Origin of the sequence: Allobosea caraganae, assembly GCF_003351345.1 — a bacterium.
In the GTDB taxonomy this organism is placed as follows: domain Bacteria; phylum Pseudomonadota; class Alphaproteobacteria; order Rhizobiales; family Beijerinckiaceae; genus Allobosea; species Allobosea caraganae.
In genome coordinates, this window is the sequence record NZ_QQTO01000012.1 from 1 (window position 1) to 54,197 (window position 54,197).

57 protein-coding genes, 3 tRNA genes and 1 pseudogene (1 of these 61 running past the window's edge) are annotated in these 54,197 nt (G+C 65.7%); 20 read left to right on the forward strand and 41 right to left on the reverse strand.

Translation table 11 applies throughout. The annotated features are described in order from the left end of the window. Window positions 1-187: 187 nt before the first annotated feature. From DWF00_RS05510 to DWF00_RS05535, 6 genes are all read right to left on the reverse strand, one after another. Window positions 188-442, reverse strand: coding sequence for a DUF3768 domain-containing protein (locus tag DWF00_RS05510; protein WP_114830438.1), 255 nt, complete (start codon window positions 440-442; stop codon window positions 188-190). Continuing rightward, complete coding sequence (locus DWF00_RS05515; protein WP_245973772.1) at window positions 351-1,409, reverse strand: phage portal protein; 1,059 nt, start codon at window positions 1,407-1,409, stop codon at window positions 351-353. Before DWF00_RS05515 ends, DWF00_RS05510 begins: the two co-directional genes overlap by 92 nt. Window positions 1,410-2,405: 996 nt before the next feature. Continuing rightward, entirely contained in the window at window positions 2,406-3,023 is a 618-nt protein-coding gene (locus DWF00_RS05520) for a site-specific integrase (RefSeq protein WP_181832740.1), read from the reverse strand. 200 nt (window positions 3,024-3,223) lie between these two features. After that, window positions 3,224-4,063, reverse strand: coding sequence for a DUF6538 domain-containing protein (locus DWF00_RS05525; protein WP_114830441.1), 840 nt, complete (start codon window positions 4,061-4,063; stop codon window positions 3,224-3,226). Between the two features lie 103 nt (window positions 4,064-4,166). Further along, a tRNA-Ser gene (locus DWF00_RS05530) sits at window positions 4,167-4,257 on the reverse strand. A gap of 107 nt (window positions 4,258-4,364) precedes the next feature. After that, window positions 4,365-4,571: a hypothetical protein gene (locus DWF00_RS05535; protein ID WP_114853003.1), complete on the reverse strand. Its 207-nt coding sequence runs from the start codon at window positions 4,569-4,571 to the stop codon at window positions 4,365-4,367. 286 nt (window positions 4,572-4,857) lie between these two features. Between DWF00_RS05535 and DWF00_RS05540 the strand changes: the two genes are divergently transcribed. Beyond that, window positions 4,858-4,933 (forward strand) — tRNA-Phe (locus DWF00_RS05540). An 88-nt stretch (window positions 4,934-5,021) separates the two neighbouring features. Here DWF00_RS05540 and DWF00_RS29335 read toward each other — a convergent pair. The 6 genes from DWF00_RS29335 to DWF00_RS05565 form a co-directional block, all read right to left on the reverse strand. Further along, entirely contained in the window at window positions 5,022-5,189 is a 168-nt protein-coding gene (locus tag DWF00_RS29335) for a hypothetical protein (protein ID WP_181832741.1), read from the reverse strand. A gap of 598 nt (window positions 5,190-5,787) precedes the next feature. After that, window positions 5,788-6,072, reverse strand: a complete 285-nt coding sequence (locus DWF00_RS05545; protein ID WP_114830443.1) for a hypothetical protein — start codon at window positions 6,070-6,072, stop codon at window positions 5,788-5,790. A gap of 312 nt (window positions 6,073-6,384) precedes the next feature. Beyond that, a complete protein-coding gene (locus tag DWF00_RS05550) occupies window positions 6,385-6,594 on the reverse strand; it encodes a hypothetical protein (RefSeq protein WP_114830444.1) in 210 nt (69 codons plus the stop codon). A gap of 286 nt (window positions 6,595-6,880) precedes the next feature. Further along, window positions 6,881-7,087 carry a DNA gyrase inhibitor YacG gene (gene yacG / locus DWF00_RS05555; protein ID WP_114830445.1) on the reverse strand — a complete coding sequence of 69 codons (207 nt, stop codon included), beginning with the start codon at window positions 7,085-7,087 and terminating at the stop codon, window positions 6,881-6,883. Beyond that, complete coding sequence (locus DWF00_RS05560) at window positions 7,080-7,901, reverse strand: SDR family NAD(P)-dependent oxidoreductase (protein ID WP_114830446.1); 822 nt, start codon at window positions 7,899-7,901, stop codon at window positions 7,080-7,082. The genes yacG and DWF00_RS05560 overlap by 8 nt, the downstream gene beginning before the upstream one ends. Window positions 7,902-7,991: 90 nt before the next feature. After that, window positions 7,992-8,603, reverse strand: a complete 612-nt coding sequence (locus DWF00_RS05565) for a Maf-like protein (protein WP_114830447.1) — start codon at window positions 8,601-8,603, stop codon at window positions 7,992-7,994. Window positions 8,604-8,937: 334 nt separating this feature from the next. Here DWF00_RS05565 and DWF00_RS05570 point away from each other — a divergent pair, with 334 nt between their 5' ends. Then, window positions 8,938-9,324, forward strand: a complete 387-nt coding sequence (locus tag DWF00_RS05570; protein WP_147284282.1) for a hypothetical protein — start codon at window positions 8,938-8,940, stop codon at window positions 9,322-9,324. A gap of 166 nt (window positions 9,325-9,490) precedes the next feature. Here DWF00_RS05570 and DWF00_RS05575 read toward each other — a convergent pair whose 3' ends face one another. Together DWF00_RS05575 and DWF00_RS05580 are read right to left on the reverse strand one after the other, a co-directional pair. Further along, on the reverse strand, window positions 9,491-10,360 hold the full coding sequence (locus tag DWF00_RS05575) for a CDP-alcohol phosphatidyltransferase family protein (RefSeq protein ID WP_114830449.1): 870 nt from the start codon (window positions 10,358-10,360) through the stop codon (window positions 9,491-9,493). 199 nt (window positions 10,361-10,559) lie between these two features. After that, window positions 10,560-11,264 carry a phosphatidylserine decarboxylase gene (locus tag DWF00_RS05580; protein WP_281270123.1) on the reverse strand — a complete coding sequence of 235 codons (705 nt, stop codon included), beginning with the start codon at window positions 11,262-11,264 and terminating at the stop codon, window positions 10,560-10,562. A gap of 200 nt (window positions 11,265-11,464) precedes the next feature. Here DWF00_RS05580 and DWF00_RS05585 point away from each other — a divergent pair, with 200 nt between their 5' ends. The 3 genes from DWF00_RS05585 to DWF00_RS05595 all read left to right on the forward strand — a co-directional run bounded on the left by DWF00_RS05585 (window position 11,465) and on the right by DWF00_RS05595 (window position 14,402). Further along, a complete protein-coding gene (locus DWF00_RS05585; RefSeq protein ID WP_181832742.1) occupies window positions 11,465-11,881 on the forward strand; it encodes a GNAT family N-acetyltransferase in 417 nt (138 codons plus the stop codon). Window positions 11,882-11,971: 90 nt separating this feature from the next. Continuing rightward, window positions 11,972-13,537 carry an ABC transporter substrate-binding protein gene (locus DWF00_RS05590; protein WP_114830452.1) on the forward strand — a complete coding sequence of 522 codons (1,566 nt, stop codon included), beginning with the start codon at window positions 11,972-11,974 and terminating at the stop codon, window positions 13,535-13,537. A 4-nt stretch (window positions 13,538-13,541) separates the two neighbouring features. Further along, on the forward strand, window positions 13,542-14,402 hold the full coding sequence (locus DWF00_RS05595) for a DeoR/GlpR family DNA-binding transcription regulator (RefSeq protein WP_181832743.1): 861 nt from the start codon (window positions 13,542-13,544) through the stop codon (window positions 14,400-14,402). 12 nt (window positions 14,403-14,414) lie between these two features. Here DWF00_RS05595 and DWF00_RS05600 read toward each other — a convergent pair whose 3' ends face one another. Further along, entirely contained in the window at window positions 14,415-14,903 is a 489-nt protein-coding gene (locus DWF00_RS05600; RefSeq protein WP_114830454.1) for a hypothetical protein, read from the reverse strand. Between the two features lie 211 nt (window positions 14,904-15,114). Beyond that, a complete protein-coding gene (locus DWF00_RS05605) occupies window positions 15,115-17,028 on the reverse strand; it encodes an ABCB family ABC transporter ATP-binding protein/permease (RefSeq protein ID WP_114830455.1) in 1,914 nt (637 codons plus the stop codon). 177 nt (window positions 17,029-17,205) lie between these two features. On the opposite strand from DWF00_RS05605, the gene DWF00_RS05610 reads away from it, so the two are divergent. After that, complete coding sequence (locus DWF00_RS05610) at window positions 17,206-17,553, forward strand: hypothetical protein (RefSeq protein ID WP_114830456.1); 348 nt, start codon at window positions 17,206-17,208, stop codon at window positions 17,551-17,553. Window positions 17,554-17,611: 58 nt separating this feature from the next. On the opposite strand, the gene cimA is transcribed toward DWF00_RS05610, so the two are convergent. The 5 genes from cimA to cysS form a co-directional block, all read right to left on the reverse strand. After that, window positions 17,612-19,204, reverse strand: a complete 1,593-nt coding sequence (gene cimA / locus DWF00_RS05615; RefSeq protein ID WP_114830457.1) for a citramalate synthase — start codon at window positions 19,202-19,204, stop codon at window positions 17,612-17,614. A gap of 112 nt (window positions 19,205-19,316) precedes the next feature. Further along, window positions 19,317-19,937, reverse strand: coding sequence for a hypothetical protein (locus tag DWF00_RS05620; RefSeq protein WP_114830458.1), 621 nt, complete (start codon window positions 19,935-19,937; stop codon window positions 19,317-19,319). Further along, window positions 19,934-20,323 (reverse strand): HEPN domain-containing protein, encoded by a 390-nt coding sequence (locus DWF00_RS05625; protein WP_181832744.1) that lies wholly within the window; start codon window positions 20,321-20,323, stop codon window positions 19,934-19,936. The genes DWF00_RS05620 and DWF00_RS05625 overlap by 4 nt, the downstream gene beginning before the upstream one ends. Further along, the gene (locus DWF00_RS05630) at window positions 20,320-20,703 is read right to left on the reverse strand and encodes a nucleotidyltransferase domain-containing protein (RefSeq protein ID WP_114830460.1); all 384 of its coding nucleotides are present in this window, start codon (window positions 20,701-20,703) and stop codon (window positions 20,320-20,322) included. The genes DWF00_RS05625 and DWF00_RS05630 overlap by 4 nt, the downstream gene beginning before the upstream one ends. Next, window positions 20,700-22,229, reverse strand: coding sequence for a cysteine--tRNA ligase (gene cysS / locus DWF00_RS05635; protein ID WP_114830461.1), 1,530 nt, complete (start codon window positions 22,227-22,229; stop codon window positions 20,700-20,702). Before cysS ends, DWF00_RS05630 begins: the two co-directional genes overlap by 4 nt. Before the next feature lie 310 nt (window positions 22,230-22,539). On the opposite strand from cysS, the gene DWF00_RS05640 reads away from it, so the two are divergent. Continuing rightward, window positions 22,540-22,872, forward strand: a complete 333-nt coding sequence (locus tag DWF00_RS05640) for a hypothetical protein (RefSeq protein WP_114830462.1) — start codon at window positions 22,540-22,542, stop codon at window positions 22,870-22,872. 9 nt (window positions 22,873-22,881) lie between these two features. On the opposite strand, the gene DWF00_RS05645 is transcribed toward DWF00_RS05640, so the two are convergent. Beyond that, a complete protein-coding gene (locus DWF00_RS05645) occupies window positions 22,882-23,409 on the reverse strand; it encodes a CreA family protein (RefSeq protein WP_114830463.1) in 528 nt (175 codons plus the stop codon). A 92-nt stretch (window positions 23,410-23,501) separates the two neighbouring features. Here DWF00_RS05645 and DWF00_RS05650 point away from each other — a divergent pair, with 92 nt between their 5' ends. Further along, the gene (locus tag DWF00_RS05650; RefSeq protein WP_114830464.1) at window positions 23,502-24,080 is read left to right on the forward strand and encodes a GNAT family N-acetyltransferase; all 579 of its coding nucleotides are present in this window, start codon (window positions 23,502-23,504) and stop codon (window positions 24,078-24,080) included. 155 nt (window positions 24,081-24,235) lie between these two features. On the opposite strand, the gene DWF00_RS05655 is transcribed toward DWF00_RS05650, so the two are convergent. From DWF00_RS05655 to DWF00_RS05675, 5 genes and pseudogenes are all read right to left on the reverse strand, one after another. Then, window positions 24,236-24,625 carry a lysozyme inhibitor LprI family protein gene (locus tag DWF00_RS05655; protein WP_245973761.1) on the reverse strand — a complete coding sequence of 130 codons (390 nt, stop codon included), beginning with the start codon at window positions 24,623-24,625 and terminating at the stop codon, window positions 24,236-24,238. A gap of 11 nt (window positions 24,626-24,636) precedes the next feature. Next, window positions 24,637-25,170 (reverse strand): hypothetical protein, encoded by a 534-nt coding sequence (locus tag DWF00_RS05660; protein ID WP_114830465.1) that lies wholly within the window; start codon window positions 25,168-25,170, stop codon window positions 24,637-24,639. Between the two features lie 33 nt (window positions 25,171-25,203). After that, window positions 25,204-25,302: pseudogene (locus DWF00_RS30085) on the reverse strand (DUF2783 domain-containing protein); the annotation flags it as partial. A gap of 27 nt (window positions 25,303-25,329) precedes the next feature. Continuing rightward, window positions 25,330-25,884: a DinB family protein gene (locus tag DWF00_RS05670; RefSeq protein WP_114830466.1), complete on the reverse strand. Its 555-nt coding sequence runs from the start codon at window positions 25,882-25,884 to the stop codon at window positions 25,330-25,332. 107 nt (window positions 25,885-25,991) lie between these two features. After that, complete coding sequence (locus tag DWF00_RS05675) at window positions 25,992-27,005, reverse strand: fumarylacetoacetate hydrolase family protein (protein ID WP_114830467.1); 1,014 nt, start codon at window positions 27,003-27,005, stop codon at window positions 25,992-25,994. Window positions 27,006-27,067: 62 nt separating this feature from the next. Between DWF00_RS05675 and DWF00_RS05680 the strand changes: the two genes are divergently transcribed. Next, entirely contained in the window at window positions 27,068-28,153 is a 1,086-nt protein-coding gene (locus DWF00_RS05680; RefSeq protein ID WP_114830468.1) for a TRAP transporter substrate-binding protein, read from the forward strand. Window positions 28,154-28,184: 31 nt separating this feature from the next. On the opposite strand, the gene DWF00_RS05685 is transcribed toward DWF00_RS05680, so the two are convergent. Both DWF00_RS05685 and hmgA read right to left on the reverse strand, forming a co-directional pair. Continuing rightward, the gene (locus tag DWF00_RS05685) at window positions 28,185-29,129 is read right to left on the reverse strand and encodes a CHAD domain-containing protein (RefSeq protein WP_147283731.1); all 945 of its coding nucleotides are present in this window, start codon (window positions 29,127-29,129) and stop codon (window positions 28,185-28,187) included. Between the two features lie 72 nt (window positions 29,130-29,201). After that, window positions 29,202-30,560 (reverse strand): homogentisate 1,2-dioxygenase, encoded by a 1,359-nt coding sequence (gene hmgA / locus DWF00_RS05690; RefSeq protein WP_342769082.1) that lies wholly within the window; start codon window positions 30,558-30,560, stop codon window positions 29,202-29,204. 114 nt (window positions 30,561-30,674) lie between these two features. Between hmgA and DWF00_RS05695 the strand changes: the two genes are divergently transcribed. The 3 genes from DWF00_RS05695 (at window position 30,675) to DWF00_RS05705 (ending at window position 34,369) form a co-directional block, all read left to right on the forward strand. After that, window positions 30,675-31,238: a MarR family winged helix-turn-helix transcriptional regulator gene (locus DWF00_RS05695; protein WP_114830471.1), complete on the forward strand. Its 564-nt coding sequence runs from the start codon at window positions 30,675-30,677 to the stop codon at window positions 31,236-31,238. A 325-nt stretch (window positions 31,239-31,563) separates the two neighbouring features. After that, window positions 31,564-32,709, forward strand: a complete 1,146-nt coding sequence (locus DWF00_RS05700; protein WP_181832745.1) for a DUF2865 domain-containing protein — start codon at window positions 31,564-31,566, stop codon at window positions 32,707-32,709. Between the two features lie 337 nt (window positions 32,710-33,046). Then, on the forward strand, window positions 33,047-34,369 hold the full coding sequence (locus DWF00_RS05705; RefSeq protein WP_114830473.1) for an MFS transporter: 1,323 nt from the start codon (window positions 33,047-33,049) through the stop codon (window positions 34,367-34,369). A gap of 194 nt (window positions 34,370-34,563) precedes the next feature. Here the strand turns inward: DWF00_RS05705 and gltX are convergent, their stop codons facing one another. Next, window positions 34,564-35,904 (reverse strand): glutamate--tRNA ligase, encoded by a 1,341-nt coding sequence (gene gltX, locus DWF00_RS05710; protein WP_114830474.1) that lies wholly within the window; start codon window positions 35,902-35,904, stop codon window positions 34,564-34,566. Between the two features lie 152 nt (window positions 35,905-36,056). Between gltX and DWF00_RS05715 the strand changes: the two genes are divergently transcribed. Continuing rightward, window positions 36,057-37,286, forward strand: coding sequence for a Fic family protein (locus tag DWF00_RS05715; protein WP_181832746.1), 1,230 nt, complete (start codon window positions 36,057-36,059; stop codon window positions 37,284-37,286). Between the two features lie 8 nt (window positions 37,287-37,294). On the opposite strand, the gene DWF00_RS05720 is transcribed toward DWF00_RS05715, so the two are convergent. Together DWF00_RS05720 and DWF00_RS05725 are read right to left on the reverse strand one after the other, a co-directional pair. Then, the gene (locus DWF00_RS05720) at window positions 37,295-39,034 is read right to left on the reverse strand and encodes an NAD+ synthase (protein ID WP_114830475.1); all 1,740 of its coding nucleotides are present in this window, start codon (window positions 39,032-39,034) and stop codon (window positions 37,295-37,297) included. 84 nt (window positions 39,035-39,118) lie between these two features. Next, window positions 39,119-39,412: a Dabb family protein gene (locus DWF00_RS05725; protein WP_114830476.1), complete on the reverse strand. Its 294-nt coding sequence runs from the start codon at window positions 39,410-39,412 to the stop codon at window positions 39,119-39,121. A 161-nt stretch (window positions 39,413-39,573) separates the two neighbouring features. On the opposite strand from DWF00_RS05725, the gene DWF00_RS05730 reads away from it, so the two are divergent. After that, window positions 39,574-40,449 (forward strand): outer membrane protein, encoded by an 876-nt coding sequence (locus DWF00_RS05730; protein WP_181832747.1) that lies wholly within the window; start codon window positions 39,574-39,576, stop codon window positions 40,447-40,449. 71 nt (window positions 40,450-40,520) lie between these two features. Here DWF00_RS05730 and DWF00_RS05735 read toward each other — a convergent pair whose 3' ends face one another. The 5 genes from DWF00_RS05735 to DWF00_RS05755 form a co-directional block, all read right to left on the reverse strand. Beyond that, window positions 40,521-41,906 carry a class II 3-deoxy-7-phosphoheptulonate synthase gene (locus tag DWF00_RS05735; protein ID WP_114830478.1) on the reverse strand — a complete coding sequence of 462 codons (1,386 nt, stop codon included), beginning with the start codon at window positions 41,904-41,906 and terminating at the stop codon, window positions 40,521-40,523. A gap of 278 nt (window positions 41,907-42,184) precedes the next feature. Beyond that, window positions 42,185-42,595, reverse strand: a complete 411-nt coding sequence (locus DWF00_RS05740) for a type II toxin-antitoxin system VapC family toxin (RefSeq protein ID WP_114830479.1) — start codon at window positions 42,593-42,595, stop codon at window positions 42,185-42,187. Then, window positions 42,592-42,831, reverse strand: a complete 240-nt coding sequence (locus DWF00_RS05745) for a type II toxin-antitoxin system VapB family antitoxin (protein WP_114830480.1) — start codon at window positions 42,829-42,831, stop codon at window positions 42,592-42,594. Before DWF00_RS05745 ends, DWF00_RS05740 begins: the two co-directional genes overlap by 4 nt. Window positions 42,832-42,908: 77 nt before the next feature. Next, on the reverse strand, window positions 42,909-44,291 hold the full coding sequence (gene gor, locus DWF00_RS05750; protein WP_114830481.1) for a glutathione-disulfide reductase: 1,383 nt from the start codon (window positions 44,289-44,291) through the stop codon (window positions 42,909-42,911). Beyond that, a complete protein-coding gene (locus tag DWF00_RS05755) occupies window positions 44,284-45,519 on the reverse strand; it encodes an O-antigen ligase family protein (RefSeq protein ID WP_181832748.1) in 1,236 nt (411 codons plus the stop codon). Before DWF00_RS05755 ends, gor begins: the two co-directional genes overlap by 8 nt. 223 nt (window positions 45,520-45,742) lie before the next feature. Between DWF00_RS05755 and DWF00_RS05760 the strand changes: the two genes are divergently transcribed. From DWF00_RS05760 to DWF00_RS05770, 3 genes are all read left to right on the forward strand, one after another. Next, window positions 45,743-46,705: a Bug family tripartite tricarboxylate transporter substrate binding protein gene (locus DWF00_RS05760; protein ID WP_114830483.1), complete on the forward strand. Its 963-nt coding sequence runs from the start codon at window positions 45,743-45,745 to the stop codon at window positions 46,703-46,705. A gap of 95 nt (window positions 46,706-46,800) precedes the next feature. Further along, entirely contained in the window at window positions 46,801-47,280 is a 480-nt protein-coding gene (locus DWF00_RS05765; protein WP_114830484.1) for a tripartite tricarboxylate transporter TctB family protein, read from the forward strand. Between the two features lie 12 nt (window positions 47,281-47,292). Beyond that, window positions 47,293-48,792 carry a tripartite tricarboxylate transporter permease gene (locus tag DWF00_RS05770; protein ID WP_114830485.1) on the forward strand — a complete coding sequence of 500 codons (1,500 nt, stop codon included), beginning with the start codon at window positions 47,293-47,295 and terminating at the stop codon, window positions 48,790-48,792. A gap of 109 nt (window positions 48,793-48,901) precedes the next feature. Here DWF00_RS05770 and DWF00_RS05775 read toward each other — a convergent pair whose 3' ends face one another. The 4 genes from DWF00_RS05775 to DWF00_RS05790 form a co-directional block, all read right to left on the reverse strand. After that, window positions 48,902-49,438, reverse strand: coding sequence for a DUF2059 domain-containing protein (locus DWF00_RS05775; RefSeq protein ID WP_114830486.1), 537 nt, complete (start codon window positions 49,436-49,438; stop codon window positions 48,902-48,904). Between the two features lie 185 nt (window positions 49,439-49,623). Continuing rightward, the gene (gene rpiA / locus DWF00_RS05780; protein ID WP_114830487.1) at window positions 49,624-50,325 is read right to left on the reverse strand and encodes a ribose-5-phosphate isomerase RpiA; all 702 of its coding nucleotides are present in this window, start codon (window positions 50,323-50,325) and stop codon (window positions 49,624-49,626) included. Between the two features lie 103 nt (window positions 50,326-50,428). After that, on the reverse strand, window positions 50,429-51,880 hold the full coding sequence (locus DWF00_RS05785) for an NAD-dependent succinate-semialdehyde dehydrogenase (RefSeq protein ID WP_114830488.1): 1,452 nt from the start codon (window positions 51,878-51,880) through the stop codon (window positions 50,429-50,431). Window positions 51,881-52,024: 144 nt separating this feature from the next. Then, window positions 52,025-52,369 carry a hypothetical protein gene (locus DWF00_RS05790; RefSeq protein ID WP_114830707.1) on the reverse strand — a complete coding sequence of 115 codons (345 nt, stop codon included), beginning with the start codon at window positions 52,367-52,369 and terminating at the stop codon, window positions 52,025-52,027. Between the two features lie 178 nt (window positions 52,370-52,547). Between DWF00_RS05790 and gph the strand changes: the two genes are divergently transcribed. The 3 genes from gph to DWF00_RS05805 all read left to right on the forward strand — a co-directional run. Further along, complete coding sequence (gene gph, locus DWF00_RS05795) at window positions 52,548-53,237, forward strand: phosphoglycolate phosphatase (protein WP_114830489.1); 690 nt, start codon at window positions 52,548-52,550, stop codon at window positions 53,235-53,237. A 98-nt stretch (window positions 53,238-53,335) separates the two neighbouring features. After that, window positions 53,336-53,410, forward strand: a tRNA-Val gene (locus DWF00_RS05800). Window positions 53,411-53,563: 153 nt separating this feature from the next. Then, a protein-coding gene (locus DWF00_RS05805; protein ID WP_147283732.1) for an ABC transporter permease crosses the window boundary here: on the forward strand, window positions 53,564-54,197 show its 5' portion. 155 nt of this gene lie beyond the right edge of the window; 634 of the gene's 789 nt are visible here — the first part of the coding sequence; its start codon is at window positions 53,564-53,566; its stop codon lies beyond the right edge, outside the window.

Genomic DNA, 54,197 nt, shown 5'->3' on the forward strand with positions numbered 1-54,197 from the left:
CTCAGAAAGCTCGCCAAGCTCCTGCCCAACGGAACGCAGGTGAGGGCCGCGTGAAGGGCGAATGCGCCCGCAGGCAAATCGCAGCTCGTGATCGCCTCGCTCGCAGGCCGACTTTTTCAACGGTATCGGCGCCGAGCAGGCGCGGAACCTCCGCGCGAAAGTCCGGCTTGCGACGGAGCACTCTATCTCACCAGTCACCTGCGCACATGATCGTCAGGACACGCGCGGTGATAGCCGGGTCAGCGGGGTCTTTGGATCCCGTCGTCATATTTAAATTGAAGTAGTCAACCTTGAAGAACAGCCGCTCACCGTTCGCATTGAAGGCGCCGAAGTCATGTTCGCCGAACGGATCATTCGCTTCGTTGAAGTCTGCAAAGCTGCGGACGCGACGGAGAATTTCGCGCTGGGCGATGCGGCCAAGCGCTCTGACCGCTGCGGTCATGACCACCGTACCGCCGGAGAGTGTCTGGCGGAAGGTAGGCGTCCTGCCAGCGGTCCAGCCACGGCCGAAGGCAGAGCTGAAGGAAGCTCGCGGCCATCTGCTCGGTGTTGGACCAAGTGCCGCGCGACAATTCGAAGATCATGGTCGGCGGCACGCCGAAGACGCGGGCGATTTCGCGGACCTGTTCAAGACGATGCTCAAGGAACTGGGCATCGGTGCTCTTCATCGTCTGCGGCAGGTATTCACGGCCGCCGTCAAGAATGAGCGGGTCGCCATTCTCCGCGTGCTGCCGCCAGCGACGCCACGACTTGAGGATGTTGCCGAGGGTCTTAGCACCCTGTTCCCCCTCGGGAATCTTGTTCGGGTCTCTGATAATGGCCCTCGGAAGGGCGCCAGAGCCGAAGAACTGCGCGGCGTAGCCCTCCAAGAGCATGGAAACGCCGATGGCTTCCTTGCCGAGCTGCACAGGGGACATGTCGGCGAACGCGGGGACATAGAGCACGTCACGGAACGACAGGCGGCGCTGCACGCGGTTCGCGTCGGTGACGATGTAGTAGGGTTCGCCGTCATCCTTGAAACGGCGCTGCACCGTGCCGGGCTGAAGGCGGTTGATCTCGTAAGGGCGCCCGTCGCCAGTGCGGACAACATGGGCATAGCCGGCGCCATGAAGCAGGGCGTCGGTCGTCAGCAGGGTGCGGAGGTGGCCGGCGCTGGTCCAGCCGTTGACGCGGTTGTGTGCGAGGCGGTTGCCGGCGTGATCCTTGGCAGCTTCCTTGCTTCCGTTAGCGTCTCGATAGAGCTTGCAAGGAAGGGAGCCGACCGTCTCAGCGATCAGACGCACAGCATGAAGAACGGCAGGGACGCGAAGCGCGGTGTGCGCAGTAACGGAAACACCGGAGGCAGGCGGCAGCGCGCCGAATAAATCGACTATTGAGAGATCAGAGAGGGGGATTGCCTTCTGAACCAATCCAAAGCCAAGGGACTTCCTTACGCTGCCGGCTAACTCGCGGAACACAGCTCAACCTGCACCAACTCAACGGTGAAGATTCTCTCACGAGTGAATTCGTGAGGCAATCAAAAATGATTATATTCCTATAAAAGACAGTTAACCTATAAATGCCTTAGCTGCGCTAGCCGCCCGTCGTTCCGAGTGCACTCCTTGGCGCAGTCGGCTCTGCGGAATGGGTTTTGATGAAATTGGAGATGCATGGAAACGGATCAACATTCTTATTCCAATCCGTATGGGCGGCCCTAAATTTTGGCAGCGATGTCCAATTCAAGTTGATTAGGAAAGAAAATTGACTTTCTATGATTTCACGATCAGCGGTCGCGCTATCCCACACGGACAAAATAGATTCCAGCGTGTTCAAATATGATACGATGATAGATCTAATGTGCGCGTGGTATTGCCCGCCGATATATAATCTACCCTCTCTCTTTATTCGCGTTATATCAAAATCTGCAAATTTTGGATCAAGAGAATCCGTCGCTAAATCAATCATCTTTTCTGTAGCATCTACATAAAATGGATCGATCTCGACAAGAGAATTACACTGATCCACACTAAGTTGGCTGACAGATTCCCTGACGCTCGATGTTTATATTTTTAGACTGTTTGTCCACACAAACATCATCTCAGTTGCCATCTGACGGCGCGACCTCTCATGATCATCCGCGATTTGATCGTAAGGTGCCTTCAGCTGCTTATTGGAATGTTTGATTTGATTGAGGATGAGAACCGCACTAGCTGCGGCCACTGCGCAAGTCGCCCACTCCGCGAGATTTCCAGCTTCCACCGCCGCCCCCCCAACAACTCTGTATTTATCGGCCCATGCTGCTTCATTGCAGTAGATACGTAATCGAAACTTGTTCAATTATCGTGTTTCGTGTGTCGCTTTCTATACCGCTTTGGTCAACTGCTGCACATCAAACTGAACCTTGTTGATGGCCTCGCGCAGCACTGTCAGTGAGCTGTCGTGCACATAGTCGGCGCCAGACGATGCATCGTCGTGCCCGGTGATTCGTTGCTCAACGATCTCGGGACACCCGCCAGAGCAAGGCCGGTCTTCAAGGTGTGCCTGAACGAGTGGAAGACCTTGTTCTCGTCGTGGATGTCCACCTTCGGCAGGTAGGTCCGATTGAACCAACGCGGGATGAACTGGCTATAGGGCTGGTTCACCACGCGCTTCTTTGCGGCTGCGTTCTCTATTGATGCCTGCCCATCGCGGAACCAATCCGGGAACAGACGATCCGCGCCGATCTTGCGGAGATAAGCAATCCGGTCCTGCAAGCCGAGCGCGAGCAGCGTCCGGTGCACCGGGACTAGCCTACGCGACTGCTTGTTCTTCATCTTCTCCTCGATCGCGAACACCAACACGCCGCGAACCTCGTTGATGCTATCGAGGCGAAGCTGCGCGATCTCAGAGGCGCGCATGCCACTGTAGAGCGCAATAAGCAGCGCCCAGCGCTTTTCCGTCAGCTTCGGTGAGGGATCGAACAGGGGCGCCGCAAATATCTTTTGAAGATCGACGGCGCTGAAAGGCACGCGGTCTTCATCGGGATCGCGGGCGCTGCGATCCACCCGGACGCCTTTCGCCACGTTGTCGGGGGCGATGCTGTTGTTGGCGCACCACGTCAGAAGCGCGCTTAACCGCGACAGCCACTTGTCGTTGATGGTCGTAGCGTTGAGCGTCGCGAACGGTTCCTTGCGCGCCCTGTTGAGCCGAATGGCCTCGGGGAGCGTTTTTTCGGGGAAGCGCTTGGTGTAGTTCGAGGGCGCTTCTAGCAGGGCGTTCTTATAGCGAGCACGTCTTGCCGGGTGATTCGATAGGCCGGCTTCGCCTCGCCAAGGAATTCCTCGAACATCCGCACCGCGACTTCGTATTCATAGACCGTGCCGGGCTTGCCCTGCTTCTCCATCATCATGGCCGAGAGGATGACGGAGAGGGGCTTTGCGCTGTCAGGGCCGATCATTCGGACGCGCAGGGGATCGGCCGCCGTCGAGGGCAGTTCGCTCGCCGGGAGCAGCATGGGGTGCTTCGGCGGGGCGTCAGGCTCGCCGCGATCTCGCCGATTCTGATTTTCAATCGTCTCGGCCTTCAGGCCAGCGAACATCCGGGCGAGGTCGCGCCATTTGTCGGTGCCCTTCTCGGGAACCTCGTTGCTCTCGTCGGCGAATTCGTCAACCGCCCATTGGATCAGCGCGGCTAGCTCGTCGTCCTCTGCGCCTCCCCTCGCCGCCCGCTTCAGGGCGTAATAGTAGGTTGGACGGAATTTCGCCTCGTGCTGCGGATCATATGCGTTCGGCAAACTGCGGGCCGCGTCATCCCGCTCAAGCTCCCGGCCGTAGTGAGCAAGCGCCATCTGCCGGACGCTCAAAGGACGGCGCCGGGAGGGGGCGGCAGGGTTGAGCGCGGTCACGCGGTCGCGGGCCTGATCCAATTCCATCTGCATGCGGTGGATCGCGGACGAAAGCAGTCGAATCGCCACAGCCCGGTCGGCGCCTAGAGGCTCAGTCAGTTCCCGCTTGCCGACGATAGGGCGAAGCGAAGCCGGGACAGTGAGGCGCGCATAGTAGCGGCCATTGCGCGGGAGCAGGTTCCTGATTTTGCCGGCCCTCATGCCCTCTGCCAGAGCGATTTTGTAGCAAGATTTGTAGCAGAGGTATGGGAAAAGCCGTTGGAGAACAACGCTTTTTCAAGGCCGCCAATGGCTTAGAAGGAAATGGCGGAGACGGAGGGATTCGAACCCTCGATACCCTTGTGGGGTATGCTCATTTAGCAAACGAGTGCCTTCAGCCTCTCGGCCACGTCTCCGTTGCAGGCTCTATGCCTGATTGCGAAGCGCTTTGACAAGTCGTCCCATGCAGATCGCAGTGAATCTCGCTCTTGCACCGCCAGCCGGACACCGGACCCGCAGCTCTTCAGGACGAGCGCGCGCCATCGAATTCGTCGACCCAGGCGAGCGCTTCAGGCAGCGTCTCGAAGACCGGCCCGTGCAGCACCTCGTCTTCGGCCTCGGTCAGGCCGAAGCGGATGCCGTAGCCGCTGGGCTCGCGCCTGATGGTGACGAGGTGGCGGGCGGCGAGGTGCGCCTGGCCGCAAGGGGCGTGCAAGGAGGGATCAGGCATGGGCAAGTCCGGGGTAAGGTCCAGCGATCTAACGCGGCGCCGGCTGAACGGTTCCCGAACGGCCAGGCGCCTCCCCCTCCGCTACGCCGCACCGCCTGACGAAGCCGCCAGCCGCATTCTGCGACGAATGGATGGCCCTGAACGTCGGCGCTGCAGCGGCCCGAAATCCCACAGCGGGCGCCCCCTGCCGATTGCGGGGCACAGGCCTGCGAAGCGACTGGACAGGGCGAAGTTCAGCCTCTATATCGCCCCAACCAGCACGAAGCGGACGCCGCTTCGCCGGAGCGCCCAGGTAGCTCAGTTGGTAGAGCATGCGACTGAAAATCGCAGTGTCGGTGGTTCGATTCCGCCCCTGGGCACCATTCCTATTCTTCGCCATTGAAATCCTTGGGCTTTCTCGCCTGTTTTTCTTCACCGGCACGACTGGCCGGAAAAGTGGGGAAGATTTGTTTAGGCTTCGTCCCCCTCGTCCTCCTCGATGTCGAGGTCTTCGATGCCGTCCAGGTCGCCGAGGTCGAGGAAGAGCATGCCCGCTTTCGCCAGCTTCCGGCGCCTCGCCTTCTTGGTATACAGCGCCGCCTGCTTCGGGCTCTCCCAGCCGTAGATCGCCATCAGCATGTGCTCGGTCGCAGCGCTCTCGCGTGATGGACGGTCCATCATCCGCGGAAGATCAGGCTACGTCCGGCGCTACTCTGCGAAAAGCAGGGAGCTACCGACGTTCGCCGCAAGACGACCCGAAATTTATCGGCTTCCTCGTCGTGGAACGAGATCTCGCGAGTGCACAGCCGCGGGCGCTGCCCCCTTTGATGGCCTCGCCCACTCCGGCTTTGGCTGAACAGGCGACCCGCCGCGTGATGTGATGCCAGGTGCACAGAGGCCTCGTGCCATACCGGCGTTAGGGATCTTCAGCTCTGCTTCGGCCTGGTCACACGTGATCCACGTTTCGCCTTTGCCGAGCGCATGACAGCCCCCAAGCTGAAGGGTCCTCCTTCTCTTCCGGCAATCCGGGTTTTCCGGCGATGCCGAGATAGCGAAGGAGCGCCACGCCTCCCACGAGTGTGCGTAGCCTTTAAGCCATCGCATTTTCTCTGAACGGTGTCTGAGCGGCAGCTTCACGCGCATAACGCGTAGTGCCCATGTCGGCCGCTCGATCTCCCACAGGCGGAGGCATGCCTCCCAGGTCCGACACCCGGACTCCGAAATTGGGCAAAACTGATCACGAAAGCCGCCGATCCCGGATATCCATTATCCGCTCGCAGATCTCGTTGTGATCGGCGAGCATCGTCTGCAGGGGCGTCAACGGCCGGAACGCGCGGGGGTCCTGCTCGTAGTCAACCTCTTCGCTCCACGCCTCGATCGCCTGATCGGCCGCCGACATCTGATCTTCTGAAGGCGCGGCGCCGCCCTTTTGACCGGACTCCTCGGCGATACGGAGGGCGATTTTCTGGCGAAGCTCGTGCTCGAGGGTGAGCAGGGGCTCCAGTTCGTCGGTGTATGCCACCCAGTGGCCTCCCTGCTCAGCTCAGCCAGCGATCGCCCATGGCTCCGACGAGCCACAGCCTGTTACGGAGATAGCGTACGCGCCACCCCAGCCGCCAGGATTCGCAGATGTCGCGCACCGCGGTTAGGGTTGCATAGCTTGGCGTTGCCGGTTTTGGCAGTGCGGAAGGCGAAGGTTGTCGAACAGCCTATCGCGTTGGCGAATGGCGGCGGGCCTTATGCGCTCGTGCAGTCCAACGGGAGCCGCGCTCGCCGTGATGCACAAGAAATCGTCGGGCTTCGAGCCGGGCGACGGGGCTAAGCCTGGAACCGCTCAAAAGCAGTTCACCATGCCGCCTTTGATGGTGCAGGTGCGCGGGCCGGCCTTCTCCTTTGCGGCTTCTGCCGCCAGCTCTGCGAAATGGCGCGAGTACTCGGGGCTGCCCATCTCCGTCGCGTCGGCCTCGCCCGCCACATTCGGGCCGTCGATAGCGGCGCAACCCGACATCATCGCGGCGCAGATAACGGCAATGAGCGCTTTCATTCCATAGCTCCTAACCGCACCAATCCCACCAGAAGCCGGAGCATCGCCAACGCCGTTGCATTAGTCGAGATGGCCCCGCCACAGCGCAGAGCTGCGGCGGGGCCATTTATTTGCGAGGAGCGAAACATCTGGGTGGGTTGCAACTCGCCCCGCGCGACGCCGTTCTGGTGCTTTCCAGAGCCGCTGGCATCCTTCGATCGAAGGATGCCAGCGGCCGGGTTTCTGCAATACGCGCTTCACGTAGCGGAACTCTGGCCTATCCTTGGTCGCGCGCCAGCGGCAGCGGTCAGCCTTCCTCATCCTCCCGCCGCGAGGGGCCGGTCTCGGCCTCGTCCAGCGGCTCGCCGGGCACGACATAGCTGCCCTTCAGCCAGCGGCCGAGATCGATGTCGGCACAGCGCGAAGAGCAGAACGGCTTGTAGCGCTGCACCATCGGCTTGCCGCAGATCGGGCAAGGCTTGGCGGGCGGCGCGGCCTTCGGTTCATCAACCATATTTGAGCGTGACCCCTCCATCGACGACGAGTTCGATGCCGGTGACATAGCGCGCTTCGTCGCTCGCAAGGAAGAGCGCGGCATAGGCCACGTCCCAGGCCTCGCCCATATGGCCCATCGGCACCTGCGCGTCGCGCATCGCCCACATCGCCGCGACGTCGCCCTCGCCATAGGCCTGGGTGAGGCCGGCGGAGTGCTCGACCATCGGCGTCTTCATCAGCCCGGGCAGGATCGCGTTCACGCGGATGTTCTGCGGGGCGTATTGCACGGCGGTGGCGCGGGTGAGCTGGTTCAGCGCCGCCTTGGTGGCGGAGTAGCTGGCATAGGGCACGCCGATATGGCCGATCGAGGCGATCGAGGAGATGTTGATGATCGAGCCGCCCTCGCCCGTCTCCTCGAACTGGCGCTGCATCACCGGGATGACGTGCTTCATCGCCAGGAAGGCGCCGGTGAGGTTGACCTTGAAGACGCGGTCCCAAACCTCCTCGGGCAGGTCGACGACGCCGCCGACCTCGACGATGCCGACATTGTTGTCGAGGATGTCGATGCGGCCATAGCGGCCGAGCGCCCGGCCAATGAGATCGGCCACAGCCTCGGCCTTGGTGACGTCGGCCTCGACCGCGAAGGCCTGGCCGCCCTCGTTCTGGATGATCGCGGCGGTCTCCTCGGCGGCGTCGCGGTTAATGTCGGCGCAGATCACCTTGGCGCCCTGACGGGCGAAGATCGTCGCCGTCGCCTTGCCGTTGCCCCAGCCGGGACCGATCGAGCCCGCGCCGGCGACGATCGCCACCTTGCCCCTGAGACGCTCGCCCATGAACTCCATCCTCCCTGCGGCGCCTTGTCAGACCGGCGCGGTTGTGACGGCAAGGATCGGGGTTTCGCGCGGCCGAGGCAAGCCGGCTCGCTATGAGGCGGTATTCATCCAGCCGAAGCGGATCGGAAAACCCTCGCCGCCGAGCAGGTTGACCGTCTCGTAGAGCGGCAGGCCGACGACGCTCGTATAGGAGCCGACGAGCTTGACCACGAAGGAGCCGGCAATGCCCTGGATGGCGTAGGCGCCGGCCTTGCCGCGCCATTCGCCCGAGGCGAGGTAGAGTTCGAGATCCTCACTCGAGAGCCGCTTGAAGCGCACGCGCGTCTCGACGATGCGGTCGCGGATGGTGCCTGAAGGCGTCACCACGGCGACGCCGGTATAGACGCGGTGGGCGCGGCCGGAGAGCAGGCGCAGGCAGGCGGCGGCCTCGTCGACGATCTCGGCCTTGGGCAGGATGCGGCGGCCGACGGCGACGACGGTGTCGGCGGCGACGATGTAGCAGCCTTCCAGATCGGGACGGCTCCTGGCGCCTTCGCGCGCGGCCTCGGCCTTCTCGCGGGCGAGCCGGCGGGCGAGGTCGCGCGGGCGCTCGCCCTTGTGCGGGGTCTCGTCGAGATCGGCCGGCAGCATCGCGTCGGGCTTGAGGCCGGCCTGCTCCAGCAGCGCGAGCCGGCGCGGCGAAGCCGAGGCCAGGACCAGCATCGGGCGCCAGCCGGGATGTTTGGGAGATGAGAAGAAACTCAAGGGGCGCTCGACATCGCTCAGGGCGCAGCCGGGGCGGCCGCCTTCAAGATCATGGCTCTAGATCATTTTCGCAATCGGCGAAACGCCGTGGCCCGGCCCGCGTTCAGCCCAGCCAATTGTGAAAATCGGGGATGCAGCATGCTGAATGCGCATAAATTGCGCAGCGGAGTCGCTCTCATCGCATTGCACAACGACCCGGAGCTTGCCACATTGGCTAGACGGGGCGTCGCATCGCCCTGCGAGGTCGTGGCAAGGTCCCGCCCTCCCCCAGCTTCCGGAGTACCTAGCTGCAATGGCGGTATCGAATCGGCGCTCGCGTCCCACGACCGGGACCGCGGGGGAGACTCAGGCGCTCGTCAGCAAAGTCTTGACCATGCAGGCCGATGCCGGCCTCACCATCGCGATGCGGATGCCGATCCTGCTCAAGGGCGCGCTCGGCGACAGCCGCGGCCAGCGCGAGGCGGCCAAGGCCATGACCGAGAAGGTCTCGGCGGTGATGGAGAGCGGCTTCGCCGCGACCCAGGCCGTCGGTCTGTTCTGGTGGGGTATGGCGCTCAATCCCCTCGGCCAGTTCGACATCGCAGAAGCTGCCGCCAAGGCCGCCAACAGCACGCTCGAACCCTTCTCGAAGCGGACCCGCGCCAATGCGGCGCGGCTCGGCGGACGCAAGCGGCGCTAGCTGACGCTCTTATCTCGCGGCAACCTCTCGGCGTCATCCCGGACAAGCCGCGTTTGCGGCGCAGCTCCGGGATCCATCGTAAAGCGCCGAGTCCTACGATGGATCCCGGAGCTCCGCTTCGCTCCGTCCGGGATGACGGCGCTTGATTCTGTAAATCCAGCAGGTCCTAGCTCGCGCTGCCGGCCGAATTCGGCTCGCCCGCCTTCTCCGGCTCCGGCGCAATCGCAGCGTCCGGCATAGCCGCATTATGCTCGCGCTCGAGCTTGCGGTAGCGCGCGGCGCTGACCGGGATCAGCGCCAGATAGGCGATGACGATCAGCGAGAGCATCTCGAACGGATAGGCCACGAGCAGGCCGGCCAGCACGACCACGGCGACGAAGATCGGCAGCACGTTCTCGCGCGGCACGCGGGTGCCGAGCGTCTTGCCGGCATAGCAGGGGATGCGCGAGATCGTCAGGAAAGCGATGAACAGGATGTAGATGCCGACGAAGACGGCGCCGTATTCCTGCACGGGCACACCGATGAACTGCAGGTAGAGCGGCAGCATAGCTGTCACGGCACCCGCGGGCGCCGGCATACCGACGAAGAAGTTCTTCTGCCAGTCCGGCCGGTTGGGATCGTCCAGCATCACGTTGAAGCGCGCGAGCCTGAGCGCCATGGCGCAGGCCAGCGTCAGCGCGATGATCCAGCCGAAGGAGCGCAGGTCGTGCAGGACGAAGATCCAGAGCACGTAGCCGGTCGCCACGCCGAAATTGACGAAGTCCGAGAGCGAATCGAGCTCCGCCCCAAAGCGGGACGTGCCCTTCAGGAAGCGCGCCAGGCGGCCATCGACGCCGTCGAGCAGGGCGGCGGCGAGGATGCAATAGGTCGCCGTGTCGAGCTTGCCCTCGACCACCAGCCGCATCGCGGTGAGGCCCAGGCACAGCGCCAGCAAGGTGATGACGTTCGGCGCAAGCAGCCGGAACGGGATCGGCTTGAAGCGGGCGCGCTTCGATTCGACCCGCTCGGGCTCGAAAGGGGGAAAGAGGTCGCTCATGCCGGCGGGAATACGCGGTTTTCGAAGCGGAAGCTAGGCTGTCTCCTTCTCCCCCCGGGGGAGAAGGTGGCCCGCCGCAGGCGGGTCGGATGAGGGAAGTTCAGTGCGTGGCAACTGTTACGTCTCACCCGGTCATTCCTGCCCTCATCCGCCAGCGCTTCGCGCTGCCACCTTCTCCCCCGAGGGGAGAAGGGAAGGCTCAAATCATCCGGAACGAACGCTTCGGCTCGGTCGCGCTCATGTCGGCCAGCACGGTCTCGCCGGCGATCGCGGTCTGGCCCTCGCCGACCAGGGGCTGCACGCTCGTCGGCAGGTAGACGTCGACGCGCGAGCCGAAGCGGATCAGGCCGAAGCGCTCGCCGGTCGCCAGCGCGTCGCCCTGCTTGACGAAGGGCACGATGCGACGCGCGATCAGCCCGGCGATCTGGACGACGCCGACGATGCCGGCCGGCGTCTGGATGGCCAGTGCGTTGCGCTCGTTGTCGTCGCTCGCCTTGTCGAGCTCGGCGTTGAGGAAGAGGCCGGGCGTATAGGCCATCTTGAGGATGGTGCCGGAGACCGGGGCGCGGTTCACGTGGCAGTCGAAGACGTTCATGAAGATCGAGATGCGCGTCATCGGCTCGGCCGGCAGCTCGAGCTCCGGCGGCGGCACGGCGAGCGCGACCTGGCTGACGCGGCCATCGGCCGGCGAGATCACCAGGCCCTCGCGCTGCGGCGTGATCCGGATCGGATCGCGGAAGAAATAGCAGATCCAGAGCGTGATCAGCGCGCCGACCCAGCCGAAGGGCGACCAGAGCTGGCCGAGCACGATCGTCGCCGCGACGCCGATCGCGATGAAGAGATAGCCCTCCTTGTGGATGGGCACGATCAGCTTGCGGCAGGAATCGATCAGCGACATGAGAATCCCGTTTGTCTCGTTGGCGCTCGCGCGCAGGCTTTTCGCGGGGCCGGGCCGCGCGCATTGCCGCGTGATTTAGGGGGTTCGGCCGTCCGGGGGAAGGGGCTGGGGCTTACAGGCGCGGTTTTGCGCCATAATGTTCCAAGCGGGTGGTGCCCCCCATGACGATCGACGCGTCCTTTCTCCCAAAGCTTTCCCATGAAGACGTGAGCTTGCATCTGAGCGAGCGCCATGACGCCGAGCACTCGCCATGGGGCGCCCTCTCCTACCGGTTCGACATCATCGTCGCCGGCCGGCGCGCGGGTACGATCAGCCTGCGGGTCGGGACGACGCACCTGCTGACCCATCTCGCCGGCCAGATCGGCTTCTCGGTCGACCCGACGTTCAGGGGTCGCGGCCTGGCTCGCAAGGCCGTGCTGGCGCTGCTGCCGGCCGCCCGCCTCCACGGCCTGCGCGAACTCTGGCTGACCACCACGGAAGACAACCTCGCCTCGCGCCGCACGCTGGAGAATCTCGGCTGCAGCTTCGCCGGGCGCGTCCCGGTGCCGCAAAACTACGTCTCCTACGCGCAGGGCGAACGGGAGAAGCTGCGCTTCCGGCTGGCTTTGGACGGCGGCGACTGAAGCGGTCATAAATTCACATACGCGCACAAATTCGGTCATCCAACTGTCGTCCACCTGCGCTTCATTGGCGTCGAAGCCAAGGAGGACGAGATGAGCCATTCGACGTTGACGCGCCGCCAGGCGCTGGCAGTGAGCCTTGCCGCCGGTCTTGCGGGCAGCATGGGCGCGCAGGCGCAGGAGAAGGCGCGCAAGGGCCTGCGGATCGCGATGTCCGGCTATCCGCCGGCGCTGGAGCCGGTGCTGTTCAACCACACCGCGACGCGGCGCGTGGCGCCGCAGATGTTCGACACGCTGACTGCCTTCGACCATAGCCACGGCATGGCGCTGCGCCCGGCGCTGGCCGAGCGCTGGGAGCGCATCGACGCTAAGGCGCTCAAGCTGCATCTGCGCCGGGGGGTGACCTTCCACGACGGCAGCCCGTTCACGGCCGATGACGTCGCCTTCAGCCTCGGGCCGGACCATCTGCTTGGCCCCGGCCGCTCGGGCCGCTCGATCGCGCTGCAGACGCTCTCGACGCTCGACCGGGTCGAGGTCGTCGATCCGTTCACGGTGATCCTGCACGCGAAGGAGAACGACGCGCTGCTGGAGCAGCGGCTCGCCGCCTGGGGCGCCGAGATCGTCTGCAAGCGCGCCTTCGAGGCCGCCGGCTCCTGGGAGAAATGGACCGCGGCTCCCGTCGGCTCCGGCCCCTACAAGCTCGTCGAGCAGAAGCTCGACCTGCATGTGAAGCTCGCGGCGCATGACGCCTATTGGGGCGGCCGGCCGCATTACGAGACCGTCGAATACCGCATCGTGCCGGAGCTGGCCTCGCGGGTGAACGGGCTGATCACCAACCAGTACGACATCGTCACCGACGTCTCGCCGGACCAGTTCCCCGACGTGCAGGGCCGCAAGGAGCTGGAGATCGTCGGCGGCGCCGTGCAGAACCTGCGCTTCCTCTCGATCGACCAGGATGCGCCCGTGCTCAAGGACGTGCGCATCCGCCGGGCGCTCAGCCTGGCGATCGACCGCAAGCTCTTCGTCGAGACGCTGTGGGGCAACCGCGTGCCGGTGCCCAACGGCTTCCAGCTGCCGAGCTTCGGCTCGGGCTATATCGAGGATTTCCCGGCGCTGGCCTATGATCCGAAGCTGGCGCGCGAGCTGATCGCGGCGTCCGGCTACAAGGGCGAGCCGATCACCTACCGCCTGCTCAACAACTACTACACCAACCAGGTCTCGGGCGCGCAGGTGATGATCGAGATGTGGAAGGCCGTCGGCCTCAACGTCCAGATCGAGATGCTGGAGAACTTCTCGCAGATCCAGAAGAAGCCGGTGAACGCGATCTACGATTCATCCTCGACCGCGATCTTCCTCGACCAGCTCGGCCAGGCCTGGCGCGAGTTCGGCCCGAACGGCACCTTGCCGAAGCAGGTGGGAATCTGGTCGAATAGCGAATATTTCGACCTGGGCGCCAAGCTCCAGACCACCGTCGCGATCGCTGAACGCCGCAAGCTCCTGACCCGCATGCTCGAAATCGTCGACCGGGACGACCCGCCCGTCATCATCCTGCACGTATCCGGCCAGTTCTATGGCAAGCGCAAGGACGTTGCCTGGGTGCCCGGGCAGACGCTCGACCTCGATTTCGGGCCGTTCAACGGGGCGTTCGCAAGAGGCTGATTTGATGCGGGATAGCGAAGACCGGGCATTACGCAACCGGGCCGGCGGCGCACTCGGCGCCGCCCGACAGCAGGAGATCCTGAGCCTGATCGCGCGCGGCGAGATCATCGCCGTCAACGCACTGTCCGAGCGCTTCGGCGTGTCGCAGGAGACGGTGCGGCGCGACATCCGCGCGCTGGAGGAGGCCGGCCTGCTGCAGCGCGTCCATGGCGGAGCGATGCCGACGGGAACGGTCGACCTCGCGGCGCGCCGGCCGGTGATGGAGCGGCTTGGCCTCGGGCGCGAGGCCAAGCAGGCGGCGGCGCAGGCGGCGCTGCCGCTGTTTCGGGACGGGATGCACGTCTTCCTCGGCGGCAGCTCGACCATGCTGCTGCTCGCCGAGCTGCTGGCGAAGCGGAATCATGCGCTGACCGTCACCACCAACATGGTCGACATCGCCACGGTGCTGGCCGGCAACAGCGCCTGCGAGGTCTCGCTGCTCGGCGGCATCCTCAAGCCGGCGACGCATACCTTGACCGGCGTCGAGACGATCCGGGCGCTGGAGCGGCGCGTCTTCGACCTCGCGGTCTGCGGCGCAAGCGCCTTCGATCCGGTGCACGGCATCCTCGGCCCCAGCGCCTGGCATGCCGAGATCGGCGACACGCTGGGCCGGCAGGCGCGGCGGCTCGCCTATGTGATCGACGCTTCGAAATTCGGCCGCTCGGACGCGCATGTGGTGCGGCCCGTCACGGAGATCCACGCGATCGCGACCAACAAGGAACCCGACGCGACCTGCCGCAGCGGCTGCGAGGCGGCCGGGATCATGTTGCTGGTCGCAGCGGCGGAGGCTGCCGAGCAGGCGGTGGAAGGCGCGAGCCCGGCCTGAGCTGCTCCTGCTTCAGGCCGCCTGCGGCCCGGCGGGGAAGCGGCGCGCGGCCAGATAGGTCAGCACCGCGAAGGCGACGAACAGCGCGCCCTGCGCGATGGCGAAAGGAGGCTCGGACTGGGTCGGCGCAAGCGCGTGCAGCGCCGGCGCCTTCAGGAAGGCCTGGAACACGCCGACGAAGCAGAGCAGGTAATGCGCGATCACCACGCAGATCGCATAGATGCGCCGCCAGGGGCCTTCGAGCATGCGCGCATAGAGCCCGTAGCCAGCCGGCACGAGCAGGAGGATCGAGACCACGCCGAAGATGTGCGAGGGCAGGATGCCGGAGGCCGGGAGCGCGAAGCCGGTCGCGCTGGTCGCGAAGGCCGTCGAGAGGAAGGTCCCCGTCCAGCCCGGCTTGGTGTGGCCCTTGAGCAAGGCGGGGACGACGAAGAACCCCGCGAGGATCGCGATCAGGCTAAGCCAGGTGTGGAAACCGGTGAGTGTCGTCGGATCGAACATGGGAAGCCCCCGCCTCGCTTCCGACTCCCGGAAGCGGCCGAAGCATGCCGTAAGAGCAGCTCGCTGGCCAGCGCTTCCGCGAATTGGTCGAAGTCGAAAAACGCATCCTGGGCATGCTGCGAATTGGCAGAATCAAGCACCGTCATCCCGGACGCAGCGAAGCGGAGCTCCGGGATGACGCGGTGAGGTCGCCACCTAGGCGCAGCACGCTCTACTCAGTCAGGCTGACCCTGACGCTCTCGCCTTCCTCCGCAGTCGCGCGCTGGAGCGTCGCCTTGGCCTCGTCGACCTGGCGCTGGCGGTTCCAGAGCGCGGCGTAGACGCCGTCGGCCGCGAGCAACTCGCGGTGATGGCCGCGCTCGACGATCAGGCCCTTGTCGAGCACGATGATCTCGTCGGCGTTGATCACGGTCGAGAGCCGGTGGGCGATGACCAGCGTGGTGCGGCCCTGGCTGACCCGGTCGAGCGCGTCCTGGATCTCCTTCTCGGTGAAGGAATCGAGGGCCGAGGTGGCCTCGTCCAGCACCAGCACCGGCGGCCCCTTCAGGATGGTGCGGGCGATGGCGACGCGCTGCTTCTCGCCGCCAGAGAGCTTCAGGCCGCGTTCGCCGACCGAGGTGGCATAGCCCTCCGGCAGCGACTTGATGAAGCGATCGATCTGGGCGAGCCGCGCCGCTTCGGCGATCTCGGCCTGCGTCGCCTCGGGGCGACCGTAGCGGATGTTGTACTCGATCGTGTCGTTGAACAGCACCGTGTCCTGCGGGACCATGCCGATGGCCGAGCGCAGCGAGACCTGCTGGATCGTGGCGATGTCCTGCCCATCGATCAGGATGCGGCCCTTCTGCGGCTCGTAGAAGCGGAAGAGCAGGCGCGAGATCGTCGACTTGCCGGCGCCGGAAGGGCCGACGATGGCGATGGTCTTGCCCGGCGGCACGGTGAAGGAGATGCCCTTCAGGATCTGCCGCTCCGGGATATAGGCGAAGTGGACATCGTCGAAGCGGACCTCGCCGGCATCGACGCGCAGCGGCAGCGCGCCGGGATGGTCCTGGATCTCGGGATCGCGGCCGATCAGCGAGAACATCTGCTCGATGTCGAGCGTCGCCTGCTTGATCTCGCGATAGACGGTGCCCATGAAATTCAGCGGGATATAGAGCTGGATCAGCATGGCGTTGATCAGCACGAAGTCGCCGACCGTGTTGGTGCCGGCCTGGAAGCCGCGCACGCACATCACCATCGAGATGGTCAGGCCCGCGGCGAAGATCGCGGCCTGGCCGAAATTGAGCCAGGCGAGCGAGGTATAGGCCTTGACCGAGTTGCGCTCGTAGCGCGCCATCGAGACGTCGTAGCGCGCCGTCTCGCGCGCCTCGGCGCCGAAATACTTCACCGTCTCGTAGTTGAGCAGCGAGTCGATCGCCTTCGAATTGGCGTCGGTGTCGGATTCGTTCATCTCGGCGCGGATGGCGATGCGCCATTCCGTGGCCTTGATGGTGTAGGTCATGTAGCCGACGACCATGACCACCAGCACGACGACATAGCGCCAGTCGAACAGGTAGAGCAGCACGCTGATGATCAGCGTCACCTCGATGATCACGGGCACGAGCTGGTTGAGCCCGAGGCGGACCATCTCCTCGATGCCGTTGCGGCCGCGCTCCAATACGCGGGTCAGGCCGCCGGTCTTGCGCTCCAGGTGGAAGCGCAGCGAGAGCTGGTGCAGGTGGCCGAAGGTCTGGAGCGCGAGCGTGCGCACCGCATGCATGAAGACCGGCGCGAAGATCGCATCGCGCAACTGCACGAAGGCGGCCGAGCCGACGCGGGCGAGGCCGTAGATCACCGTCAGCACCAGCGGCGCGCCGACGAGGAAGGGCAGCCAATTGCCGAGCGTCGTCGGATTATGGGCGAGCGCGTCCGTCGCCCATTTGAACGTGAAGGGCACGCCCATCAGCACGAGCCGGCCGATGACCAGCAGCACGAAGGCCAACACCACGCGCTTGCGCAGATCGGCCCGCTCCGGCGGCCAGAGATAGGGCCAGAGCGCGCGGAAGGTCGCGATGAAGCCGGAGCCGGGCTGGAGCACGACGGAGCGCGCGAAGGTCGGCGCCGGTGACGGCGCGGCAGGCGGGGACATTTTCAAGCGATTCCAAGTTGGCCCCGCCCCTATAGACGCGTTCGCCCGCGAATGCATGGGCTTAAGTCGCGAGCGTCCCTTGCGGCGCTCGCAGGATCGTTACGCCTTGTTATCGTCGAAAGAGCAGTGTGAGATGGCAAAAGAGCGTTTCAAGCTCGCCATCGGGGACGAAACATCATGAAAATCCAGTCCGTTATTCTGGCCAGTTCGATCAGCGCCTGCGCGGTTCTGTCTCTCGCTACGCTGCCCGCGCTGGCGCAATCCGCCCGGCCGCCAGCGCAGGTCAAGATCACCAACGCCCGCACCGTGCCGCTGACCGCGCTTGAAATCACCACCTCCGGCGAGCAGCCGCGCCTCGTCGCCAAGCTTGCCAAGCCGCTGGCGCCGGGCAAGAGCGTCGCGCTCAAGCTCAACAAGCCGGCGGGCTGCAGCTACTACGTGCTCGGCACGTTCAGCGACGAGGTCCAGAGCGACAATGACGGCATCGACCTCTGCCGCGAGAAGACGTTGCGCCTGACGGAGTGACGCGTGTCATCCCGCACGCGCTGCGGCGCGAAGTGCCGCAGCGCGTGCGGGATGACCGCTAAGCCGTCGCGCCGGCCCGCACCAGCTTGTAGGTGATCGAGTCGACCAGCGCCTGGAACGAGGCGTCGATGATGTTGGGGCTGACGCCGACCGTGGTCCAGCGCGCGCCCGTCTCGTCGGCGGATTCGATCAGGACGCGCGTCACCGCGTCGGTGCCGCCCTGGAAGATGCGGACCTTGTAGTCCACCAGTCTGAGCCCCTCGATCAGCGACTGGTAGCGGCCGAGATCCTTGCGCAGGGCGGTATCGAGCGCGTTGACCGGGCCGTTGCCCTCGGCGGCGGAGATCAGCTCCTCCTCGCCGACCTTCACCTTCACCGTCGCCTCCGAGAAGGTGACGAGCTCGCCATTGGCGTTGTAGCGGCGCTCGACGCTGACCTTGAAGCGCTCGACCGCGAAATACTCCGGCACCTCGCGCATGATGCGCTTGGCGAGCAGGAAGAAGGAGGCGTCGGCGCCCTCGAAGGCATAGCCCTGCGCCTCCTTGTCCTTGACCTCCTCCAGCACCCGGCCGAGCCGGGGGTCGTCGCGGCCGAGCGTGACGCCGATGCGCTCCAGCTCGGCGACGAGGTTCGACTTGCCGCCTTGGTCGGAGATCAGCACCTTGCGGGTGTTGCCGGTGGCTTCCGGCGCGACATGCTCGTAGGTGCGCGGGTCCTTCAGCACGGCCGAGGCGTGGATGCCGGCCTTGGTGGCGAAGGCGGAGGAGCCGACGAAGGGCGCGTGCACGTTCGGCGCCCGGTTCAGCATCTCGTCGAGCGCGCGCGAGACATGGCTGAGCTCGCCGAGCTGGTTCTCGTCGACGCCGAGCGAGAAGCGCTCGCGATACTTGTCCTTGAGCTTCAGGGCGCCGATCAGCGTGACGAGATTGGCGTTGCCGCAGCGCTCGCCGAGGCCGTTCAGCGTACCCTGGATCTGGCGCACGCCGGATTCGACCGCAGCCAGCGAATTGGCGACGGCGCAGCCGCAATCGTCATGGGCGTGGATGCCGAGATACTCGCCCGGTACCGTCCTGGTCACCTCGGCGACGATGGCGCCGACCTCGTCCGGCAAGCTGCCGCCATTGGTGTCGCAGAGCACGACCCAGCGCGCGCCGGCCTCATAGGCCGTGCGGGCACAGGCGAGCGCGTAGTCGGGATTGGCCTTGTAGCCATCGAAGAAATGCTCGCAATCGAGCATGACCTCGCGCCCGGCCGCCTTCGCGGCCTCGACGCTCTCGCGGATGCCGATGAGGTTCTCCTCCAGCGAGATCTCGAGCGCGACACGAACATGATAGTCCGAGCTCTTGGCGACGAAGACGATCGCATCGGCCTTCGCCTCCAGCAGCGCGGCGATGCCGGGATCGTTGGCCGCCGAGCGCCCGGCACGCTTGGTCATGCCGAAGGCGGCGAACTTGGCGTTCCGCGTCGGCTTCTCCGCGAAGAAGGCGGTGTCGAGCGGGTTGGCGCCGGGATAGCCGCCTTCGACATAATCGATGCCGAGCTTGTCGAGCATCGCCGCGACCGCGCGCTTGTCGTCGAGCGAGAAGTCGACGCCCGTGGTCTGGGCGCCGTCGCGCAGCGTCGTGTCGAACAGGTGGACGCGGGCGGTCATCGCCGCGATCTCAGGCGATAGCGCAGCACCTTGGGCATGACCATGGCGAGCATGACGAGCTTCATGGCGATGGAGAGCGAACCGCGCTTGCGGATTTTTGCTTTTGGGGCGGTCATTCTTTTTCTTCTTTCAACAGGCTCGGCAGCCGTCGCAGATCGACGGGCGTTTCAGGGTCGATCTCACCGATCATGGCCGGCTTGAGATCGTAGATGTCGGCGATGGCTTCGAGGGCGGCGGGCGCATCGAGATTGACGCCCCAGGACGCGATCGTGCGGGCGAAGGCGCGGGTCGTCATCAGGGTGACGGGATAGTCGACTTCCAGAAATAAGTTCGGAACCTTGCGATCCTCGTAAAGCACGACTGCGGAGGAAGGCTCGTCCGGCCGCCAGAGATCAACGAACTCGCGCAGCGCCAGCTCGCCGGAGTTGCGCAGGCCTGACTTGAGGCGAGCGTCCTCCTCGGGCGTGCGGGTGCGCGCCTTGAGTGAGCGAATGCCTTCGCCGATCACCGTGGGTACGCGCAGCAGCGCCTCGCCCTCGCTTTCGATCCAGGCGCGGATTTCGGGCGCGAAGGGCTTGGTCGCGTCGCCGACCAGTTCGTCCTCGACGCGATCGACCAACACGATGCGGCGGTTGAGCCGGCCGAGCATGCTCAGTAGACCAGCCGCCGCCAGGCGCAGCAGCGGACCCGCGTCGGCAATGACGATCGGCTCGCGGGAGGCGGGGGTCATCATGGCGTTGTGCCCTTGTCCCGAGCGAGCGCGATGCAGGCGCCGACGAAATCAACGGCCTGCTTGACCGCCAATTCTGCTTCGGAGCGTTCGTGTACGCCCTCGCCATAGTCCGCAAACAGCCGAAGCTGCTCCTCCCGGCCAATCAACCTTCCGATTTCCAAAGGCATGAGGCGAGGCTTGACGATCTGAAGATTGAACAGCCGGATCAGGCCGGCATGCGTCTTCACGTCTCGGGTGTCGATTCCGGCAACAATCTCCAACACGCCGCGCGCAGCATCATAGCAAGCGTAGTAGGCACGATTGACCGCGCCATCGAGATCGCCAGTGCTCAGCAACAGCTCGGCCGAGCGCAAGGACTGCCCGGCCTTTTCGAGATGAGGCCTCATGCCCACATCTCCAACGGCTTCGCATCGCGCTTGGCCGCGACCAGCAAATCGGCAAACCGCCCGCCCGCGCCGCTCCACTCCCATTCCGCGGAGGTGAATGGCCAGGGTTGAATCATGACGCCGGCATCGGTCAGCGCCTCGAAGCCGAGGTCGACCAGGCGCATCTTCTCGTCCAGCGCGGTGCCCTGAAAAGAGGTCAGCACGACGGCAATGTCGGCATCGCTGTCAGGTCGATGGTCACGCCGCGCCCGGCTGCCAAAGAGATAAACGCCGGCCAGCCGGCTGCCGTATTCGGCGGCGAGCAGGTTAAAATAGTGGGCGAGCGCCTTCGCAACCTCCACGTCGCTGGGAGGCGCGAGCAGGGTCGAGACATCGCTCATCGCTTCACCTCCCAGGCAGTGGTCGGCTCGCCAGTTGCAGGATCCTTGCCGTCCTTGAGCGCGATGCCCATGGCGGCGAGTTCGTCACGGATGCGGTCAGATTCAGCGAAATTCTTGGCGCCGCGGGCTTCGAGGCGGGCGGCGATGAGGCCGTCAACCTTCTTGTCGAGCTCATCATCAACAGCAAGACGGAAGTGAAAAGCATCTTCCGTTGCTTTCCAGGCATGCCTCCGCAAGCCGAGAAAATCGGCGGTCGCCGCGAGCGATGAGGCAGCCCCCGGATTTCCCTGCTTGGCGTCCTTGGCAAGCTGGTGCAGCACGGTCAGCGTCTGTGACGTGTTCAGATCGTCCGAGAGCGCAGCGATGACGCCCGCTGAAATATTCGTCGGCGCGTCCTGAGGCGCATTCGGAATAAATCGGACAAGTTCGGCCCACCCTTGGATGGTTGCTTGCGCCTCCTCCAGCGCCTTCACCGTCCAATCGATCGGCTGGCGATAATGCGTCTTCAGCATCGCAAGGCGCAGCACTTCGCCGGGCCATGTCCGCCCGCCAAAGACCTCCGTCTCCAGCAACTCGTTGATCGTGACGAAGTTGCCGAGGCTCTTCGACATCTTCTCGCCTTCGACCTGCAGGAAGCCGTTATGCATCCAGTAGTTCGCCATGCGGCCGGCGCCGTCTGCGCCGCCGAAGGCGCAGCAGCTCTGGGCGATCTCGTTCTCGTGGTGCGGGAAGACGAGGTCGATGCCGCCGCCATGGATGTCGAAGACGTTCTTCGCCGGATCGTCGCATTGCAGCCCGCCGCCGAAGGGCTGTAGCAGCTTCGCCATCGACATGGCCGAGCACTCGATATGCCAGCCGGGGCGGCCAGGCGTCGCGATGCCGGCCGGCGACGGCCAGCCGGGATCGATGCCGTCGCGGCTCGGCTTCCACAGCACGAAATCCATCGCGTCGCGCTTATAGGGCGCGACGTCGACCCGGGCGCCGGCCATCATCTCGTCGAGCGAGCGACGGGCCAGCGAGCCGTATTTCGGCGCACCCTTCAGGTTTGCCACCGCCGGCACGTGGAAGAGCACGTGCTCCTCGGCGACATAGGCGATGCCACGGTCGATGAGGCGCTCGATGATCGCCTTCATCTCCTCGATATGGTCGGTGGCGCGCGGCTCCTCATTGGGGCGCAGGTTGCCCAGCGCATCGACATCGTTGTGGAACTGCGCCGTCGTCGTCTGCGTGACCCTGGCGATCGCCTGGTTCAACGGCAGGCCGGGAAAATCGCGCGCGGCCCGCGCGTTGATCTTGTCGTCGACGTCGGTGAGGTTGCGGGCATAGGTGACGTGCTTGGCGCCATAAATATGCCGGAGCAGCCGGTAGAGCACGTCGAAGACGATGACCGGGCGGGCGTTGCCGATGTGAGCGTAGTCATAGACCGTCGGGCCGCAGACATACATACGGACATGGGTGGGATCGATGGGGGCAAAAGCCTCCTTCGTCCGCGTCAGCGTGTTGTAGAGCCGTAATGTAGGCGACATCGGAACGGTCCTGGCGAAAAGGCGGCGACGAGCAAATCCTGGCCGCTGGCCGGGGCGCTGTTGTCGGTTCGTGAGGACGATGACGTGAGCAGCCGGCCAGCAAAAGCTAGCGGCAAATCAAGCAAATCCGGAAAATGGCCCGCGTCATGGAGAAACTGATTGCCTGTGCGCGGGCTTTGCGTCAAGAGGGCGCCCCGATTTGCTGCGGCGCACCATCGCAAAAGCGCCATTCATTCAAATTTAACCGGGCGGAACCATCGTCACGATTCGAAGGTTCTTCAACCTGTCCGGCCACCAGGAAATCACGAGAATGCGCCGCGCCATCGCTTTGATCGGCCTGTTCGGAATCATCGGCGCGGGCCTGTCGCTCGCCGTGCTGCCGCCAAGCAAGACGGTCGCCGCCCCGAACGCGAACCGCACCTTCCTGATCCCGGCCAGCGACGGCTATGGCGTGGCCGATTGCCTGTCCACGAAGGCATCCGAATGCGGCAAGATCGTCGCGGATGCCTGGTGCGAGTCGCAGGGCTTCGCCAAGTCGGTCGCCTTCGGCACCGCCGCGCGCGAGGATTTTACAGGCACCGTGACGAAGCAGGCCCAGGTCGATCCGGCAGAGCAGCCGCTGACGATCACCTGCGGCGAGTGATCTCGCCCCTCACCTTAGCCAGTCCGAGCATTTCGGCGTCTCGCCGTTTCCGCCCCAGGGCATGACCGGGACGGTCGAGGTCGAGTTCTGCGGCGAGCCGTCGATCAGCTTGTCGGAATAGACGAGATAGACCAGCACGTTGCGCTTGGCGTCGCAGCCACGCACGATCTGCATCTTCTTCCAGATCAGCGAGCGGCGCTCGCGGAAGACGACGTCGCCCTGCTCGAACTTCTCCTTGAACTTGATCGGGCCGATCTGGCGGCAGGCGAGCGAGATCTCCGAGACCTCCTCGGCAACGCCGAACATGCCGGAGACGCCGCCCTTCTCGGGCACGGTGTAATGGCAGGCGACGCCCTCGACCAGGGGGTCGTCGACGCCGTAGACGGCGAGCTTGTCGTCCGGGGTCAGCATCTTCCAGACGGTCGATTTCTTGAAGATCAGGTCCTCCTGCGCCGCAGCCGGCGTCGCCAGGCCGATGCAGGCCGCGACCGCCGCCAAGGCCAGGGCGCGAATGAAGTTGGTGTCATGGACGCGCATTCAGAGATCTCCCGACTTTTCCAGTCCGCCGCGGCCGGATATGGGCTCTCACGCCACGTCGCGCCAGAGCCAACGAGCCGGAGCCTAGCAAGATGCAGCCGACGATACAGCCGGTGCTGGAGACCGAGCGCCTGATTCTGCGACCGCGAACTGTGGCCGATCTGGAGCCCACCGCCGCGATGAATGCCGATCCGGAGGTGATGCGCTTCATCGCGCCGGTCGGAGACCCGATGATGGGGGTGGCGGGGCTGGCGGAGCGCAGCTTCAGCCATGTCGCGCAGGGGCTCGGCTACTGGAGCGTCGGCCGGCGCGACGGCAGCGACGATTTCCTCGGCTATGTCGGGCTGCTTCCCCAGCGGGACGGGCGCAGGGAGGTCGAACTGAGCTATCGCTTCGAACGGCGGCACTGGGGTCGGGGATATGCCTTCGAGGCCGTTCGGTCGCTGCTCGGCCATGCGTTCGGCGGGCTCGCCCTGCCGGAGATCGTGATCCTGACGCATCCGCTCAATGGTGCGTCGCTGCGGCTGGCCGCGCGGCTCGGCTTCGGCCGGGAGGTGGACAGGCCCTCCTGGATGATGGGCGATCCGCAATTCTCTTGCGCGTTCTGCCGCCTGACGCAGGCGGCCTGGACGGCCCGCTCAGCCGCAAGCGCCGGAGCCCGCTCCGACTAAGCGGCAACCTCTCCGCGTCATCCCGGACAAGCCGCGTTTGCGGCGCAGCTCCGGGATCCATCGTAGGGAACTGCGCTCTACGATGGATCCCGGAGCTCCGCTGCGCTCCGTCCGGGATGACGGCGCTTGATTCGGGTAGGTCACAGCCGCGAGCGCTAATTCTGCTTGAAGAAGGCGCCATAGGCTTCCAGCGTCGAGATGCGCTCGGCTATCAGCGAGGCGAGGCAATTCGGGTAATGCAGCGCCTGCCCTTCCCGGCCCCAATCGCCATTGGCGTAGAAGCGGCAGGATTTCTCCTTGAAGGCGATCCAGGCGCGCTGCTCTTCGAGGAGATCGGCCTTGGTCGCGTCAGGCAGCCCGTCGTTGATACGCTTCCAGACGGCGTTGAGCTTCTCGTCCTCGCGTTTCAGCCATTCCGAGCCGCAGGCGCCCCAGGCGGTATTGGTACCGTCGGAATCGTCGATGCATTTGTCGTAGATGTCGTCGGCTGCAGCGGGGCCGGCCGAGGCCAGAAGCAGGCCACCCAGCAAGATCAAGGCAGCCAAGCGCTTCACGGCTAGGCCGCTAACGGCCTGAAGACGAGATAGACCGCCGCGAGCGCGCCGACGATTCCGAGCGCGAAGAGCACGAGCTTGAACTGCGTGAACCTGCTGGCCGTGGCGACATCGCCGGCTTCGACCTTGGGGTATTTGTCAAGCAGCCTGGCGATGGCGAAATTCTCGACGAGATCGCAGAGCCCGCCGAGCAGCCAGCCACCGCCGCACAGCAGCGCTATCCACAAGGTGTAGCCGCGCATCGAGACGCCGGCGATGATGAGCGCGCCGACGATCGCGTAGACCAGCGCGAAGGCCATGTCGGCCGGCAGCACCTTGCTGCGATATTTCGCGCGGCGCTCGTCGCCATAGGCGGCGAAGAGCTTGTCGACATCGGCGGCGTTGAAGCCGTTCCAGTCGCTCTCCAGCATGCGCGCCACGCCCTGGCGGCTGGCCCAGAGGCCGGTGAGCCAGAAGAGCAGCATCACCAGGACCGGCCCCCAGACGAAGAAGGCGAGCGGGATCGTGGTGGAATAGAGCGGGACGGGCTCGATCATCTGCAGGAGGCTCCGGCGGCAGGCGGCGCCAGACTAGCTTGCCTCGCGCGTCAGAGCCAAGGCCTGACGCAGAATCTCCACATCGCCGACCTGATTGGCAGAGATCAGGACGAGCCCGGCGTCGAAGGCGGCGCCCTGCGCCTCGGGCGGAGAGGCCGGTCAGCGAATTGCCTCCGGCCCCTCGATCCCGAGCGCAGCCAGCTCCGCCTCGCGACGCGAGGCGTCGAAGACGAGGAAATACTCGTCGAGTTGCGGCGGCGGCACCCTGGTTCCGGCCAGCATCGCATGCGCCTGACCGCGATGGTGAATCTGGTGCTGGAAGAGGTGAGCCAGCAGATCGTCGACCCGCTCCGGCACCTTGCCTTCGTCGCCGCGGTCGGTCTCGACCAGACGCGGCAGCGACAGCTCACTCTGTGCATCGCAGAAGGTGACGAGGCGGCGGTCGGCGGCGAGTTGGGCACTTCGCAACGGCTCCGCCGCCAGCGGCACGAAGCTGTCGAAGATCGCCAAGCCGATGCCGCCCTCTTCGAGCATGTCGAGATAATAGAGGTCGACCGATAGGCTGTGGTTCAGCGTCTCGAAGAGCGAGGGGAAGAAACTGGTGCGCGCCGCCTTGAACTCGGCGTCGCTGAGCTCGGCGCAGGCGCGCAGCAGGCGGTCGTTGGACCAGGCGTTGTTGCGGGCCGCCTTGCGGACGTGAAGCGCCGCCGCCATCGCCCTACCCCCTTGAGCTCGGCCCACATCCGGCGGTCGCGCTCGTCGGTCCGGATGCGGGGATGCTCGAACCGCCGAGATCGGCGCCGGAGGGGAAGGCGGGCTTCTCAGTCGACATGGGGCAGCACGTCCTGCTCGATGGCGCCGAAGATCGAACGGCCCTCGGCATCCTTCATCTCGATGCGCACGGTATCGCCGAAACGCAGGAAGGGCGTGACGGGTCCACCGCTGCGAATGGTCTCGACCATGCGCTGCTCGGCGATGCAGGCATAGCCGAGCCCACCCTCAGCCACAGGCTTGCCCGGCCCGCCATCGGCGTCGCGGTTGGAGACCGTGCCGGAGCCGATGATCGTGCCGGCCGAGAGCGGGCGGGTGCTTGCGGCGTGGGCGATCAGCGTGCCGAAATCGAAGGTCATGTCGATGCCGGCATCGGGCCCACCGAAGGGCTGGCCGTTGAGCTGCGAGAGCACGGCGCCGCTGAGCCTGCCGCCCTGCCAAGAGGCCCCAAGCTCATCCGGCGTGACAGCGACCGGCGAGAAGGCCGACGAGGGCTTTGATTGAACGAAACCAAAGCCCTTCGGCAATTCCCTCGCAATCAGAGTCCGCAAGCTCACGTCGTTTGCGAGCATGACGAGGCGGATATGGGACAACGCCGCGTCGGCGCCCACGCCCATCGGCACGTCGCCGGTCACGACCGCGACCTCGGCCTCGAAGTCGATGCCGTCCTCCTCGTTCCGGGCGCGAATCGGCTGGCGCGGGCCGAGGGAGGAATCCGAGCCACCCTGGTACATCAGCGGGTCGGTCCAGAAGCCCTCGGGCATCTCGGCGCCGCGCGCCTGCCTGACGAGCGCGACGTGATTCACATAAGCGGAGGCATCGAGCCACTGGAAGGCGCGCGGCAGGGGCGAGGCGCAGTCATGCTCGTGGAAGCGGAAGGACGGCACCGAGCCATGCTCCAGGCCCTCGGCGAGGTCGGCAAGGCGTGGCGCGTGGCGCTCCCAATCGTCGAGCGCCGCCTGCAAGGTGGCGACGACGGGGAAGGCGTCGGTGGCGCGCGTCAGGTCCCTGGAGACCACGACAAGCCGGCCATCCCGACCATGCATGAGCGAAGCGAGTTTCATCTCTTTTCATTCCTCGTCGTACGCGTAACAAAGGCCGCAACAACCTTGCGGGAGGAGAGCATATGAAACGTCGCGACTTTCTGAAAACCGGCGCGCTCGCAGCGGCCGCGACGCCGGTCGCCATGCCGGCGATCGCGCAGTCGATGCCGGAGGTGAAATGGCGGTTGACCTCGAGCTTCCCCAAGTCGCTCGACACGATCTACGGCACCGCCCAGCAATTCGCGAAGTTCATGGCGGACGCGACCGACGGCAAGTTCCAGGTCCAGACCTTCTCGGCCGGCGAGATCGTGCCCGGCCTGCAAGCGCTCGACGCGGTGCAGAACGGCACGGTCGAATGCGCGCACACGCCGACCTATTTCTACATCGGCAAGGAGCCGGCGCTCGGGCTCGGCACCGGCATCCCCTTCGGCCTCAACGCCCGCCAGCAGCATAGCTGGTGGTATTTCGGCGGCGGCGAGGAGATCGTGAACGGCGCGCTCGCCAAGTTCAACGCCTACTCGATCCCCTGCGGCAATTCCGGCTGCCAGATGGGTGGCTTCTTCCGCAACGAGCTCAAGGGCGTCGACGACCTCAAGGGCCTGAAGTTCCGCATCGGCGGCATGGGCGGCTCGGTTCTGGCCAAGCTCGGCGTGGTGCCGACGCAAATCGCGGCCGGCGACGTCTACCCGGCGCTGGAGCGCGGCACGATCGACGCGGCCGAGTTCGTCGGCCCCTATGACGACGAGAAGCTCGGCTTCGTGCGCGTCGCCAAATACTACTATTATCCCGGCTGGTGGGAGGGCGGCGCCATGCTGCACCTCGTCATCGGCCAGGAGGCCTGGAACAAGCTGCCGAAGCACTACCAGGCCATCGTCTACCACGCCTGCGAGGCGGCCAATAACTGGATGCTGGCGAAATACGACGCCGTGAACCCGGGCGGACTGCGCCGGCTGGTGCAGCAGGGCGCGCAGCTCAAGGCCTTCCCGCTGCCGATCATGGAAGCGGCGCTGAAGGCAGCCGACGAGTACTACGCCGAGACCTCGGCCAAGAGCGAAGCCTTCAAGAAGGGCTATGAGTCGATGGTCGCGTTCCGTGGCGAGAACCTGCTCTGGTGGCAGGTGGCGGAGCTCTCCTACGACTCGTTCATGAACCGGCTGCGCTCGCGCTGAGGCGCGGCCCGTCACATCAGGCGGCGCCGGGTCAGACAAACCTGATCCGGCGCGGGCCGCGGCTCGCCAGCCCCTCGGCGAGGTGAGCGCACATCGTCTTGGGCCGCTCGTCGAGCAGGCTGTCGGCGATGCGGGCAGCCTTGCGGCGGCGCTTAACGATGCTGCGCGCGATCTCGCGCTCGGCCCCCTCGCGGCGCTTGGCCGGCACCGCGTCAGACAGATGCTCGCGCGCCATGTCGAGATCGACCACCGTGCCGAGATGGGAGCGCAGGCGCTCGGCCGCGCCTTCCTGCGGCTCGAGCTTCGCCGGATCGGCCGGCTTGAAGAAGCTGAGCTGGTAGCCGAGGTCGATCACCGCCGTGCGCCAGGCGTGCAGGCGCTTCAGCCCCATTTCCGTGACATCGTGGCGGGCGCGGCGGCGGGCCTTGCGATAGGTGCGCTTGAAGGCCGCCAGCAGGAAGCCGCCGCCTTCCGACGCCACCGACCAGCGCTCCATCTCGGCCGAGAGCTGGTCCAGCGTGGCACGGACGGCGGCGAGCTCCTCGCGCGGCACGGGGGCGGCCGGCGGCGACGCCTCGGCCGCGTTCACGCGTCCGGGCAGAACCTCCTCCAGCGTCTTGGCGACGACCGTGGCGTCGCGGGCCTCGCCGAAATTCTGGCGCAGCAGCTTGATCTCGCCGCGCAGCGCCCTTGCCTCCCCGGCCAGCGCGGCCGGCGCCAGCTTCAGCAGCGAGCGCCAGGCCTTCATCAGGCGGCGGAAATCATGGATGCGCTTTTCGGGGCTGCGCTCCGTGCGATCAAGCAGGCGCGAAGCCCGCGACGGCACCTCGCGGCAGGTGCGCAGCCAGTGCCTGGCCCAGCGCCGCAGCATCGCCGTGCCGTCCGGAGCAGCGTGCTCGCGCTCGGGACGGCGGGCCGAACGGGGCGCGCGCAGGATGGTCCGGGCCGGCGTCGATGGGGCTTTCGTCCGCGGCACGCGCGCTCTCTCCCGATCAGGCTCACGCCCCAGTCAAAGCCAGCCGGCGAAAAACCGCAAGCCGCAGGACGCCTACCAGGCCTCGCGCCTGGTCGGGTCGAAGCGCTTCTTCAGCCCATCCCAGCAGGCGCTGTAGTCAGGCTGGAGCGCGGGCGAGCCTGCCGCATAGCCGGTGACGCGCTGCGCGAACCGCGTCTCGAACATGAAGGCCATGGTGCCGGTCAGCTTGACCGGCTTGAGCTCGACGGTGCTGGCGTGATCATAGGCCTGCGCATCCGGGCCGTGCGGCAGCATCATGTTGTGCAGGCTGAAGCCGCCGGGCGTAAAGCCCTCCGGCTTGGCGTCGTAGACGCCGTAGATCAGGCCCATGAACTCCGACATGATGTTGCGATGATACCAGGGCGGCCGGAACGTGTTCTCGGCCACGGCCCAGCGCTCGGGGAAGATCACGAAATCGATATTGGCGGTGCCGGCCGTCTCGGACGGGGCGGTCAGCACCGTGAAGATCGACGGGTCGGGATGATCGAACGAGATCGCGCCGACCGGCGAATAATGGCGCAGGTCGTATTTGTAGGGCGCGTAGTTGCCGTGCCAGGCGACGACGTCGAGCGGCGACTGGCCGATTTCAGTGGAGTAGAGCTCGCCGCCCCATTTGGCGTAGAGGATCGACGGCGTCTGGTCGTCCTCGTAGGCTGCGACCGGCGTGAGGAAATCGCGCGGATTGGCCAGGCAGTTGGCGCCGATCGGCCCGCGATCCGGCAGGGTGAAGCTGCCGCCATAGTTTTCGCAGACATAGGCACGAGCCGGGCCGTCGATCAGCTCGCAGCGGAAGACGACGCCGCGCGGGATGACGCAGATCTCGCCGGGCTCGATCTCGATGATGCCGAACTCGGTGAAGAAGCGCAGTTTCCCCTCCTGCGCCACGACGAGATACTCGCCATCGGCGCAGAAGACGTATTCATGCTCCATCGAGGCGGTGACGAAGAGCATGTGGGCGGCCATGCCGGCCTGCGTGTCGGCATCGCCGGCGGTGGTCAGCGTGCGCAGGCCGGTGACGAAGGTCAGCTTCTCGGATGGAACCGGGATCGGGCTCCAGCGCAGCTGGCCGATCGGCATGTCGGCCTCGTCGCGGCAGGGCGCGGTGCGGATCAGCCCCTTGTCGGCCTTCTGCCAACGCCCGCCATGCTTGACGCTCGGCCTGATGCGATAGAGCCAGGAGCGCTCGTTGGTGGAGCGCGGCGCGGTGAAGGGCGAGCCGGAGAGCTGCTCCGCATAGAGCCCATAGGCCGGCTTCTGCGGCGAGTTGCGGCCGACCGGCAAGGCGCCCGGCAGCGCCTCGGTCTCGAAACTGTTGCCGAAACCGGACATGTAGTCCCGGCCGGAGGCGGATTGGCGCAAGGGAGCGGTGTGAATCTGCGGCTGCACGTTCATCGGCATTCTCCTCAAGCGGCCTGGCTCAGTCGTCTCGGGCTTTGACAAGCGCAGCGGTTCCGGAACAATCGGACGGCGCTTGACGATCAGCGCAATTAGTTGCAAGTGAAACTAATGTCAACGAAGCTGCCCGCCACCCAAGACCTGCTGCACCAGAATTCTTTGCGCCAGGATTCTTTGCGCCAAGACCCTCCGCGCCAGGACCCTCCGCGCCAAGACCTGCTGCACCTCGAACAGTTCCTGCCCTACCGCCTCAATGTCGTCGGCTCCTTCGCCAGCCGGGCGCTCGGACGCATCTATAACGAGCGCTTCGGCATCGGCATCCCGGAATGGCGCGTCATCGCGCAGCTCGGCGAGTTCGGCCGCCTGACCTCGCGCGACATCGGCGAACTCTCGCAGATGCACAAGACCAAGGTATCACGGGCCGTCACCGAGTTGGAGGCGCGCGGCTTCGTCACGCGCAGCGAGAACCGGCAGGACCGGCGCGAATCCTTCGTGGCGCTGACCGCGCCGGGCGCGCGGATCTATGCCGAGATCGTGCCGCTGGCGCTCGCCTTCCAGGCGCGCTGGACGGAAGGGCTGGCGCCGGAGGAGCTGCGCGTGTTCGAGCGCGTGCTCTCGATCCTGACCGAGCGCGGCCGCCACCTCGCCGGAACCTATCACGAAAACGAGCGCTAGCGCGCGTTCCGTTCGGCTGGAAACCAGCCGAGCGACAAGAATTCGCGCCAGCTCAATATCTTGAGCATGGTCTCGTCGCAAAAGTCGGAACCACTTTGCGGAACAGGCTCCAATTGCCCGGCCCCGGCAAATGTGCCATGCGGGTGCCGCTACGGCCGGTGCCCGAATCTGCGCGGAGCCGTCGCAGGAGCCGTCCTTAGTTCCGTCGCGTTTGGCGGTTGGTGTTGCAGCGGAACGGTCCCCCGGCCTCGGGCGGATCGAACATGCAGGTGATGTGGCCCGATCGGCGATGATGGCTTTGAGACTTCCCCGACGCCTTGGCACCATGCTCCTCGCCTTCGCTGCGATGAGCGGCGCCGCCTTCGCGCAATCGCCGGCCTGCAATGCCTGGCGTTCCGAACTCGCCGGCCTGCAGGGCCAGCGCAGCGGCGACCCGCGTTCGGCGCAGCAGGCCCAGCGCGTCGGCGCGCAGCTTTCGCAGCTCGCCGGCCAGTTCCGCTCGATGGGCTGCGAGCGCGGCGGCTTCCTGTTCTTCGGCGAGCAGCCGCCGGCGCAATGCGGCGGCATCCGCGCCCAGATGAACCAGCTCCAGGCGCAGTATCAGGCCTTGCAGCGCCAGGCCCAGGGCGGCGGCGTGGAGCAGCGCCGAGCCCAGCTTGCAGCCGCAATCGAGAATAACTGCCGGGCCGAGCCGCAGCGGCGCGGCTTCTTCGAGACGATCTTCGGCACCGAGCCGCGCCGGCCGCCCGAGGTCGATTCGACCTTGCCCGAGCTCGACCCCGATCAGCAACAGCAGCCCACCGAGGAAAAGGCGCGCATGGGCGGGCCCTATACGGTCTGCGTCCGCACCTGTGACGGCTTCTTCTTCCCGCTCGCCAACAGCCCCGGCGGCAGCGGCGGCCAGGACGAGATGTGCCAGGCTCTCTGCCCCGGCGTCGAGACCAGCGCCTTCGGCATGTCGAGCGGCGGCGACATCCAGAACGCGGTCCAGCGCTCGACCGGCACGCCGTATTCCTCGCTGCCGAACGCCGGCAAATACACCCGCAGCTTCGACGCCGCCTGCACCTGCAAGACGCAAGGGCAAAGCTGGGTGCAGGTGCTGCGCAACGCCGAGGACCTGCTCGACAAGCGCAAGGGCGACATCATCGTCACCGAGCAGCGCTCGCTCGAAATGTCGCGGCCGAAGGCCGATCCGAAGGCCGACGCGAGGCGCAAGGGCCAGGCTCCCGCGCCGGTTCCGACGTCAGTCGCGGCCGACCCGAGCGATGAGCCCATGCCCTCGCTGAACTCGCCGACCTCCGGCACCGAATCCGCCGGCATGGGCCCGCAGGCGGTCGAGCCCGACAAGACGCTGCAGCAGGGCGACGGCCTCAAGAAAGAGACCAAGAGCGTGACCGGCGAGCGCCGCACCGTCCGGATCGTGGCACCGAACCTCGCCCCCAACCTCGCTCCGACGACCGCCAGGCCCTGAGCGGGCGCTTGCACACTCAGCCCTCATCCTGGGGAGCCGCGCAGCGGCGTCTCGAAGGATGATCCATAGCGCGCTGGAGCATCCTGCGAGACGCGGACTTCGTCCGCTCCTCAGGATGAGGGCTGTGGGTCCGACAGCTCCCGAAGATTAGCCGAAAGCGCCACTCCAGCAGTTCGGCCATGCATATTTGGTGCGCCCGCCCCGCTTCATGCTTCCTCGAAAGCGTAGGGCGCATGGCCTAGATGTTTCCTATAATCGGCCCGCCCCGCCGCCAGATTCGATCGCCCGCGATCCAATCCTCTGACGACGCCGCACGGCCCTAGCGGGAGGCATCGCCATGTCAGAAACGTCGCTGAACACGAACCAGCCCATCGATGTCGCCGATGCCGCCCGCCGGCTGAAGGCGATCTTCATCGGCTCGGTCGGCAATCTGGTCGAGTGGTACGATTTCTACGCCTACACCGCCTTCGCACTCTATTTCGCACCGCATTTCTTCCCCTCCACCGATCCGGTGGTGCAGCAGCTCAACGCCGCCACGCTGTTTGCGGCCGGCTTCATCGTGCGCCCGCTCGGCGGCTGGCTCTTCGGCCATCTCGCCGACCGCTATGGCCGGCGGCTGTCCTTGACCGTCTCGGTGGTGATGATGTGCTTCGGCTCGCTGATCATCGCGGTGACGCCGACCTATGCCTCGATCGGCTTCGCCGCGCCTGCGCTCCTGGCGCTGGCGCGCATCATCGAGGGCCTCAGCCTCGGCGGCGAATATGGCGCCAGCGCCACCTATCTCAGCGAGATCGCCGACCCGAACCATCGAGGCTTCTATTCGAGCTTCCAGTACGTGACGCTGATCGGCGGCCAGCTCACCGCCATCCTGGTGCTGCTCCTGCTCCAGAACGTCTTCCTGACCCATGAGCAGCTGGTCGAATGGGGCTGGCGCATTCCCTTCGTGATCGGCGCCATGCTCGCGATCACCGCGATGTTCATGCGCCGCCACATGCAGGAGACGGATTCCTTCGTCGAGGCCAGCAAGTCCGGCAAGAAGCGGGAAAGCTCGCTGCGCGGCCTGCTGAAATACCCGCGCGAGGTCGCGATCGTGGTCGGCCTGACGGCCGGCGGCACGGCCGCCTTCTACACCTTCACCACCTACATGCAGACCTTCGTCAAGCAGACGGTCGGCCTCTCCGACATCACGACGACCTATGTCATCGCCGGCTCGCTGATCTTCGCCTCGATCCTGCAGCCGATCTATGGCTGGATCTCGGATCGGATCGGCCGCAAGCCGCTGCTGATCTTCTTCGGCGTCGCCGGCACGCTCCTGACCGTGCCGATCCTGTCGGCGCTGGCGCAGACGAAATCGCCCTGGATCGCCTTCCTGCTGATCTCCGGCGCCTGGGTCTTCGTGGCCGGCTACACCTCGATCAACGCCGTCGTGAAGGCCGAGCTGTTCCCGACCGCGATCCGCGCCACCGGCGTCGCCGTGCCCTATGCGGTGACGGTCTCGATCTTCGGCGGGACGGCGCCGGCGATCGCGCTGTTCTTCAAGCAGCAGGGCCATGAGGAATGGTTCTACTACTACCTCGCCGGCGTGATCTTCATCTCGCTGCTGGTCTATTCGACCATGCGCGACACCAAGCACGAATCGGCGATGCACCGGCACGAGTGAGGGAGCAGCGAACCCCCACGGCTGAGCGAGCAGCAACGCCGTCGAATAAATCGCGCCGTCATCCCGGACGGAGCGAAGCGGAGCTCCGGGATCCATCGTAAGGCTCCGGCGACCTACGATGGATCCCGGAGCTGCGCCGCAAACGCGGCTTGTCCGGGATGACGGCGGAGGGTGTTGGTCGCGGAAAGGCCCGTTCAGGCGCTCTCGCCTGCAAGCCGCCTTAGCGCCTTCTCCCGCCCGATCAGCGGCAGCAGCGCGGCCAGCTCCGGCCCGTGCTCCTGGCCAGTCAGGGCGAGGCGCAGCGGCATGAACAGCGCCTTGCCCTTGGTGCCGGTGGCGGCGCCGACTGCCTGCGTCCAGCTCTTCCAAGTGGCACTGTCGAAAGGCTCTGCCGGGAGCAGCGAGGCGGCCGTTGCGGCGAAGGCCGCATCTGCGACGGCCGGCGTCAGCGGCCCCTGCACGACCTGCCACCAATCCTTCGCCTCAGCCAGCTTGGCGAGGTTGCCGCGCACGGCGAGCCAGAGCGGCTCGCCGCCATCGATGCCGAGAGCCTGCAACCGCTCCGCCACGGCCTCATAAGGCAACTGGTGCAAGGTGCGGGCGCTCAGCGCCTCCAGCTCGTGCTCATCGAACTTGGCCGGCGCGCGCGAGACATGGGCGAGCTCGACGAGGTTCGCCAGCTCATCGAGGCTGGAGACCGGCCGGACCGCATCCGACGAGCCGACCAGCACCGCCAGCGCCGCGACGGCCAGCGCCTCCACGCCGGTCTCGCGCAGGCCGCGCAGCGAAAGATGGCCGAGGCGCTTGGAGAGCCCCTCGCCGCTCGCCGTGGTCAGCAGGTTGTGGTGGCCGAAGGTCGGGATCGCCGCACCCAGCGCCTCGAATATCTGGATCTGCACAGCCGTGTTGGTGACATGGTCCTCGCCGCGGATGACATGGGTCACGCCCAGCTCGGCATCGTCGACGACCGAAGGCAGCGTGTAGAGATAGCTGCCATCCTCGCGCACGAGCACGGGGTCAGAGAGCGACGCGCAATCGACATGCGAGGCGCCGCGCACAAGATCGTCCCAGGCTACCTCGCGGGCTTCAAGCAGGAAGCGCCAGTGCGGCTTGCGGCCTTCCGCCTCCAGGGCCACACGCTCCTCCGCCGTCAGCTTCAGCGCGGCGCGGTCGTAGACCGGCGGCAGGCCGCGGGCGAGCTGGCGCTTGCGGCGGCGGTCGAGCTCGTCGGCGGTCTCGTAGCAGGGGTAGAGCCGGCCGGCCGCGCGCAGCTTCTCGGCCGCGGCATCGTAGATCGCGAGGCGCTCGGACTGCCTGATGACGAGGTCCGGCACGATGCCGAGCCAGGCGAGGTCCACGGGGATCGCCTCGGCGAATTCCGACTTCGAGCGCGCAACGTCGGTATCGTCATAGCGCAGCAGGAAGCGCCCCGCATGCCGGCGCGCGAACAGCCAGTTGAACAGCGCGGGGCGCGCATTGCCGATATGGAGATAGCCGGTCGGCGATGGTGCGAAACGAACGAGCGGTGTGGTCATGGGCTGGGCTTATGGCGCGTTTGAGCGGGAAGGACAATTCTGCTGTTCAGAACCTATCCCCTATTGAAAATGACACATCTAGAGAGCACAGTTTTGTGGACATCCATCCGGACATCGGAGTGGACAAAAAATGGCACATAATCGGAGGGAGCATGTCCTACCTTCAAACTCACCCCTGGCTTTCGTTTACGCTGGACCTGCGTCAATTCAATCATTCGCTATGGATGCTCCTGGGCGAAGCCCGATCAAAGTGCGCGCACTTGAGCAGCGTCCCGATGCGTCCAGAGATCGCAGATCGGCTTCACAGAGTTTATCTGGCTAAAGGCATTCATGCCACAACGGCAATAGAGGGCAACACTCTCTCTGAGAAGCAGGTCTTGGAGATAATTGAAAACAAGAAAGACGAAAAAAAATCGGAACGCTACCTTCGGACAGAAATCGACAACGTCCTACATTCCGCAAATAAAATTCTCGAAAGCGTGGAAAAATATGGATTCAAACCTATAACAGCGACCGAAATTAAGTCCTACAATAAACAAATACTTGAAAATTTAGACACCGATGAACATGTGACGCCCGGTGAATTTTCGCCAGTTCAGGTTGGCGTCCCACGGTACAAGGGAGCAGCACCTTCCGATTTCGCAACCCTCGTCACCAAGCTCTGCGACTGGCTAAATAGCGACTTCGCTTTTGAAGACGAAGAGCTTGCAGTTCCGTTTGGCTTAATCAAAGCCATCGTATCCCACGTCTACCTAGTATGGATTCACCCCTTCGGCGACGGCAATGGCAGAACAGCCCGCATGCTTGAGGTCAGATTCCTGCTGGAGGCGAACGTCCCCAGCGTTGCCGCCCATCTTCTTAGTAATCACTATAATCGGACTCGCGATGAATATTATCGTCAACTAGATCGCGCCTCCAAGAATGGCGGAAATCTCGTCCCATTTATCGAGTATGCCATCCAAGGCTTCATTGATCAGATGCGAGATCAAATAAAAGTGATAAAGCAACAACTTTGGGACATATCTTGGATAAATTATGTTTATGATAAATTCGGAGAAGACAAAACTCCGTCTGATCGAAGGCAATTGAAGTTAATACTGGCCCTTGGAAACAAGAGCGAGCACATTGAACGACCTAAATTAAGACTTCTAACTCCAGAAATTGCGGCAGAATACGCCGTAAAAACGTCTAAAACTCTATCAAGAGATATAGGAAAACTAAAATCTCTTGGCTTAATATCAGAGACAAAGGAAGGCGTCAGGGCAAAGAAAGAAATCCTTCTCGCATTCCTGCCTCGCTCCAAGCCGGGAAATGCAGAGCGTCAGCTAGAAGAAGCACTGAAAATGAAGTCCACCGCAGATCAGCTAACCTTCGAATTCTAGCTGGTCGCTCAGAAATCGAAGCTCTCAACCCCGGCCTTGCCGACGCCCTTCACCAGCGCGGCATCCGGCGTGTAGGTGCCCTCGCCCGAATCCCTGAACTTGTTAACGATGGGGTAGCGCCGGTCGCGGCCGAAATTCTTGCGGGTGACCTTCACGCCGGGCGCGGCCTGACGGCGCTTGTATTCGGCAAGATAAAGCAGGCGCTCGACCTTCTTGACCGTCTCCAGGTCGTGGCCGCGCGCGACGATATCGGCGAGCCGCATCTCGTGCTCGATCAGGCAGGCGAGGATGTCGTCGAGCACATCGTAGGGCGGTAGCGAATCCTGGTCCTTCTGGTTCTCGCGCAGTTCGGCCGAGGGCGGCTTGACGATGATGTTCTCAGGGATCACCTCGCCATCGGGGCCAAGCGCGCCTGCCGGCTTCCAGCGGTTGCGGAGGTGGCAGATGCGGAAGACCTCGGTCTTGTAGAGATCCTTGATCGGGTTGTAGCCGCCGTTCATGTCGCCATAGAGCGTGGCGTAGCCGCAGGACATCTCGGACTTGTTGCCGGTCGTCACCACCATCGGCCCGAACTTGTTGGAGATCGACATCAGCAGCGTGCCTCGCACGCGGCTCTGCAGGTTCTCCTCGGTGATGCCGCGGTTGGTGCCGGCGAAGAGATCGGCGAGCGCGCGCTCGAAGCCCTCGACCGGCTCGGAGATCGGCACGATCTCGTAGCGCACGCCGAGCGCGTCGGCGCAGGCCCTGGCGTCGTCGAGGCTCTCCTGCGAGGTGAAGCGATAGGGCATCATCACGCAGCGGACCTTGTCGGCGCCGAGCGCATCGACCGCCATGGCGGCGCACAAGGCCGAGTCGATGCCGCCCGACAGGCCGAGCACGACGCCGGGGAAGCCGTTCTTCTGGACGTAGTCGCGCAGGCCGAGCACGCAGGCGGCGTAGTCGGCCTCGTCGCCGCTTTCAATGGCGGCCATCTCGCCTGGCCGGCAGCGCCACTGGCCGTCGACCTGCTCCCATTCCGTCATAGCGATGGCCTCGCGGAAGGCCGGAAGCTGGCACGCGAAGCTCTTATCGGCGTTCAGCACGAAGGAGCCGCCCTCGAAGACGAGCTCATCCTGGCCGCCTAGCTGGTTGAGATAGACCATCGGCAGGCCGGCCTCGACGACGCGGGCGACGGCGACGCTCAGGCGCTCGTCGGTGACGCCGCGGCGATAGGGCGAGCCGTTCGGCACGAGCAGGATCTCACCGCCCGTCTCGGCGATGCACTCGACCACCTCCTCGCCCCAGATATCCTCGCAGACCGGCAGCCCGAGGCGGATATGGTTGCGGAACACGACCGGGCCCGGCAGCGGGCCGGGCTCGAAGACGCGCTTCTCGTCGAACACGCCATAGTTCGGCAGATCGACCTTGAAGCGTACCGACTGGATCAGCCCGCCATCGAGCAGGGCATAGGCGTTGTAGAGCTTGCCGTCCTCGAGCCAGGGCAAGCCGACGAGCACGGCCGGGCCACCATCGGCGGTCTCGCGCGCCAGGGCCTCGCAGGCCTTGCGGCAAGCGTCCTGGAAGGCCGGCTTGAGCACGAGGTCCTCCGGCGGATAGGCCGAGAGGAAGAGTTCGGGAAACATGATCAGGTCGGCCCCTGCCCCGGCCGCCTGCTTGCGGGCGGCGCGGACCTTGTCGGCATTGCCGGAGACGTCTCCGACAACCGGATTGAGCTGAGCGAGGGCGAGGCGGAAGGAGGTCGCGGTCATGCGTCTCGCTTTAGCGCGCAGGCGTGCCGCCAGCAACGGCGGGCTTGGCGCGCCCGGCCTGCGTTTTCAGCGGTGTGTGGCCCTTCAGCGCAATGTCGAGCGGAAATCGGCGGAGTAGCGCAGCTCGCGCAGCGGCCGCACCCGGTCCGTGGTCTCGGCATAGACCGGATGCGCCTTGTAGGCCGCCAGCGCCGCCTCGTCGGCGAACTCGGCGTAGACGACCACATCGATCTCGTTGCCCAGCGGATCGACCTTGCGATTGAGCACGACCTCGAAGGCGCTCACATGCGGGATATCGCCGAGCCGCTGCAGGCCTGTACGGATGGTCTCGATATCCTCGGGGCGGCTGGCTGTGAAGAAGACGATGTGCCGGATCATGGCTCTCCATAAGCGGCGAAGCAGGCCGACGCTACGGCTCCAGCCGCATGCCCGAAGAGCACATTCCGCAGCGTTAACCGGGCATTAGGGTTACTATTGGATGAATGACCTATGGGCAATGCGAGGGGGCCAGACAGGCCCCAGGCCCTGGGGAGATCGAGATGCATATCCGTTCCATTGCATCGGCGCTCGGTGTTGCGGCGCTCGGACTGTCCTTGGCCGGCGGCGCGGCTGCGGCGGCCGATTATCCCGTGCTGCGCGGCTCGCAGGTCGAGGATACACCGCCTCCCCCGGATTATTTTGACGGCCCGTTCAACTGGTCGGGCTTCTATGTCGGCGGCGGCGCAGGCGTCTCGAACACGGAGTTCGAGCCGGGCACGGGTCTGCAGGACCTTGCCCGTTACGCATTCCGCAATACGACGCTCGGCGCCGAGCGGGACATGGGCTCGTTCGTCAACAACCTGCCGTCGAAACGCGACAGCGGTGCGACCTTCTTCGGTTTCGCCGGCTACAACGTGGCGTTCGGCGACGCGGTGCTCGGCTTCGAGCTCGACTATACCCGCGCCGGTCAGCGCTACGACGTCAGTGACTACATCGCCCGGCGCTCGCCGACCTCGGACGGCACGCTCAACGACTGGTCGATGACGACCAATCAGGGTGCCAAATTGCACGACTATGCGACAGCCCGGCTGCGCATGGGCTGGGCCTTCGGCCGCTTCATGCCCTTCGCGACGATCGGCGGCGCTGTCGGGCGCTTCGACACGACGTCAACGATCCGCGCCACCTGGGAATTCGAACGCATCAACCCGGTGACCGGGCTGGTCGAGTCGGGGAGAGCATCCGGCTATCCGCTGACTGTCGGAAGCACCAAGACTGATGTCTACGGCTTTGGCCTGACCGCGGGCGCCGGCATCGAGTGGGCGCTGACCGACAACCTCTTCCTCCGGGGCGAGTATCAGCTCATCCGCTTTGCCGATGTCGAGGGCACGACCGCGACCATCAACACGGCGCGCGTCGCGGCCGGCCTGAAGTTCTGAAACGAGACTTAGGCGAAACAAAAAGGCCGCGGCATTCGCCGCGGCCTTTTTCATTGGCAGGCTGACGAAGGTTACTCCGCCGCCTCGACCACCGGGCGCTCCCGCCCTGCCCGCTCGCGCTTGACGAGCTCGGCGACCAGGAACGCCATCTCCAGCGCCTGCTCGGCGTTGAGGCGGGGGTCGCAGACCGTGTGGTAGCGGTCGTTCAGGTCGGCGTCGGTCATGCCGCGGGCGCCGCCCGTGCACTCCGTGACGTTCTTGCCGGTCATCTCCAGATGGATGCCGCCGGCATGGGTGCCCTCGGCCTGGTGCACGGCGAAGAAGTTCTTCACCTCGGTCAGGATCAGGTCGAAGGGCCGGGTCTTGTAGCCGCTCGCGGCCTTGACCGTGTTGCCGTGCATCGGGTCGCAGGACCAGACGACGTTGCGCCCTTCCCGCTTGGTGGCGCGCACCAAAGCCGGCAGGTGGTCGAAGACCTTGTCGGCGCCGAAGCGGCCGATCAGCGTCAGGCGACCGGCCTGGTTCTGCGGGTCGAGCGCGTCGATCAGCCGGAGCAGATCGTCGGCCTTCAGCGACGGGCCGCATTTCAAGCCGATCGGGTTCTTGATGCCGCGGAAATACTCGACATGGGCATGGTCGAGCTGGCGCGTGCGGTCGCCGATCCAGACCATGTGGCCGGAGGTGGCGTACCAGTCGCCGGTCGTGGAATCGACGCGGGTCAGCGCCTGCTCGTAGCCGAGCAGCAGCGCCTCGTGGCTGGTGTAGAAATCCGTCGTGCGCATCTCGGGATGCGTCTCGGGATCAATGCCGATGGCGCGCATGAAGTCGAGCGCCTCGGTGATGCGCTCGGCCACCTCGGTGTAGCGGCTCGACTGCGGTGAATCCTTGACGAAGCCGAGCATCCAGCGATGCGCGTTGTCGAGATTGGCGTAGCCGCCGGTCGCGAACGCGCGCAGCAGGTTCAGCGTCGCCGCCGACTGGCGGTAAGCCTCGAGCTGGCGGCGCGGATCCGGGATGCGGGACTCTGCCGTGAAGTCGATATCGTTGACGATGTCGCCCTTGTAGCTCGGCAGCTCGACGCCGCCGATCGTCTCGGTCGGGGCCGAGCGCGGCTTGGCGAACTGCCCGGCGACACGGCCGACCTTTACCACAGGCGAACCGCCAGCGAAGGTCAGCACCACCGCCATCTGCAGGAACAGCCGGAAGAAGTCGCGGATGTTGTCGGCCGAATGCTCGCCGAAGCTCTCGGCGCAGTCTCCGCCCTGGAGCAGGAAGGCCTCGCCGTTTGCGACTTGTCCGAGAGCCTTCTTGAGCTTGCGCGCCTCACCCGCAAAAACCAGCGGCGGAAAGCCGGCGAGCTGCTGCTCGACTGCCTTCAAAACGGCCTGATCCGGATATTCCGGCATCTGCTGGACGGGCTTTGCCCTCCAGCTCTCGGGCGTCCACCGCTCGGACATCACACGTGCTCCTGAGAATAAAATGTCGCGCCACCCTCTCTTCGGAAGGCAGCGTGATCCAGGCGCTCTATACACCGACGAGGTGGCGATGGCCAATACCACGCTGGCTCGCAATCGCGGCGAGGAGCCGCAGCCGACGATGACGCAACGTCATGAAAGACGAGTCGGGAGAATCAGTTAGCAGAAGGCCTTCATGCAAGGGTTCCGGCCGCTTGCGGATTGATTCAACGACTTGAGACGCTGAATCACGGCAGCAGGATGACGCAGAGTCCGGGCGGCTATGCCACCTCGATATCCGTGCGCGGGAAATCGTCGCCCTTGAACAACAGTGCGGCGCTCAAATGCTTTGCCGTCGCGTAGGAGAAGCAATCGCCGAGGTTGAGGATGCCCGGATAGCGCGGCCCATTCCCCATGCCATAACGCTCGGCCGCTTCGGCAGCGAGCGCGGTGATTGTCATATTCGGCGCGATTGGTTCGATTGCCGCTGCAGCCAAAAACTCATCTACGAGCGCGAGGCCTGCCGTCCGGGATATTGCCTTCCGTCGCGCGACAGCACAGGCCGCCTCCCAAACGGTCACGGTCGAAGCGAAACGCTGTCCATCCCGCTGCTCCAGCCGCCCCGATAGCATCGCGGCCTCGGGTTCCTCGACCATGATCGCGACGATCGCGGATGCATCGAGCGCGATCACTGACCGCCACTCAATTCGTCATAGAAGGCTCTATCGGTAGGTAGGCCGCTGTCGGGCATGGCGCGCAGCTTCTCGTGGAGTGGCCGCAATTTCTCCCACAAAGACGGCTCGGCCGCGTCCCGCTCCGCCTTCTCGGCCAGTGCACGATGGATGATCTCGGTCACGCCCGTGCCATGGCGGCGGGCAAGGTCGCGCGCCAGTGCTTCGACGGCCTCGTTCTTGATGCTCAAGCCCATGAACGCACCGCCTTTCTAGAAAGGTATCCAACTATTCTAGAAATAGCGATCCCAGCCGCCTTGAACAAGGCCCGAGCCTATAGGCTCGTCGGCACCGACGCCCGCGGCGTCCGCATCGTCACCAGCTCTTCGGCCGCGCTCGGGTGCAGGGCGATGGTGCGGTCGAAATCGGCCTTGGTCGCGCCCATGGTCACGGCGATGGCGACCGCCTGGATGATCTCGCCGGCGTCGTGGCCGAGGATGTGGACGCCAAGCACGCGGTCGCTCTTCGCGTCGACCACCAGCTTCATGTAGATGCGCTCCTGGCGGCCGGAGATCGTCGCCTTCATCGGCCGGAAGCCGGTTTCGAAGACGCTGACCTCGAAGCCGGCCGCCAATGCCTGCTGCTCGCTCAACCCGACCGTGCCGACCTCCGGCGTGGTGAAGACGGCGGAGGCGACGAGGCTGTGGTTCATCGCCCAGGGCCTACCGCCAAAGGTCGAGTCGGCGAAGGCGTGGCCCTCGCGGATCGCGACCGGGGTCAGGTTGACCCGGTTGGTGACGTCGCCGACCGCATGGATCGACGGCACCGACGAGGCCGAGCTCTCGTCGACCATGACCTGGCCGACCGGGCCGAGCTTGACGCCGACCTGCTCCAGGCCGAGCCCGACCGTGTTGGGCCGGCGGCCGGTGGCGACGAGGATGGCGTCCGCATCGATCGGCTCGCCCTTGGCGCAATGGGCGCGACGGGTGCCATCGGGCAGTTGCTCGATGCGGTCGACCGTGCAGCCGAGGCGGAATTTAATGCCGGCATGGGCCAGCGCCTCGCGCAGGCGCACCCTGACATCCTCATCGAAGCCGCGCAGGATGTTGTCGCCGCGATGCAGCACCGTGACCTCGACGCCGAGGCGCAGGAACAGGCTGGCGAATTCGAGCGCGATATAGCCGCCGCCGACCACGAGCATCCGCTTCGGCAGGCTCGGCAGATGGAAGACCTCGTTGGAGCTGATGCCGAGCTCGCCGCCGGGGATCGGCGGATCGAAGGCCGGGTAGCCGCCGGTCGCCACCAGGATATGTCTGGCACGGATCATCTCGCCGGACTTGAGCAGGCGGACCTGCTGTGGCCCCTCGATCACCGCCCGCTCCTCGCGGATGGCGACGCCGGCGCCGTCCAGGCCCTTGCGGTAGAGGCCCGACAGCCGCGTCACCTCGTTGGCGACGGCATCGCGCAGGGTCGGCCAGTCGAAGCTCGGCTTGCCGAGCGTCCAGCCGAAGGCGGCGGCGTCCTCGAAATCCTCGGCGAAGCGGCTGGCATAGACGAAGAGCTTCTTTGGCACGCAACCGCGGATGACGCAGGTGCCGCCGATGCGGTCCTCCTCCGCGATCATGACCCGGGCGCCATGGCCAGCGGAAATGCGGGCGGCGCGGGTACCGCCGGAGCCGGCCCCGATCACGAAGAGATCGACATCGAAATCAGACATGGTCCACCTCTTGGTCGGGCCTTGCTTTGCCCGCATCGAACCAGACGGCCGCAGCGGTCAGCACGGCGATCCACCAGCCCTGCCAGGCGCCATGCCCGACCGAGGCCATGGCGAAGGCCGCCGCGAAGACCGCGAGCCGCGGCGCAAGATCGCGCGCCGGCAGGCGCCGCAGACGAGTCAGGAAGGCAAGCCCGGCGAAGCCCAGCAGCAGCGCACCGACCAGCCCGGTCTCGACCCAGACCTGCACCGGCGCGCTATGTGGATGGCCAACGCCGAGAAGCAAGCGGCGCGGCTCCGACACCTGCGCCGCCACGGGATGCGTCTGGAGCGCGGCGGAGGCGCCGAAGCCGGAGCCGATGAGCGGCCGCGCCCTGATTGCCTCGCCGAAGCTGAGCCAGATGTCGACGCGGTCGCGCGAATGCGAATCCGCCAGCTCCGCATGCACGGAGGGCGGAATGGCGCGGTCGGCGAGCTGTCCGAGGAACGGCGCGATTGCGAGCGTCGCGGCGAAGGCGAGCATGGTCGCGGCGAGCGACAGGCGGGGCAGGACCAGCGTCACGGCCCAGCCGGCGGCCAGCATCAGCAGGCCGAGCTTGGCCGCGCCGCTCTCGGAGGCGAAGGTGCACCAGCCGACCGCAAGCGCCGTCAGCGCCGCAAGCACACGATCGCGCGTCGATGCGCCGGGGCGGGTCCATAGGCCGTGGATGACCGGAGCCGAGAGCATGAGGCAGGTGATGACCGGCCGGTTGAAGATGAAGATCATCTGCTTGCCGATGCCGAGCGCGATGCGTTGCGAGAGCCCGCTGGCGAGTTCGAAGACCATCAGCAAAGAGGCCAGGATGATGGCGATCGCCAGGGCGCGCAGCACGGCCGGCCGCGCCCTGAACGACGCGCTCGCGACGATGGCGAGGCCGCAGGCGAGCGGCAGGGCGAGCTCGCCCCACATGGCGAGGCCCGCTGCGGGCCGATGGCTCCAGGCCAGCGAGACGAGCGCCCAGAGCAGGAAGCCGCCAAGGGCGAGGCCGATCGGGCTGCGAATGGCAGCGGCAAGGTTGCGCAGCACTTGCGGCGCCTGCCCGGCCACGAGGAAGGCCAGCGACGCCAGCCCGAAGACCAGCGGCGCCGACCGATTCGCCGCCCACATGACGAGCGGCAGCGCGACCAGCAGCGCGCACCCGAGCAGCGCCAGTTGCTGCGACCAGCGGCGGCGCGGGGGGCTGGTGGCCACCGCGGACGCGGCGGCCAGGGAGGACGGCAAGCTCATGGCGGAGCGCTTACGCCATCGCGCCGGGGCCGCCTAGTGTGATTCCTGTCGCGCTTTTGCGGCGATGGCCACGAAAGACCTTGACATAAGATTATGTAATCAGGCGCAATTGATCGGCGAAACATCAAGCTGTCACTCGAGGCCGTGACACGATAATGGTGCGGAAACTCGCACACGGAGGAACACAATGCTCAAATCCATCCTACTGCGCAGCGCCGTGACGGCGCTCGCGCTGGCCGGCCTGACGACAGCAGCATTCGCCCAGCTCGAGCTCAAGCTCATGGCTCCCGCATCGCCCGGCGGCGGGTGGGACGGCACGGCGCGCTCGATGCAGCAGGCCATGATGGCCGCGGGCATCGCCAAGAGCGTGCAGGTCACCAACGTCACCGGCGCCGGCGGCACCATCGGCCTGTCGCAGCTGATCAACGCCAAAGGCGACGGCTCGCAGCTGATGGTCAACGGCTTCGTCATGATCGGCGCGATCATCCTCAACAAGTCGCCGGTGAACCTGACGCAGACGACGCCGATCGCGCGGCTGACCGCCGAGGCCGAGGTCATCGTCGTGCCGACCGATTCTCCGATCAAGACCGCCAAGGACCTGGCCGACCGGGTCAAGGCCGACCCGGCCAAGGTGACCTGGGCCGGCGGCTCGGCCGGCGGCACCGACCACATCCTGGCCGCCCTCTTCGCCGACGCCGTCGGTGCCGACGCCAAGAAGATCAACTACATCCCGTTCTCGGGCGGTGGCGAGGCGCTCGCCGCCATGCTCGGCGGCCGCGTCACGGCCGGCATCTCGGGCTATGGCGAGTTCGAGGGCCAGATCAAGGCCGGCAAGCTGCGCGCCATCGCGGTGTCGTCGCCGAAGCGCCTCGCCAACGCGCCGGATGCGCCGACGCTGAAGGAACAGGGCATCAACCTCGAGCTGCTGAACTGGCGCTCCGTGGTCGCCGCCCCCGGCCTGAGCGCCGAGCAGCAGAAGACCCTGTCGGACGCGGTCGAAAAGCTGGTCAAGTCGAAGGAATGGGCCGAGATCCTGAAGGCGCGCGGCTGGGACGACGCCTATCTCGGCGGCGCCGAGTTCGCCGCCTTCCAGAAGGCCGAGCAGGAGCGCGTCTCCAAGGTCATGCACGATGTCGGCCTGGTGAAGTGAGGCGCTGACGTCTCGCACCGTTTCGAACCCGCGAAGGGGCCGGGCAACCGGCCCCTTTCTCACCTCCCGACAGCACTTTCAGACGGGTACCGGGCATGGCCAACGAAACCATCACAAGAAGAATCGACCGGCCGGCGCTCGTCGTCGCAGCCCTGCTGCTGGCTAGCGCCGGGCTCGTCGCCAATGACGCGTCCCAGCAGACCATCGTCTCGACCTACGGCCTCGGCCCGACGGCCGTACCCTATGTGGTCAGCATCTGCCTCGCCATCCTCGGGCTAACGCATGTCGTCGTCGCCTTCAAGGACGGCATCCCCACCCCGGACAAGGCTGATACCGGCGCGATCCTCTCGATCGTCGCCGGGCTCGTCGGCCTCGTCGCCTGCATCGCGCTTGGCGGCGGCTTCATCCTGGCGACGGCGCTGATCTTCGCCTGCACGGCACGCGGCATGGGCCGGCGCGCCTTCGCGGTGGACTTCGCCATCGGCCTCGTGCTCGGCCTGGGGATCTTCCTGGTGTTCCAGAAACTGCTGACGCTGAGCCTGCCCGCCGGGCCGCTCGAGCACCTGTTCTTCTGAGGAGCGGCAAAAATGGACACGCTTCTCGCCCTGCTTCACGGCTTCACCGTCGCTCTTGAGCCCTCGAAGCTGCTCTTCTGCCTGATCGGCGTCTTCCTCGGCACCGCAGTCGGCGTGCTGCCCGGCATCGGCCCGGCGCTGACCGTGGCGCTGCTGCTGCCGGTCACCTTCAAGCTCGACCCCGCGGGGTCGCTGATCATGTTCGCCGGCATCTACTATGGCGGCATGTATGGTGGCTCGACCACCGCAATCCTGCTCAACGCACCCGGCGAGAGCGCCTCGCTCGCGACCGCGCTAGAGGGCTCGAAAATGGCCAAGGCCGGGCGCGGCGGCCCGGCGCTGGCGACAGCCGCGATCGGCTCCTTCGTCGCCGGCACCATCGCCACGATCGGGCTCGCCTTCCTGGCGCCATGGCTGGTCGAGATCGCCGTGCATTTCGGCCCCTGGGACTATTTCGGCCTGATGATCCTGGCCTTCGTCACGGTCTCCGCGACCTTCGGCGATTCACCTCTGCGCGGCCTGACCAGCCTGTTCATCGGCATCACGCTCGGCCTGATCGGCATCGACAAGCTGACCGGCCAGGCGCGCCTGACCTTCGGCGTGCCGGAACTGCTCAACGGCATCGAGGTGACGACGCTCGCGGTCGGCCTCTTCGCCGTCGGCGAGGCGCTCTACGTCGCCTCGCAGCGGGCGCACGCGCCGGAGGAGATCATCCCGATCAAGGGCTCGCTCTGGATGACCAAGCAGGACTGGAAGCGCTCCTGGGCGCCATGGCTGCGCGGCACCGCCTTCGGCTTCCCGATCGGCGCGCTGCCGGCCGGCGGGGCCGAGGTGCCGACCTTCCTGTCCTATTCGACCGAGCGGCGGCTGTGCAAATATCCGGACGAGTTCGGCAAGGGCGCCATCGAGGGCGTCGCCGGTCCTGAAGCGGCCAACAACGCCTCCGCAGCCGGCACGCTGGTGCCGCTGCTGACGCTCGGCCTGCCGACCTCGGCGACGGCGGCGATCATGCTCGCCGGCTTCCAGCAATACGGGCTCAACCCCGGCCCGCTGCTCTTCGCTGAGAAGCCCGACCTGGTCTGGGGCCTGATCGCCTCGCTCTTCATCGCCAACGTCATGCTGGTGATCATCAACCTGCCGCTGATCGGGCTCTGGGTGAAGCTGCTCGCGATCCCGCAGCCCTGGCTCTATGCCGGCATCCTGGTCTTCGCGACGATGGGCACGCTCGCGGTGAACGGTTCGCCGGTGGAGCTCACGATGCTCTTCGGCTTCGGCTATCTCGGCTATCTGATGCGGCGCTACGACTATCCGGTCGCGCCGATGGTGGTCGGGCTGATTCTCGGCCCGATGGCGGAGGCGCAGCTTCGGCGCGCGCTGCAGATCAGCCTGGGCGACCCGATGATCCTGCTGGAGAATCCGGGCTCGGCGACGCTGCTCGGCCTCTCCTTCATCGCGCTCGTCGCGCCCTTCGTGATGAAGGGCCTCGACAAATTCAAGGCGGCCGAGGACTAGACGGATCGCCGGACCGCTCCGCGGCAGCGCGCCGGCAACGCCCGACCCAAACGAAAGAGCCGCCGGCGTCGGACGCCGGCGGCTCTTTCGCGATCACGGGCGGCTCAGCTCAGAGCTGGTGGCCGCGCTTGCGCATCTCCTCGCTGAAGCGATCGAACAGCGAGTTGCTCGTGTTGACGCTCCAGGGCTGCAGCAGGGCGAAGATCTCGTCGAGCGCCTTGGGCCGCGCGGCGTTGTAACGCTGGCCGACGGGCGACCTGAAAAAGGCCCCGACCTCCTTGAGATCGGCTTCGGTCATGTGCTTGGCGAAGATGAAGGAGGCAGAGGCCAGCATGTCGTCGCGCTTCTTGTCGGCCTCGGCCTTCAAACCGGCGATCACCTCGTCGGTGTCCTTCGCAAGCTCCGGCCGCGTGGTGACGACCATCTCGCGAACGCGCACGCGGAATTCGTTGTAGATCGACTCGAAGGATTCGGCGACGCCCGTGAGGATCAGGACATCCTTGGCCGCCTGCAGATGGCTCTGCGGGATATCCGCCTGCGCGACCGGAGCCTGCGCGGGGGGCTGCGCAAGAAGCTGGGCCTGCGCGGGCGCGGAGACGGCAAGCGCCAGGCCGATGGCCGCGCCGGCAAGGTGGTGTCGGATCATGGCATTAGGCCCCTTTGTGATGCGGCGGACTTGATATGGCGGTCTTGGCAATCGGAACTCGACCGCGACACGCTTGCGAGCTGGCCGCTCTGTTGTTTCGGTGACGTCTCACTGGCATAGCGCAGGCCGCCTGACCCAGGCGACCCGCACGGGGCCTCCTTAGCGTGGTTTCCGGCAGAATGGAATCATTCGATCGCGCCGAGGATTTTCAGCCCGTCGCCGCTGGCCAAGATGGCGCCGGCGGCAAGGCCGAGGAAGAGCCCGTGCTCGACCACGCCCGGGACCACGTTGAGCGCCGCTCCGAGCAGTTCCGGGTTGGCGATGCGGCCGAGATGCGCATCGAGGATGTAGTGGCCGCCATCAGTCAGCAGCACCGTGCCATCTGGCCGCTTGCGCAGCCTGAGCTCGCCTGCCGCCCCTGACGCGGTGATCGCCGCCGCCATGGCCCGGCGAGTCGCCTCCAGGCCAAAGGGCACGACCTCGATCGGCAGCGGGAAGCGGCCGAGCTCGGCGACGAGCTTGCTGTCATCGGCGATCACGACCATGCGCTTAGAGGCCGCGGCGACGATCTTCTCGCGCAGCAGCGCCGCGCCGGCGCCCTTGATCAGGCGCAGTTGCGGGTCGACCTCATCGGCGCCGTCGACGGTGAGGTCGAGCTCCGGCGTCTCGTCGAGGGTGGACATCGGGATGCCCAGGCTCTCGGCCTGGGCCTGCGTCACCTCCGAGGTCGCGACGCAGAGCACATCGAGCCCAGCCGCGACGCGGGCGCCGAGCAGGTCGACGAAGTGCTTGGCGGTGGAGCCGGTGCCGAGGCCGAGCCGCATGCCAGGACGCACCAGTTCGAGCGCGCGCGCCGCCGCCAGCTTCTTGAGATCGTCCGGGCTCATCGCTGCCTCATGCCTGGGGAGAAGTTGTCCCTCCGGCTAGCACGGGCGACCGCGCCGCGAGAAGCGGCGCGACGGGATATCCCCGGCTGATCGGCGCCGACGCTCAGACGCCGAGCCCGCCGACGAGCATGTACTTGATCTCGACGAACTCATCCATGCCATGCAGCGAGCCTTCGCGGCCGAGCCCGGATTCCTTGACCCCGCCGAAGGGCGCGACCTCGGTGCCGAGGATGGCCGAGTTGATGCCGACCATGCCGTATTCAAGCTCCTCGGCGACGCGGAAGGCACGGCCGAGATCCTTCGAGTAGAAATAGGCGGCGAGACCGAAGGGCGTGTCGTTCGCCATCTGCACGACCTCGTCCTCGGTCGTGAAGCGATAGACCGGGGCGACCGGGCCAAAAGTCTCCTCGTTGGTCACCAGCATCCTGGTGGTGACACCGGAGAGCACGGTCGGCTCGAAGAAGGTGCGGCCCAAGGCATGGCGGTGGCCACCGACCACGACCTTGGCGCCGTTGGCGACCGCGTCGGCGACATGACGCTCGACCTTCTCGACCGCGCGCTCGTTGATCAGCGGGCCCTGCACGACGCCGATTTCGACGCCGTTGCCGACCTTCATCCTGGCGACCTCGCCGGCAAATTTCGCGACGAACTCGTCATGGATGCCGTCCTGGACGAAGAGCCGGTTGGTGCAGACGCAGGTCTGGCCCATGTTGCGGTACTTCGCGATGATCGCGCCCTGCACGGCGGCATCGAGATCGGCATCGTCGAAGACGATGAAGGGGGCGTTGCCGCCGAGCTCGAGCCCGACCTTCTTCACGGTCGAGGCGGCCTGCTGCATCAGCAGCTTGCCGACCGGGGTCGAGCCGGTGAAGCCGACGAAGCGCACCGCAGGATGCGTGGTCATGACCTTGCCGATCGCGACCGCGTCTCCGGTGACGAGGTTGAGCACGCCGGCCGGGAAGCCGGCCCGCTCGGCCAGCTCCACCAGCGCGAGCGCCGTCAGCGGCGTGTCCGGCGCCGGCTTGACCACGAAGGTGCAGCCGGCGGCGAGGCCGGGTGCGCATTTGCGCGTGATCATCGCGGCCGGAAAGTTCCAGGGCGTGATCGCGGCGCAGACGCCGACCGGCTGCTTCTGCACGATGATGCGCGAATTCGGGAAGGGCGAGGGAATGGTCTCGCCATAGATGCGCTTGGCCTCCTCGGCATAGAACTCGACGAAGGAGGCGGCGTAGGCGACCTCGCCGCGCGCCTCGGCCAGGGGCTTGCCCTGCTCGGCCGTCATGATCTGGGCGATGTCCTCCTGGTTCGCCATGATCAGATCGAACCATTTGCGCAGGATGAGCGAGCGCTCCTTGGCGGATTTCTTCGCCCAGGGCTTGAAGGCCCGCGAAGCCGCCTCGACCGCCAGCGTCGTCTCATCAGCGCCGAAGCGCGGCACCTTGGCCAGGACCTCGCCGGTGGCGGGGTTATCGACCGCGTCGATGCCTGCGCCGATCCAGGCGCCGTCGACATAGCATTGCGATTTCAGCAGCGACGGATCGTTGAGCTTCAGCATGGCAATCCCTTCCAGTCTCGAAGGCGGCAAGCCCCCCAAGTCATGAAGGGCAGCTAGTGCCGAAGCCGTAAGCCTTAAAGCCCTGGCGACGCAACGCCGCGCCACGAATACCGGCCATCCGGTGCCCGTTACGAGTGGCGTCCGCTACTTGGCCTGCGGGGTGCAGACCACCTTGTCGTCGAAGACGTAGCAGATGCTCATCTCGCCGGTGCGCAGGTTGACGCGGAAGATGCCGCCCTCGCGCTCGTGCCGCGATGGCATCAGGCCGTACTCGCCGGCCGGCTGCGGCCCGGCCCCCTCGCCCGCGAGGAAGCAGATGGTGACGCCGACGCCACCCTCCTTGAGCTGGAACTGGCAGGCGCCGACCTCGCCGGTCGAGCGGTCGACCCGGTAGACCCGGTTGAGGTCGTTCTGCGGCGCCGGCGCGAATTCGAAGGACGCGGCCCCGGCTGCGGCGGGGGCCGCACAAGCGGCAAGCACGGCGATGATGCGCCCGAGCGGCGCGAGCCTGTGAAGGGATATCGGCACGTCAGCATTCCTTACCGCGAATCATCGGGACACTAGCACCGATGGCCGGCGCTTTGATGGCCTTGCGCGCCGCCGGCTTTGCGCTTGCCAAGCCTGGGGGAAACGCCTTTAAGCGCCTGCGCAACCGGAGCCCCGCCCGATGAGCCTGCCCCCTATCGTCGTCTTCGACCTCGACGGCACCCTGGCCGAGACGGCGCCCGACATCATGGGCACGCTCAACATCATCCTCACGCAGGAGGGGTTGCCGGCGCTGCCGCTGGAGCGGGCGCGCGAGCTGGTCGGCGCCGGCGCGCGCGCCTTGATCGAGCGCGGCTTCCGCGTCTCCGGCCGCCCGCTCGACAGCGAGACGCTGGAGCGACTCTTCGAGGAGTTCCTGCTGGTCTATGCCGACAACGTCGCCGGCAACAGCTACCTCTTCGACGGCGTGCTCGACGCGCTCGACACGCTCGCGTCCGAGGGCTTCGCGCTCGCGGTCTGTACCAACAAGCCGATCCTGCACACGCGCCTGATCCTCGACCATTTCGGCATCAGCGGCCGGTTCGCCGCCGTGGCCGGGCGCGACAGCTTCCCCTTCTTCAAGCCCGATCCGCGCCACCTGACCATGACGATCGAGCAGGCCAAGGCCGATCCGGCCCGCGCGGTGATGATCGGCGACTCGCGCACCGACATCGCCACGGCGAGGGCAGCCGGCATCCCCTCGATCTGCGTGCCCTTCGGCTACACGGACGTGCCGATCGAGACGCTCTCGCCCGACCTCGTCATCCAGCATTTCGACGAGCTGCCGGGCGCGGTGCGCAAGGTCATGGAGCGGGTTCCGGCGGTTTCATGATGCTGCAGGCGACGGGTCCCGGCAGCGGCCCTCCATGGTGATCCTTGGAAAACCGCTTTACAGTTTCCGGCCCGATGCTCTAGGAGAGGCCCCGGTTCGGGCGGCTAGCTCAGCGGTAGAGCACTCCCTTCACACGGGAGGGGTCACAGGTTCGATCCCTGTGCCGCCCACCATGTCTTCCGGGTCTCCGAGCCACATCGCACCGCCGCCCATCATGGAACAGACGATCCAGTCCGCTCGCCAGCAGGCGGACAGGCACTGCCAGGCCCGGATGGCGCCGATCGACGCACCAGCAGCGCCCGACACAGGACAAGGTCAGACACGGCATGCGTGAGACGGGGCAGGCCATGGCGGAGATTGCCGGCGGCATTTCCTCCTGGCGCATCTGGTGGATGCTGGGGCAAAGCGACATCGCCCGGCGCTACAAGCGCTCGCGCCTCGGCCAGATCTGGATGACGATCAGCATGGCCAGCATGATCTTCGGCATGGGATTGGTCTATTCCACCATCTTCAAGCAGGAGCTCGGCAGCTACCTGCCCTTCCTCGCCACCGGCATCGTGCTCTGGGGCTTCATCGCCGGCTGCATCAACGAAGGCGCCATGGCCTTCATCGAGAGCGACTCGATCATCCGGCAGACGGACCTGTCCAAGTTCACCTACATCCTGCGGGTGCTGACCCGGAACGTCCTGACCTTCGCGCATAACTTCGTCATCATCCCGATGGTTCTGCTCATCTGCGGGTCGCCAATCAGCTGGACGATACTCCTGTTTCTTCCGGGCCTGGTGCTGGCGCTGCTCAACCTCAGCTGGATCGCCTACCTGCTGGCAATCCTCTCGGCCCGCTTCCGCGACATCCCGCAGATCATCCAGAGCGTCGTGCAGATCGCGTTCTTCATCACGCCGGTGATGTTTCGCCCGCATCAGCTCGGTGCGGACCACCCTTTGCTCCTGCTCAATCCCC

Excerpts from the sequence above, each read along its gene's own strand:
- hmgA (WP_342769082.1), bottom strand. The coding sequence starts at position 30,560 with ATGAACGTGCAGCCGCAGATTCACACCGCTCCCTTGCGCCAATCCGCC.
- DWF00_RS05575 (WP_114830449.1), bottom strand. The coding sequence starts at position 10,360 with ATGAGCGACCTCTTTCCCCCTTTCGAGCCCGAGCGGGTCGAATCGAAG.
- DWF00_RS05570 (WP_147284282.1), top strand. The coding sequence starts at position 8,938 with ATGGCGGTATCGAATCGGCGCTCGCGTCCCACGACCGGGACCGCGGGG.
- DWF00_RS05760 (WP_114830483.1), top strand. The coding sequence starts at position 45,743 with ATGCTCAAATCCATCCTACTGCGCAGCGCCGTGACGGCGCTCGCGCTG.
- DWF00_RS05680 (WP_114830468.1), top strand. The coding sequence starts at position 27,068 with ATGAAACGTCGCGACTTTCTGAAAACCGGCGCGCTCGCAGCGGCCGCG.
- rpiA (WP_114830487.1), bottom strand. The coding sequence starts at position 50,325 with ATGAGCCCGGACGATCTCAAGAAGCTGGCGGCGGCGCGCGCGCTCGAA.
- DWF00_RS05650 (WP_114830464.1), top strand. The coding sequence starts at position 23,502 with ATGCAGCCGACGATACAGCCGGTGCTGGAGACCGAGCGCCTGATTCTG.
- DWF00_RS05705 (WP_114830473.1), top strand. The coding sequence starts at position 33,047 with ATGTCAGAAACGTCGCTGAACACGAACCAGCCCATCGATGTCGCCGAT.
- DWF00_RS05620 (WP_114830458.1), bottom strand. The coding sequence starts at position 19,937 with ATGATGACCCCCGCCTCCCGCGAGCCGATCGTCATTGCCGACGCGGGT.
- DWF00_RS05610 (WP_114830456.1), top strand. The coding sequence starts at position 17,206 with ATGAAAATCCAGTCCGTTATTCTGGCCAGTTCGATCAGCGCCTGCGCG.
- DWF00_RS05510 (WP_114830438.1), bottom strand. The coding sequence starts at position 442 with ATGACCGCAGCGGTCAGAGCGCTTGGCCGCATCGCCCAGCGCGAAATT.
- DWF00_RS05720 (WP_114830475.1), bottom strand. The coding sequence starts at position 39,034 with ATGACCGCGACCTCCTTCCGCCTCGCCCTCGCTCAGCTCAATCCGGTT.
- DWF00_RS05535 (WP_114853003.1), bottom strand. The coding sequence starts at position 4,571 with ATGCCTGATCCCTCCTTGCACGCCCCTTGCGGCCAGGCGCACCTCGCC.
- DWF00_RS05775 (WP_114830486.1), bottom strand. The coding sequence starts at position 49,438 with ATGATCCGACACCACCTTGCCGGCGCGGCCATCGGCCTGGCGCTTGCC.
- DWF00_RS05560 (WP_114830446.1), bottom strand. The coding sequence starts at position 7,901 with ATGGGCGAGCGTCTCAGGGGCAAGGTGGCGATCGTCGCCGGCGCGGGC.
- DWF00_RS05675 (WP_114830467.1), bottom strand. The coding sequence starts at position 27,005 with ATGAAACTCGCTTCGCTCATGCATGGTCGGGATGGCCGGCTTGTCGTG.
- gltX (WP_114830474.1), bottom strand. The coding sequence starts at position 35,904 with ATGACCACACCGCTCGTTCGTTTCGCACCATCGCCGACCGGCTATCTC.
- DWF00_RS05695 (WP_114830471.1), top strand. The coding sequence starts at position 30,675 with ATGTCAACGAAGCTGCCCGCCACCCAAGACCTGCTGCACCAGAATTCT.
- DWF00_RS05550 (WP_114830444.1), bottom strand. The coding sequence starts at position 6,594 with ATGAAAGCGCTCATTGCCGTTATCTGCGCCGCGATGATGTCGGGTTGC.
- DWF00_RS05630 (WP_114830460.1), bottom strand. The coding sequence starts at position 20,703 with ATGAGCGATGTCTCGACCCTGCTCGCGCCTCCCAGCGACGTGGAGGTT.
- DWF00_RS05590 (WP_114830452.1), top strand. The coding sequence starts at position 11,972 with ATGAGCCATTCGACGTTGACGCGCCGCCAGGCGCTGGCAGTGAGCCTT.
- DWF00_RS05625 (WP_181832744.1), bottom strand. The coding sequence starts at position 20,323 with ATGAGGCCTCATCTCGAAAAGGCCGGGCAGTCCTTGCGCTCGGCCGAG.
- DWF00_RS05600 (WP_114830454.1), bottom strand. The coding sequence starts at position 14,903 with ATGTTCGATCCGACGACACTCACCGGTTTCCACACCTGGCTTAGCCTG.
- cysS (WP_114830461.1), bottom strand. The coding sequence starts at position 22,229 with ATGTCGCCTACATTACGGCTCTACAACACGCTGACGCGGACGAAGGAG.
- gph (WP_114830489.1), top strand. The coding sequence starts at position 52,548 with ATGAGCCTGCCCCCTATCGTCGTCTTCGACCTCGACGGCACCCTGGCC.
- DWF00_RS05640 (WP_114830462.1), top strand. The coding sequence starts at position 22,540 with ATGCGCCGCGCCATCGCTTTGATCGGCCTGTTCGGAATCATCGGCGCG.
- DWF00_RS05700 (WP_181832745.1), top strand. The coding sequence starts at position 31,564 with ATGCTCCTCGCCTTCGCTGCGATGAGCGGCGCCGCCTTCGCGCAATCG.
- DWF00_RS29335 (WP_181832741.1), bottom strand. The coding sequence starts at position 5,189 with ATGCTGATGGCGATCTACGGCTGGGAGAGCCCGAAGCAGGCGGCGCTG.
- yacG (WP_114830445.1), bottom strand. The coding sequence starts at position 7,087 with ATGGTTGATGAACCGAAGGCCGCGCCGCCCGCCAAGCCTTGCCCGATC.
- DWF00_RS05670 (WP_114830466.1), bottom strand. The coding sequence starts at position 25,884 with ATGGCGGCGGCGCTTCACGTCCGCAAGGCGGCCCGCAACAACGCCTGG.
- DWF00_RS05565 (WP_114830447.1), bottom strand. The coding sequence starts at position 8,603 with ATGCTGGTCCTGGCCTCGGCTTCGCCGCGCCGGCTCGCGCTGCTGGAG.
- gor (WP_114830481.1), bottom strand. The coding sequence starts at position 44,291 with ATGTCTGATTTCGATGTCGATCTCTTCGTGATCGGGGCCGGCTCCGGC.
- DWF00_RS05645 (WP_114830463.1), bottom strand. The coding sequence starts at position 23,409 with ATGCGCGTCCATGACACCAACTTCATTCGCGCCCTGGCCTTGGCGGCG.
- DWF00_RS05765 (WP_114830484.1), top strand. The coding sequence starts at position 46,801 with ATGGCCAACGAAACCATCACAAGAAGAATCGACCGGCCGGCGCTCGTC.
- DWF00_RS05605 (WP_114830455.1), bottom strand. The coding sequence starts at position 17,028 with ATGTCCCCGCCTGCCGCGCCGTCACCGGCGCCGACCTTCGCGCGCTCC.
- DWF00_RS05735 (WP_114830478.1), bottom strand. The coding sequence starts at position 41,906 with ATGTCCGAGCGGTGGACGCCCGAGAGCTGGAGGGCAAAGCCCGTCCAG.
- DWF00_RS05595 (WP_181832743.1), top strand. The coding sequence starts at position 13,542 with ATGCGGGATAGCGAAGACCGGGCATTACGCAACCGGGCCGGCGGCGCA.
- DWF00_RS05725 (WP_114830476.1), bottom strand. The coding sequence starts at position 39,412 with ATGATCCGGCACATCGTCTTCTTCACAGCCAGCCGCCCCGAGGATATC.
- DWF00_RS05730 (WP_181832747.1), top strand. The coding sequence starts at position 39,574 with ATGCATATCCGTTCCATTGCATCGGCGCTCGGTGTTGCGGCGCTCGGA.
- cimA (WP_114830457.1), bottom strand. The coding sequence starts at position 19,204 with ATGACCGCCCGCGTCCACCTGTTCGACACGACGCTGCGCGACGGCGCC.
- DWF00_RS05715 (WP_181832746.1), top strand. The coding sequence starts at position 36,057 with ATGTCCTACCTTCAAACTCACCCCTGGCTTTCGTTTACGCTGGACCTG.
- DWF00_RS05745 (WP_114830480.1), bottom strand. The coding sequence starts at position 42,831 with ATGGGCTTGAGCATCAAGAACGAGGCCGTCGAAGCACTGGCGCGCGAC.
- DWF00_RS05770 (WP_114830485.1), top strand. The coding sequence starts at position 47,293 with ATGGACACGCTTCTCGCCCTGCTTCACGGCTTCACCGTCGCTCTTGAG.
- DWF00_RS05525 (WP_114830441.1), bottom strand. The coding sequence starts at position 4,063 with ATGAGGGCCGGCAAAATCAGGAACCTGCTCCCGCGCAATGGCCGCTAC.
- DWF00_RS05785 (WP_114830488.1), bottom strand. The coding sequence starts at position 51,880 with ATGCTGAAGCTCAACGATCCGTCGCTGCTGAAATCGCAATGCTATGTC.
- DWF00_RS05660 (WP_114830465.1), bottom strand. The coding sequence starts at position 25,170 with ATGATCGAGCCCGTCCCGCTCTATTCCACCACGATCCCGCTCGCCTTC.